The organism is Marinomonas sp. (genome assembly GCF_039940335.1).
Classification (GTDB): domain Bacteria; phylum Pseudomonadota; class Gammaproteobacteria; order Pseudomonadales; family Marinomonadaceae; genus Marinomonas.
In genome coordinates this window covers 402,857-460,527 of record NZ_JBDVGW010000012.1, presented here as the reverse complement: position 1 = coordinate 460,527, position 57,671 = coordinate 402,857, and the positions used below count along the sequence as shown (strand labels likewise).

50 protein-coding genes and 1 riboswitch (2 of these 51 running past the window's edge) are annotated in these 57,671 nt (G+C 44.7%); of the genes, 36 read left to right on the top strand and 14 right to left on the bottom strand.

Annotated elements, in window-relative coordinates:
- From der to ABJF92_RS09535, 4 genes are all read left to right on the top strand, one after another.
- Positions 1-729: the 3' portion of a ribosome biogenesis GTPase Der gene (gene der, locus ABJF92_RS09550; RefSeq protein ID WP_446815561.1), read on the top strand. It extends 609 nt beyond the left edge of the window; only the last 729 of its 1,338 coding nucleotides appear in the window; its start codon lies off the left edge, out of view; the stop codon is at positions 727-729.
- A 183-nt stretch (positions 730-912) separates the two neighbouring features.
- Positions 913-1,818: a 30S ribosomal protein S6--L-glutamate ligase gene (gene rimK, locus ABJF92_RS09545; RefSeq protein WP_446815560.1), complete on the top strand. Its 906-nt coding sequence runs from the start codon at positions 913-915 to the stop codon at positions 1,816-1,818.
- Positions 1,818-2,864, top strand: a complete 1,047-nt coding sequence (locus tag ABJF92_RS09540) for a succinylglutamate desuccinylase/aspartoacylase family protein (RefSeq protein ID WP_446815559.1) — start codon at positions 1,818-1,820, stop codon at positions 2,862-2,864. Before rimK ends, ABJF92_RS09540 begins: the two co-directional genes overlap by 1 nt.
- A 155-nt stretch (positions 2,865-3,019) precedes the next feature.
- Complete coding sequence (locus ABJF92_RS09535) at positions 3,020-3,670, top strand: hypothetical protein (protein WP_446815558.1); 651 nt, start codon at positions 3,020-3,022, stop codon at positions 3,668-3,670.
- An 80-nt stretch (positions 3,671-3,750) separates the two neighbouring features.
- Here the strand turns inward: ABJF92_RS09535 and ABJF92_RS09530 are convergent, their stop codons facing one another.
- Positions 3,751-6,021, bottom strand: a complete 2,271-nt coding sequence (locus tag ABJF92_RS09530; protein ID WP_446815557.1) for a YgiQ family radical SAM protein — start codon at positions 6,019-6,021, stop codon at positions 3,751-3,753.
- 132 nt (positions 6,022-6,153) lie between these two features.
- A complete protein-coding gene (locus ABJF92_RS09525) occupies positions 6,154-6,804 on the bottom strand; it encodes a thiopurine S-methyltransferase (protein ID WP_446815556.1) in 651 nt (216 codons plus the stop codon).
- Positions 6,805-6,975: 171 nt separating this feature from the next.
- On the opposite strand from ABJF92_RS09525, the gene ABJF92_RS09520 reads away from it, so the two are divergent.
- Positions 6,976-7,131, top strand: coding sequence for a YbaM family protein (locus ABJF92_RS09520; protein WP_446815555.1), 156 nt, complete (start codon positions 6,976-6,978; stop codon positions 7,129-7,131).
- A gap of 37 nt (positions 7,132-7,168) precedes the next feature.
- On the opposite strand, the gene ABJF92_RS09515 is transcribed toward ABJF92_RS09520, so the two are convergent.
- Complete coding sequence (locus ABJF92_RS09515) at positions 7,169-8,665, bottom strand: methyl-accepting chemotaxis protein (protein ID WP_446815554.1); 1,497 nt, start codon at positions 8,663-8,665, stop codon at positions 7,169-7,171.
- A 268-nt stretch (positions 8,666-8,933) separates the two neighbouring features.
- Between ABJF92_RS09515 and ABJF92_RS09510 the strand changes: the two genes are divergently transcribed.
- Positions 8,934-10,175, top strand: a complete 1,242-nt coding sequence (locus ABJF92_RS09510; RefSeq protein ID WP_446815553.1) for a leucine-rich repeat domain-containing protein — start codon at positions 8,934-8,936, stop codon at positions 10,173-10,175.
- Between the two features lie 97 nt (positions 10,176-10,272).
- Here the strand turns inward: ABJF92_RS09510 and ABJF92_RS09505 are convergent, their stop codons facing one another.
- Complete coding sequence (locus ABJF92_RS09505; protein WP_446815552.1) at positions 10,273-10,752, bottom strand: 6,7-dimethyl-8-ribityllumazine synthase; 480 nt, start codon at positions 10,750-10,752, stop codon at positions 10,273-10,275.
- 122 nt (positions 10,753-10,874) lie between these two features.
- A riboswitch (FMN riboswitch) is annotated at positions 10,875-11,028 on the bottom strand.
- Positions 11,029-11,261: 233 nt separating this feature from the next.
- Between ABJF92_RS09505 and cobJ the strand changes: the two genes are divergently transcribed.
- The 17 genes from cobJ to ABJF92_RS09420 all read left to right on the top strand — a co-directional run bounded on the left by cobJ (position 11,262) and on the right by ABJF92_RS09420 (position 32,086).
- On the top strand, positions 11,262-12,038 hold the full coding sequence (cobJ, locus tag ABJF92_RS09500) for a precorrin-3B C(17)-methyltransferase (protein ID WP_446815551.1): 777 nt from the start codon (positions 11,262-11,264) through the stop codon (positions 12,036-12,038).
- A gap of 8 nt (positions 12,039-12,046) precedes the next feature.
- Positions 12,047-12,832: a precorrin-4 C(11)-methyltransferase gene (cobM, locus tag ABJF92_RS09495; RefSeq protein WP_446815594.1), complete on the top strand. Its 786-nt coding sequence runs from the start codon at positions 12,047-12,049 to the stop codon at positions 12,830-12,832.
- Entirely contained in the window at positions 12,823-13,902 is a 1,080-nt protein-coding gene (gene cobW, locus ABJF92_RS09490; RefSeq protein WP_446815550.1) for a cobalamin biosynthesis protein CobW, read from the top strand. Before cobM ends, cobW begins: the two co-directional genes overlap by 10 nt.
- A 24-nt stretch (positions 13,903-13,926) precedes the next feature.
- Positions 13,927-17,793 carry a cobaltochelatase subunit CobN gene (gene cobN / locus ABJF92_RS09485; protein ID WP_446815549.1) on the top strand — a complete coding sequence of 1,289 codons (3,867 nt, stop codon included), beginning with the start codon at positions 13,927-13,929 and terminating at the stop codon, positions 17,791-17,793.
- An 80-nt stretch (positions 17,794-17,873) separates the two neighbouring features.
- Positions 17,874-19,067 (top strand): sirohydrochlorin chelatase, encoded by a 1,194-nt coding sequence (locus ABJF92_RS09480; protein WP_446815548.1) that lies wholly within the window; start codon positions 17,874-17,876, stop codon positions 19,065-19,067.
- Positions 19,068-19,510: 443 nt separating this feature from the next.
- On the top strand, positions 19,511-19,960 hold the full coding sequence (locus ABJF92_RS09475; RefSeq protein WP_446815547.1) for an Lrp/AsnC family transcriptional regulator: 450 nt from the start codon (positions 19,511-19,513) through the stop codon (positions 19,958-19,960).
- Positions 19,961-20,312: 352 nt separating this feature from the next.
- Entirely contained in the window at positions 20,313-21,404 is a 1,092-nt protein-coding gene (locus tag ABJF92_RS09470) for a TRAP transporter substrate-binding protein (protein ID WP_446815546.1), read from the top strand.
- A gap of 12 nt (positions 21,405-21,416) precedes the next feature.
- Entirely contained in the window at positions 21,417-21,950 is a 534-nt protein-coding gene (locus ABJF92_RS09465) for a TRAP transporter small permease subunit (protein ID WP_446815545.1), read from the top strand.
- On the top strand, positions 21,947-23,272 hold the full coding sequence (locus ABJF92_RS09460; protein ID WP_446815544.1) for a TRAP transporter large permease: 1,326 nt from the start codon (positions 21,947-21,949) through the stop codon (positions 23,270-23,272). The genes ABJF92_RS09465 and ABJF92_RS09460 overlap by 4 nt, the downstream gene beginning before the upstream one ends.
- 300 nt (positions 23,273-23,572) lie before the next feature.
- Positions 23,573-24,115, top strand: a complete 543-nt coding sequence (locus ABJF92_RS09455; RefSeq protein WP_446815543.1) for a hypothetical protein — start codon at positions 23,573-23,575, stop codon at positions 24,113-24,115.
- 593 nt (positions 24,116-24,708) lie between these two features.
- Positions 24,709-25,548 (top strand): DUF3100 domain-containing protein, encoded by an 840-nt coding sequence (locus tag ABJF92_RS09450; protein ID WP_446815542.1) that lies wholly within the window; start codon positions 24,709-24,711, stop codon positions 25,546-25,548.
- Between the two features lies 1 nt (position 25,549).
- On the top strand, positions 25,550-26,032 hold the full coding sequence (locus ABJF92_RS09445; protein ID WP_446815541.1) for a hypothetical protein: 483 nt from the start codon (positions 25,550-25,552) through the stop codon (positions 26,030-26,032).
- Positions 26,033-26,079: 47 nt separating this feature from the next.
- The gene (locus tag ABJF92_RS09440; protein WP_446815540.1) at positions 26,080-26,982 is read left to right on the top strand and encodes an NAD(P)-dependent oxidoreductase; all 903 of its coding nucleotides are present in this window, start codon (positions 26,080-26,082) and stop codon (positions 26,980-26,982) included.
- A 12-nt stretch (positions 26,983-26,994) separates the two neighbouring features.
- Entirely contained in the window at positions 26,995-28,509 is a 1,515-nt protein-coding gene (locus ABJF92_RS09435; RefSeq protein ID WP_446815539.1) for an aldehyde dehydrogenase family protein, read from the top strand.
- A 2-nt stretch (positions 28,510-28,511) separates the two neighbouring features.
- Entirely contained in the window at positions 28,512-29,663 is a 1,152-nt protein-coding gene (locus ABJF92_RS09430) for a M20 aminoacylase family protein (RefSeq protein WP_446815538.1), read from the top strand.
- 98 nt (positions 29,664-29,761) lie between these two features.
- Complete coding sequence (locus tag ABJF92_RS09425; protein ID WP_446815537.1) at positions 29,762-30,676, top strand: LysR family transcriptional regulator; 915 nt, start codon at positions 29,762-29,764, stop codon at positions 30,674-30,676.
- Positions 30,677-30,703: 27 nt separating this feature from the next.
- Positions 30,704-32,086 (top strand): L-serine ammonia-lyase, encoded by a 1,383-nt coding sequence (locus ABJF92_RS09420; protein ID WP_446815536.1) that lies wholly within the window; start codon positions 30,704-30,706, stop codon positions 32,084-32,086.
- A gap of 90 nt (positions 32,087-32,176) precedes the next feature.
- Here the strand turns inward: ABJF92_RS09420 and ABJF92_RS09415 are convergent, their stop codons facing one another.
- A complete protein-coding gene (locus ABJF92_RS09415) occupies positions 32,177-32,452 on the bottom strand; it encodes a hypothetical protein (RefSeq protein ID WP_446815535.1) in 276 nt (91 codons plus the stop codon).
- A gap of 57 nt (positions 32,453-32,509) precedes the next feature.
- Positions 32,510-32,791, bottom strand: a complete 282-nt coding sequence (locus ABJF92_RS09410; RefSeq protein WP_446815534.1) for a hypothetical protein — start codon at positions 32,789-32,791, stop codon at positions 32,510-32,512.
- A 461-nt stretch (positions 32,792-33,252) separates the two neighbouring features.
- Here ABJF92_RS09410 and ABJF92_RS09405 point away from each other — a divergent pair, with 461 nt between their 5' ends.
- Positions 33,253-33,774, top strand: coding sequence for a DUF2867 domain-containing protein (locus tag ABJF92_RS09405; protein WP_446815533.1), 522 nt, complete (start codon positions 33,253-33,255; stop codon positions 33,772-33,774).
- Between the two features lie 120 nt (positions 33,775-33,894).
- Here the strand turns inward: ABJF92_RS09405 and ABJF92_RS09400 are convergent, their stop codons facing one another.
- From ABJF92_RS09400 to nspC, 7 genes are all read right to left on the bottom strand, one after another.
- Positions 33,895-34,170, bottom strand: coding sequence for a hypothetical protein (locus ABJF92_RS09400; RefSeq protein WP_446815532.1), 276 nt, complete (start codon positions 34,168-34,170; stop codon positions 33,895-33,897).
- Between the two features lie 57 nt (positions 34,171-34,227).
- Positions 34,228-34,509: a hypothetical protein gene (locus tag ABJF92_RS09395; RefSeq protein ID WP_446815531.1), complete on the bottom strand. Its 282-nt coding sequence runs from the start codon at positions 34,507-34,509 to the stop codon at positions 34,228-34,230.
- Between the two features lie 524 nt (positions 34,510-35,033).
- Complete coding sequence (locus ABJF92_RS09390) at positions 35,034-35,780, bottom strand: SHOCT domain-containing protein (RefSeq protein ID WP_446815530.1); 747 nt, start codon at positions 35,778-35,780, stop codon at positions 35,034-35,036.
- A 234-nt stretch (positions 35,781-36,014) separates the two neighbouring features.
- Positions 36,015-38,132 carry a glucans biosynthesis glucosyltransferase MdoH gene (gene mdoH, locus ABJF92_RS09385; protein WP_446815529.1) on the bottom strand — a complete coding sequence of 706 codons (2,118 nt, stop codon included), beginning with the start codon at positions 38,130-38,132 and terminating at the stop codon, positions 36,015-36,017.
- Complete coding sequence (locus ABJF92_RS09380) at positions 38,132-39,739, bottom strand: glucan biosynthesis protein G (protein WP_446815528.1); 1,608 nt, start codon at positions 39,737-39,739, stop codon at positions 38,132-38,134. The genes mdoH and ABJF92_RS09380 overlap by 1 nt, the downstream gene beginning before the upstream one ends.
- 350 nt (positions 39,740-40,089) lie before the next feature.
- Positions 40,090-41,328, bottom strand: coding sequence for a saccharopine dehydrogenase family protein (locus ABJF92_RS09375; protein ID WP_446815527.1), 1,239 nt, complete (start codon positions 41,326-41,328; stop codon positions 40,090-40,092).
- Positions 41,329-41,382: 54 nt separating this feature from the next.
- Positions 41,383-42,480: a carboxynorspermidine decarboxylase gene (gene nspC, locus ABJF92_RS09370; protein WP_446815526.1), complete on the bottom strand. Its 1,098-nt coding sequence runs from the start codon at positions 42,478-42,480 to the stop codon at positions 41,383-41,385.
- A gap of 213 nt (positions 42,481-42,693) precedes the next feature.
- Here nspC and ABJF92_RS09365 point away from each other — a divergent pair, with 213 nt between their 5' ends.
- The 12 genes from ABJF92_RS09365 (at position 42,694) to ABJF92_RS09310 (ending at position 55,972) form a co-directional block, all read left to right on the top strand.
- A complete protein-coding gene (locus ABJF92_RS09365; RefSeq protein WP_446815525.1) occupies positions 42,694-43,278 on the top strand; it encodes an NnrU family protein in 585 nt (194 codons plus the stop codon).
- A 185-nt stretch (positions 43,279-43,463) separates the two neighbouring features.
- Positions 43,464-44,843 carry a molecular chaperone gene (gene yegD / locus ABJF92_RS09360; RefSeq protein ID WP_446815524.1) on the top strand — a complete coding sequence of 460 codons (1,380 nt, stop codon included), beginning with the start codon at positions 43,464-43,466 and terminating at the stop codon, positions 44,841-44,843.
- Between the two features lie 285 nt (positions 44,844-45,128).
- Positions 45,129-45,920 carry a transporter substrate-binding domain-containing protein gene (locus ABJF92_RS09355; RefSeq protein WP_446815523.1) on the top strand — a complete coding sequence of 264 codons (792 nt, stop codon included), beginning with the start codon at positions 45,129-45,131 and terminating at the stop codon, positions 45,918-45,920.
- Between the two features lie 32 nt (positions 45,921-45,952).
- Positions 45,953-46,621, top strand: a complete 669-nt coding sequence (locus ABJF92_RS09350) for an amino acid ABC transporter permease (protein ID WP_446815522.1) — start codon at positions 45,953-45,955, stop codon at positions 46,619-46,621.
- 10 nt (positions 46,622-46,631) lie between these two features.
- Positions 46,632-47,282, top strand: coding sequence for an amino acid ABC transporter permease (locus ABJF92_RS09345; RefSeq protein WP_446815521.1), 651 nt, complete (start codon positions 46,632-46,634; stop codon positions 47,280-47,282).
- Positions 47,269-47,997, top strand: coding sequence for an amino acid ABC transporter ATP-binding protein (locus tag ABJF92_RS09340; RefSeq protein ID WP_446815520.1), 729 nt, complete (start codon positions 47,269-47,271; stop codon positions 47,995-47,997). The genes ABJF92_RS09345 and ABJF92_RS09340 overlap by 14 nt, the downstream gene beginning before the upstream one ends.
- Before the next feature lie 42 nt (positions 47,998-48,039).
- A complete protein-coding gene (locus tag ABJF92_RS09335; protein WP_446815519.1) occupies positions 48,040-48,858 on the top strand; it encodes a MurR/RpiR family transcriptional regulator in 819 nt (272 codons plus the stop codon).
- Between the two features lie 20 nt (positions 48,859-48,878).
- On the top strand, positions 48,879-49,862 hold the full coding sequence (locus tag ABJF92_RS09330) for a bile acid:sodium symporter family protein (protein ID WP_446815518.1): 984 nt from the start codon (positions 48,879-48,881) through the stop codon (positions 49,860-49,862).
- A 17-nt stretch (positions 49,863-49,879) separates the two neighbouring features.
- Positions 49,880-51,082 (top strand): amidase, encoded by a 1,203-nt coding sequence (locus ABJF92_RS09325; protein WP_446815517.1) that lies wholly within the window; start codon positions 49,880-49,882, stop codon positions 51,080-51,082.
- On the top strand, positions 51,079-52,653 hold the full coding sequence (locus ABJF92_RS09320) for a gamma-glutamyltransferase family protein (RefSeq protein ID WP_446815516.1): 1,575 nt from the start codon (positions 51,079-51,081) through the stop codon (positions 52,651-52,653). Before ABJF92_RS09325 ends, ABJF92_RS09320 begins: the two co-directional genes overlap by 4 nt.
- Positions 52,650-53,882 (top strand): pyridoxal-phosphate-dependent aminotransferase family protein, encoded by a 1,233-nt coding sequence (locus tag ABJF92_RS09315; protein ID WP_446815515.1) that lies wholly within the window; start codon positions 52,650-52,652, stop codon positions 53,880-53,882. The genes ABJF92_RS09320 and ABJF92_RS09315 overlap by 4 nt, the downstream gene beginning before the upstream one ends.
- 14 nt (positions 53,883-53,896) lie before the next feature.
- A complete protein-coding gene (locus tag ABJF92_RS09310) occupies positions 53,897-55,972 on the top strand; it encodes an allantoate amidohydrolase (protein WP_446815514.1) in 2,076 nt (691 codons plus the stop codon).
- 558 nt (positions 55,973-56,530) lie between these two features.
- On the opposite strand, the gene ABJF92_RS09305 is transcribed toward ABJF92_RS09310, so the two are convergent.
- Positions 56,531-57,671, bottom strand: the 3' portion of a protein-coding gene (locus ABJF92_RS09305) for a hypothetical protein (protein WP_446815513.1). The gene runs 116 nt beyond the window's last position; the window shows 1,141 of its 1,257 coding nt (coding positions 117-1,257); the start codon falls outside the window, past its right edge; the stop codon is at positions 56,531-56,533.

Sequence of the window (57,671 nt, the reverse complement as noted above, 5' to 3'; positions counted from 1 at the left end):
CGAGTGGTGGTGTATGACATGCCGGGTACAACCCGTGACAGTGTCTACATTCCCTATGTGCGTCATGATAAAGAATACACTCTGATAGATACTGCGGGCGTGCGTCGTCGTAAGCATGTTAAAGAAGCCGTTGAAAAATTCTCGATTGTTAAAACGCTACAAGCGATCCAAGACGCTAATGTGGTGATCGTCGTGATAGACGGTCACGAAGACTTAGTTGAACAAGACTTGCATATGATTGGCTATGTGCTCGATGCCGGTCGTGGTGTAGTTATCGCGATCAACAAGTGGGATGGCTTGGCGAAAGATGAGCGTGAGCATATTAAGAAAGAAGTTGAACGTCGCTTAGGCTTCGTACCTTACGCTAAGGTTCACTATATTTCAGCCTTACATGGTACGGCGGTTGGTGATTTATACGATACCATCGAAAGTACTTATGAGTCTTGTTATGCGAAATGGTCAACCAACCGTTTGACGCGTATTTTGGAAGATGCCGTAAGTGAGCATCAGCCACCTATGGTTAATGGCCGCCGCATTAAACTACGCTATGCTCACCAAGGTGGGTCCAACCCTCCGCGTATTGTGGTTCATGGTAATCAGACAAACTCTTTACCAGGGAGCTATAAGCGCTACCTAGAGAATAAATTTAGGACGGTACTGAATATCACTGGCACGCCGATTTCCTTTGAATTTAACTCTTCAGAGAACCCTTTTGCTCCGAAAAAATAAACGACTTTTATTCAGATGAAGTCATGCCCTTCTTTGCTTACAAAGAGGGGCATTTTTTTAGCAAAAATACATAAATTTTCTTTCTAAAATCCACGTTATTGACTATTCTCGCGACATCGGATTCCTTCCTTTTTATGGCGCTTTATTTCGAAGTGCTGGCTATGTCTGTTCGAGAAAATATTTATGAAAATTGCCATTTTATCGCGTAATCCTAGGCTTTATTCCACCCGTCGTTTAGTCGAAGCGGGGGAGCAACTTGGTCACGAAGTTGATGTGATTGATACTATGCACTGCTACATGGACATCACCAGTAGCAACCCTTCGGTACGATATGATGGTAAGCCCTTGCCTAAATACGATGCAGTGATTCCTCGTATTGGCGCATCGGTTACTTTCTACGGTACAGCGGTGGTGAGACAGTTTGAAATGATGGGGACTTACAGCATAAACGAATCTGTCGCCATTAGTCGTTCTCGGGACAAACTGCGCTCTTTACAGCTTATGTCTCGAAAAGGTCTAGGTTTACCGAAAACAGGTTTTGCCAATCACCCTGATAAAATCAGTGACTTATTGAAAAATGTCGGTGGTGCACCAGTGGTGATCAAGCTACTCGAAGGGACACAAGGCATAGGTGTGGTGTTGGCAGAGTCTAATAAAACCGCAGAATCTATTATCGAAGCCTTCATGGGCTTAAAAGCCAATATCTTGGTTCAAGAGTATATTAAAGAAGCAGGCGGTGCCGACATCCGCTGCTTAGTCGTGGGCGGTAAAGTGATTGCGGCCATGAAACGCCAAGGTGCCGAGGGAGAGTTTCGTTCCAACTTGCACCGTGGTGGCACGGCTTCTTTGGTTAAGTTATCCCCAGAAGAGCGTCGTACAGCCGTGGAAGCAGCAAAAGCTATGGGCCTTAATATGTGTGGTGTGGATATCTTACGTTCAAACAATGGTCCTCTCATCATGGAAGTGAACTCTTCTCCCGGTCTAGAAGGCATTGAGACAGCGACAGGCAAAGATGTGGCTGCGATGATTATTCAGCACATTGAAAAAACCGCAGAGACAGGCTCTACCAAAACCAAAGGTAAAGGCTAATGGCGAAAGACATTTTAACTATTGGCGGAACAGATGTTCCGTTAGGTGGGGCGGCTCGTATTGAGCTGCCTATGGTGAAGCTTTACACTGATACCAATATGTCGATGCCTGTTTATGTAAAACGAGGTAAACGCAATGGTCCTACTTTGTTTATCAGTGCCGCAGTGCACGGGGATGAACTCAATGGTATTGAGATTATTAGTCGTATTATTCAAAGCAAATATCTCGATAATCTAAAAGGAACCTTGATTGCCGTGCCCTTCGTGAACGGCTATGGGGTGTTGAGTCAAAATCGTTATTTACCGGATAGGCGGGATTTAAACCGTTCCTTTCCTGGCTCCAAACGTGGTTCCTTAGCAGGGCGTGTGGCGGATCGATTCTTAAGTGAAATTGTCGCTAAAGCGGATTATGGTATCGATTTGCATACGGGCAGTTTGCACCGTAGTAATTTGCCGCAAGTGCGTGCCAACTTAGACGATCCTGACATTATGGCTATCGCTAAAGCGTTTGGTGTTCCTGTGGTGTTGAACTCTAACTTACGGGACGGGTCATTACGTGAGTGTGCGGATGATGTTGGCACCAAAGTTATTTTGTATGAAGCGGGTGAGGCGCTACGCTTTGATGAACTGTCGATACGCGCCGGTGTGAAGGGTATTGTTGGGGTAATGCGTCACTTAGGTATGCTCACAAAATCGCGCAGTAAAAGGTCCTTGTCTGAGCCAAGGATCGCCCGCAGCAGTAGCTGGGTTCGAGCCACAGACAGCGGCTTTACCACTCATATTAAAGAGCTGGGTGACCTAGTTGAAAGTGGTGATGTACTGGCTGAGATTAAAAGCCCTTACGGCGACGTTTTGGATCAAGTGCTATGCAAAAATGGCGGCATAATCATTGGTAAACAAAACATTCCTTTGGTGCAAGAAGGGGATGCCATGTATCACATTGCCCACTTTATCTCACCTAATGAAGTAGCATGTCATGTAGAGAGTATGCAAGATGAACTGATGGACAGTGATCGTATTCCGCCAAGCTTTGTTGCCCAGTTGTAAGTCAATTTGATAAAAATGACACCTATTATGTCTCTATTTTCATAATGAACATGAATAAAGTAACAAAGATGTAATCATGGTGTCATTTAACTCCAACCTATCGTAGCGGGTCGAGCTTTTCATTAGAATCGCAAATAAATCAAGTTGAGGTTCTTATGTTTATTATTCGCGCGTTTCTTTATCTTATTTTTGTGGCTGTAGTCGCTCAAATGGTCACCTTTGAAGGTTTCCAGCAACTTACTTTAGCTCAATACAGTGAACGTTCAATGGTCGAATATTTGCAAAGTGCTCTATTGCTGGTAGCTTGTGCAATGTTCTACCTTTCTGCACGATTGCATGAAGGGCTTAAAATAGCCGCTCTACTTACGACGTCCTTGCTCGCTATGATGTTTGTACGAGAATCGGATGCGGTATTGGACACCTATGTGTTTGATGGTGCTTGGCAAATGTTGGTGAGTTTGATTATTGTCCTAACATTGTTTAGCTTGCGCGGTCAGTTTCGTGCCATTTATGCTTCATTGAAAGAATATTCTCAGCACTCAAGTTTCGGTATCTTTCTAGCAGGTTTAGTGACAGTTTTAGCTTTCTCTCGCTTAATGGGTCAAGGTGCTTTTTGGCATGCGCTTATGGGCGAAGGTTACATGCGTGTGGTTAAAAATGTGGTGGAAGAGGGAATAGAGACTCTAGGCTACACATTGATTGTTATTGCTGCTTCTGAGTTGCTCGTATTTTGTTGGTCTTATCAGAAGAAACATCAGTTACAAGTTTCCAAAAGCCATAGGATACTTAATGAGGCGTCAGCTTAAGTTCTAACCTAGAGCTTAGTTGTTATAAAAAATCCCAACCTTGAGATCAGGGTTGGGATTTTTTGTGCTTAAGTCATCAACTATTGAACGCGAGATTTAACTTTTTTGCGTTTTTTAGCTGGGCTGTGTGAGCTAGGTGCGGCAGCGCCATTGGGGCGAGTTGCTTGGCCAGTTTTGTGCTTCTTGCGAGCTTTCTCGGTTGCAATGTTTTTCGCATTGGTTGGACGATTACTGGTATGGGAAGCGCCAGTCTGCTGCCCCGGCTTAGCATTTTTTGGGCGTCTTGAAACGTGTCTGTCTTTATCTTCAGGGGGGACAAGCTTATTCGTACCATGGCCAATCAAATCTGCCCGACCCATTTGTATTAGGGTGTTCCTTAAGTCTTTCCAATTGCTGGCATCGTGATAGCGTAAGAAGCCTTTTTGTACAGTGCGCTGCTTGTGGTCTTTAGGGGTATAAACTTCTTCACTCTTATAGGTAACAGGTTTTAATGGGTTTTTACCTGAATGGTACATGGCGGTCGCCAAAGACATAGGCGACGGATAAAAGGTTTGTACCTGATCGGGTTTAAAGTCATTGGTTTTTAACCACAGCGCCAGATTCATCATGTCTTCATCTGAACTGCCTGGGTGGGCGGCAATGAAGTAAGGAATCAAATGTTGCTTTTTACCCGCTTCTTTAGAGTATTTATCGAACATGCGTTTGAAGCGTTCGTAAGTCCCCATCCCAGGTTTCATCATCTTGGATAGGGTGTCTTTTTCAGAGTGCTCCGGTGCAATTTTTAACAAACCACCAACATGGTGGGTCACCAATTCTCGGACATATTCAGGGTCTTCTACTGCTAGGTCATAACGTAAACCAGAGGCGATAGAAACAGTGTGGATGCCTTCGACCGCTCGAGTCTTACGGTACAACTGAGTGGTAGGGCTGTGATCTGTGTTTAGGTTTGAACAAATGGTCGGGTAGACACAGGACAGTTTACGGCAAGAGGCCTGCACTTCATCATCATTACAGTTCAAGGTGTACATGTTAGACGTTGGGCCACCAAGATCTGAAATATGCCCAGTAAAGCCCGGTACTTTTGCCTTAATATCCTCGATCTCGCTTAAGATAGATTCGTGGGATCGGGACTGTATGACTCGGCCTTCATGTTCTGTGATAGAACAAAAAGTACAACCACCAAAGCAGCCACGCATGATGTTGATCGATGTTTTGATCATGTCATAGGCTGGAATACGGGCCTTTTTGTATTTAGGATGCGGCACACGAGCATAAGGTAAATCAAATACACCATCCATTTCAGGTGTTTCTAATGGAATTGGTGGTGGATTTACCCAGATTTCTTTTTTACCGTGCTTTTGAATCAGCGCACGGGCGTTATGAGGGTTAGACTCAAGGTGCAAAATACGCGACGTATGAGCGTATAGCACAGGGTCTTTTGACACCTTTTCAAAAGAAGGTAGCCGAATATAGGTTTTTTCCGGGTCGAGTTTCTCTCCACGTCGTAATGGCGCAGGAATAACTCGAATAGGCATCACATCGGCGTCTTCTTCGTTGTCTTTAGTTTGGCATTTGCCTTCAGGAATGTACTCGTAAGGGCTGTAAATCTTATCTACCTTGCCAGGCCAGTCGACTCGTGTGGAATCTATTTCTGTATAACCACCAGGCGGTATATCGCGCACTATGGTGGTACCACGAATATTGGTTAATTCATTTAAAGTTTTACCCATAGCCAGTTCATGGGTTACTTCAATCATCGCTCGCTCAGCGTTACCGTACAGGAGTATATCAGCGGTAGAGTCGATTAATACTGAGCGACGTACTTCATCACTCCAGTAGTCATACTGGGCTATACGACGTAGGCTGGCTTCAATTCCACCCACCATGACAGGCACATCTTGGAAGGCTTCTTTACAGCGTTGAGAGTAAACAATTACCGCTCGGTCGGGGCGCTTACCGCCAATTCCATAAGGCGTATAGGCATCATCATTGCGCACTTTTAAATCGGCCGTATAGCGGTTGATCAAAGAGTCCATATTGCCAGCGGTAACACCGAAATACAGGTTAGGACGACCTAAACGCTGGAAGTCATCCACGTTACGCCAGTCTGGTTGGTCGATAATGCCAACCCGATAGCCTTGAGCCTCCAAAAGTCTGCCTAAAACCGCCATCCCAAAACTTGGGTGATCCACATAAGCATCGCCTGTGACAATGATGACATCACAGCTGTCCCAGCCAAGTTGGTCCATTTCTTCACGAGTGGTAGGTAAAAAAGGGGAAACCCCATAGCACTCAGCCCAATAGGATGGGTAAGAAAATAATGGTTTAGCGGTCTTATGTCGTTTGATCATTGGCTACTCTTGCGATTTTGTAAGGGCTTTTGACAAAACAGACAGCCCTTTCAAAAAATGGATTTTATCAATAAATATTTACACGGCATTATCCCAGAAAACGGCTCAGGTATATAGTAAAACTCGTATCCCTCAAGAAGCGCTCGGAGCCGTGATATGCCAAACACTTTCTTCAAAAAACTCATAACCACGCTCTTTGTATTGAAGATTGGTTTCAACCAGGTTTTCGCTCACTATTTTTTTAATATTGTTTCCCCAGTGATTGAGGATAAAATCATCGTCGACGGCAAAAGGAGGCGTATCTGGTGTGCCGTCATGTTGTAGCGCGACCAGCAACACAAAAGGGGCAGCCTTGAGGCGAGCTTTGGTATGGCCCACATAAAGATCACGTTTACTCTCCGGCATAGCAATCATGGCGGCTCGGTCATAGCAGGCATCGAAACCTTGTTCTTGAAAGTGGAAATAATCCCCTTCAATAATTCGTAAAGGTAGCCCCGTGATAGTATGGATTTTTAGCTCACCTTGTTGCTCAGTTTCGTAAGATAAGTCGTTGTCTCCTAAAAACTGTACGACAGCCAGAGGGGAAAGTTCTACCCCAGTGACTTGATAACCTTGTTCGGCAAGCCAAATAAGATCATGAGACTTGCCGCATAAGGGCACTAGAACTCGGCTGTTTTTGGGTAGTTGAGGCCAAAACTCTATCAAACGAGGGTTTACGCCTTCTTGATGAAAGCCGATCCGGCCTGTTTGCCAACGGTCTAGCCAAAAATCATTTGTTATCAAAATAACCTCCAATAGAGCGGTATTATTAGTTTGTCTTGCTGGCAGAAAAAGCCAAATACCAGTAACGTAAAGGCTTGGTAGCACTGGTAATCTATGAGGCTCAAGCGACCATGTTTTTAGCCTGTTGAACAGTATTTTACACAGCAATTACTGCAATTTAACGATGGAATTATGATGGATTTAAAAAATGCCCCTCAGCACGTGCAATTAGCCGTGGACCTCATTGAATTATTAGAGACGAATCAAGTGGCTGATGACGTGGCGGTAGAGGCTTTACGAATAGTTTTGGCGGATTACGAAAGGAAATTGTTGGATAAGAATGACTAGCCCTTTGCCTTGCAAAACAAAGGGCTAGGGAAGCGACTTAAATCTTGAATAGCGTTGCTTTGCTTTCGTACTCTTTCGTTACCTGACTAATACTACTACTACTCTTAGAAAGCTCTTTCATTAGCTCAGCCAATTGATCTATGGACTGAGCATTCATATCTACTTTTTCGTAGATAGTGGCAATTATACGCTCTTGCTCTTGGGTGTCTTGCGCAATGTCATTACTTGCATTCGCGACCTGATTTACATCTTTGGCGCGCTTAAGTAAGTCGTCAGAAATTTTTAAGGTGTGCTCAACACTAATGGCAGTACGGTCTTTCCCTGACTCAATTGATCGTACCGTTTTTTCTACACTAGTGTTTAGATTCGTCAGAACCTTCTCTATCTCATCGGTGGATTCACTGGAGCGTTGCGCTAGCGTTCTTACTTCGTCCGCTACGACGGCAAAACCACGACCCGTTTCTCCTGCACGAGCAGCCTCAATAGCTGCATTAAGGGCAAGTAGGTTAGTTTGTTCAGAAATACCTCGGATAGAATCCAGCAAAGCGGTAATGGCATCAACATCCGTTGTGAGATTTTGCAGTGAGGTCGATATTGCTGACGTGTCTTTTGACAGTAATTCCATGTCTTGCATGATGGCCAACGCCTGCTGGCTGTCTTTAACAGTGTCTTGCTCCAACATTTTAACCGTGTCCGCAGACTCAATACTGTTATTTGCCACCCGTTTCATAGATTGGGAAACCGCTTGGGCAGAGGTTGTCATGTCTTGTGATCTATTCAAGCTTTTATCAACACTAGCATGGGCTTTTTGACTGATTTTATCGATCTGTTGGCTGGTAGAAACCAAACTGGTGGCAATTCCTCGATAATCTGAAAACAGTTTTGCCAATTGATCTAGCAAATTATTTAGCGAAATTTCTGCACTAGAGGAAGGCTTCTCGATGCGAATCGAGAGATCATTACTCTTGGATATTTTCTCAATTGCATTGGCAATTTTAATATTGGCGGAAGACTCTTTAGTCATTAAGAAAGCCATATAGATCAATATTGCTGCCTCAGAAATTGCAAAAATACAATGCACTATCATCACCCCCATGTGATGAGGGCCTGCAAAAACCATGATAGGCATGTCGCCAATATGAATACCAGCCATTTGCACAAACATGAAACCAATGTGGTAAACCGCCGTTGTTAATAAGGCGGCAATGATGGGTTGCCATTTTTGGTAGATGAGAAAGAGCACCATGGAAGCAAAGATATGAAAGTGCATTTCAATCATACCGAGTTGACTCTGAATGAGTGTAGAGGACACCAACATCATCAGAATGCCTGCTAGCACAGAAAAGGTCGTGCGCCCTTTAAAGAGACTGTAGGCGGCTTGCGTACAAATGAATAAAACACCAGCAGCCACTAAGGTGAAGTCTAATAGTTTGGCGCCCATAAAACCGCTAAGAATGAGAAGTGGTATTTGAGCTAATAAAAAGCGGTATAGAAACACATCGTTTCTGAGGGTTTTGTTAGAAGGTTCTGTCATGTGTTTGTCCAGTATATTGTATAGTTGTCTAAAATGATGAGTTCAATATGAAAATTAGCTTACTTGCTCACTCACCATCAAGCTTGGCCAATATATTGATACGTAGCATTATCCCATTTAGGTCATAAGTTTATAGGCTTTTACGAAATGTTTACAAAGAATTAGAGTCACTCATGTGTAGCGTTTTGTTGGTTTAATTTCTAGGTATAAGTAGAGTCATAAATTTTAAGCAGTATAATGGGGCGATTTAGAATCGAAGAGCGACATTGTGCATACATTAAAACAACTCAATAGCGGTGAGCTAAACGGTCTTAAGCGCCTACAAATGGCTGAAAGCCTTACACAGTTTCCTCAAGCTATCTATGATCTTGCCGACAGTCTAGAGATCCTAGATTTATCTAACAATGCGTTAACTGACTTGCCGGATGACCTGGACAGATTGACCAAACTTCGCATTGTGTTTTGTTCGAATAATCAGTTTAGTGAGCTGCCTGAGGTGCTAGGTCGTTGCCCGAAGCTCGAAATGATTGGCTTTAAAAATAATCAGATCAAACAGGTGTCTGAAAAAGCTTTGCCTGTTCAAACTCGCTGGCTAATCTTGACGGATAATCAGCTGACCCAATTACCTGATAGCATAGGTCGCCTAAAGCCTCTGCAAAAATTAGCGTTAGCCGGCAATCAGTTGACGGCGTTGCCGGACAGCTTAGCGCAATGCCAAAACCTAGAGCTGATTCGTTTATCCGCGAACCAACTGCAAGCCTTTCCAGAAGTGCTACTAAAACTGCCAAAACTAGCTTGGTTAGCCTTCTCGGGCAATCCATTTTGTGCTCCACGTGACCCTCATGAAGATTTTAAAACCGTTGCTAGCCAAGATTTAAGCCTGCAAGAGGTGTTGGGGCAAGGTGCATCAGGCGTTATTTCCAAAGCCACATGGATTCATAATGCCTTAGGGTTGCCTAATGAAGTGGCGGTGAAAGTATTTAAGGGAGAGGTCACCAGTGATGGTTACCCTGAAGATGAGCTGGATGCCTGTTTGGCGACAGGGAGTCATACTAATCTTGTTAAGCCCCTAGCGAAAATCAATGAGGTAGACCAGTCTGCTTTAGTGATGGAATTGATTCCAGAGAATTACACTAACCTTGGACAACCACCGAGTTTAGTCAGCTGTACTCGTGACACTTTTACTCAAGGACAGTCATTCAACATTGGTCAGATTGAACAAATCGTTGCGCAAATGACGTCTTTGCTTGCGCATTTTGCCGAGCGCAAGATTAGTCATGGTGATTTATATGCACACAATGTGCTGATAAATAACGAGACAGGGCATATTCTGTTTGGTGATTTTGGGGCAGCTTCCAAATATGGACACCTTAGAGAAGACATACAAGAGGGGATAGCTAATGTTGAATTGCGTGCTTATCACTATTTTGTTAAGGACATGCTGAGCTTGTGTCTAGAGGAAGATCGTCATACACCGGCTTATCAGATGCTTCAAAGCAGTCTAGCTTAATGCGGCTATGGGCAAACCCTAGGCACAAAAAAGCCGCTTAGAAATGAGTCCAACTTTATGGGGTCACTTCAAACAGCGGCTTTTTATTTCTGCTTACTTATAGAGATTTCGCTGCAGCGGTTAAGCGAACGGCTTGATCGCAAGCGTTGGCAAGTTCCACCCCTTTTTTCACGAAGTGACGACTAAAGTAGTCTTTATGCTCGTCATGTTCATGGAAGTTGTGAGGTGTCAGTACTGCTGTCAGCACAGGAACTTCAGTTTCTAACTGAACCTGCATTAGGGCACTACAAACCGTTTGCGCAACGAAGTCATGGCGATAAATACCACCATCAACCACTAATGCACTGCCAGCGATAGCTGCGTATTGGCCGCTTTTTGCAAGCAGTTTAGCTTGTAGAGGAATTTCATAAGCACCCGGCACAGGGATAACATCAATTAAGGCTGCATCATAACCGCGAGCAGTTAACTCTTTCTTAAATCCATCCAAACAATTCAACACAATATCTTCATGCCAAGAGGCGTGAAGAAAAGCAATGCGTTGTGTTGCAGGTGTAAAATTCGTTGAGCTCTGATTCATTGGTAAATCCTATATATAAAAGGTGAATCAGGGCGAACGGACAGGCAAATACACCATTTCAAAATGGCATACCTAGTAGACAAGTGGCACAAAAAAGCCAACCTTGTTTGAGGTTTTGTCTGACACGCTCTCTATCATCCGGACTATAACCGTCGGCTCTGGAGTCACACCAGATCTGCTGACCCTAACAAAACAGAAGTCTGTTAGGCGCTCGCGGGCTTAGAATAAAAATTCTTTACCGCCGGTGGGGAATTTCACCCCGCCCCGAGAACGAAATCGGAATTTCCGATGGCGCAAATATACGTTGTTTGAGCGCTCGGTGTCAAAGTATCAGCCTCATAAAAAGCATTTTGCTCGATGAGTTCCATTTTATTTGCCAATTTAATCGAAGCATTACTGGCTGAAGTTTCCTCAAGCATTATCCTAGTCTTTTCATGCCGTCAAAGTAGCAATCGGTGTACAATGGCGGCATTTGCAGTACTGCTGCCCACTTTTAATGTAGAGAAACAATGAGCAAGTTATTTGTAATGGGCATGGGGCCCGGTGATTTAGATTTGGTCGCGCCAAAAGCGACGCACGCTCTAGCGGCCTGCACTGATTGGGTTGCCTATGGGTATTATTTAGAGTTACTTGGCGATCTAAGTCAGGGTAAGACCTTTCATGATTTACCTTTAGGAGAAGAAATAGGCCGCGCCCGCTTAGCGTTAGATTTGGCCGCTCAAGGTAAAGCTACCGCACTGATTTCCAGTGGTGATATTGGTATCTATGCCATGGCTACTTTGGTGTTTGAACTGCTAGACCAGCAATTACAGGGTAAAGAGAACCATCCTGAGTGGCTAGACGTAGATATAGAAGTGATCCCTGGTATTTCCGCTATGCAAGCGGGTGCGAGTCGCGTAGGGGCCATGTTGGGCCATGATTTTTGTACCATTTCCTTGTCGGATCTACTGACGCCATGGGAGACCATTGATAAACGCCTTCATGCCTGTGGCGCTGGGGATTTTGTGGTGTCGTTTTATAACCCAGTGTCCCGCAAGCGAGATTGGCAATTAAACCATGCCCGTGATGTCTTGTTGCAATATCGCCCAGCGAGTACCCCAGTGATGATTGGTCGTCAACTAACTCGTCCCGAAGAGAAGGTGCGTTTTATCACCCTAGGGGAATTGGACGCCAAAGATGTGGACATGTTCACCATGGTCAGTGTGGGCAATTCCGACACTAAGCACATAGTTAATGGCGACAAACAGTGGATTTATACGCCACGGGGCTATTCGAAGAAACTCTAGGGGAAAACATGACGGTTTATTTTATAGGTGCAGGTCCTGGTGACCCTGACCTAATGACACTAAAAGCGGTGAAAACCATGGAACGCTGTCCGGTTGTTCTTTACGCCGGTTCGTTAATTCCGACCCAAGTGATCGACAGTGTGCGTGACAAGGCGGAAGCCATTTACGATACGGCGCAAATGAACCTTGACGAAACCACGGCGGTGATCGCTAAGGCTCATCAAGAAGGCAAAGATGTGGCGCGTTTACAGTGTGGTGACCCTGCTTTATATGGCGCCATTGGTGAACAAATACGCCGTCTTGAAGCCTTAGGAATTGACTATCAGGTGATACCCGGCGTGAGTGCAGTGGCCGCATCGGCGGCTATGCTGAAAAAAGAGCTGACCCTCTCTGGTGTGTCGCAAACTGTGATAATGACTCGCTATGAAGGCAAAACGCCTTTTCCTGAACGAGAGCGTTTACCCGCGTTAGCACAGAGTGGCGCGACGTTGGCCATTCACTTAGGGGTGACTCGTATCCACAAAATTGTTGAAGAGCTGATTCCTCATTACGGGGAGGATTGTCCTGTCGCTGTGTGTTACCGCACTAGCTGGCCTGACGAAGATTATGTGACTGGCACATTGGCAGACATTGTCGCCAAAGTACGTTCTAAAAAATTCACCCGTACCAGCTTGATTTTAGTTGGCAAAGTGTTGGATACCGAAGAGTTTGCGGATTCCTATTTATACGATAAGTCTCAGGCACACATTTTCCGCAAAATACACCAAACAAAAAAGGATTCCTCATGCAGTTAAATAAGATACCAACCACCATAGTGACGGGATTTTTAGGCAGTGGTAAAACCACCCTGTTATCCAATGTACTTAAGCAAGCAGCGGGCAAGCGCATCGCGGTGATTGTCAATGAATTCGGTGAGCTTGATATCGACTCTGACCTATTGCGTGCTTGCCCATTAGATTGTGAAGACGGACAAGAAGAAGCCACTCGTAGCGAAGAAGGTTTTTACGAACTTGCTAATGGTTGTATTTGCTGCACGGTGGAAGATGAGTTCCTCCCTGTCATGGAACAGCTGGTGGCGCGTCGTGATGACATCGACCATATTCTGATTGAAACCAGTGGGTTGGCTTTGCCAAAACCTTTGGTGCAAGCGTTCAACTGGCCGGGCATTAAAGAGCATTGTACGGTAGACGCTGTGATTACCGTGGTGGATGGCCCAGCCGTGGCAGCAGGTCGTTTTGCTCATGATGAAGAGCAAGTTCAACAGCAGCGTTTGGCCGATGACAGCCTAGATCATGACCCAAGTTTGCAAGAGTTGTTGGATGATCAACTAAGTGCCGCCGACTTGGTTGTGGTCAGCAAGAATGATTTATTGAATGAAGAAGAGCGCACTAAGGTCGAAGGTGTAATCAGTCACGAAGTGCCAAATACCGTGAAAACGGTGTACATAGAGAATGGCGAAGCGGCCTTGGACATGTTGTTAGGCATTGATGCGGCCACCGAAGAGCGTATTAACCAAGTGCATAATCATCATGACCATCACCATGCTCATGGGGAACATCATGATCATGCCCATGATCATTTTGACTCTTTCGTGGTGAAGCTTGGCGAAGTGCATTCGGAATTATTACAGGAGGCACTAACTCAGCTAGTGGAAGCGCATAATATCTACCGTGTAAAAGGTTTTGCAGCGGTGAATGGTAAGCCTATGCGTCAAGTCTTTCAGGTGGTCGGTAAACGCCTTGATCGTTACTTTGACCGCTTGTGGCAGGCGGATGAAATCCGTCAAACTCAGCTAGTGTTTATTGGCAAAGGCATTAATCAAGCCATGATTGAAGATGCCTTGAACGATGCGTTAAGCGCCTAATAAACAAGTAAGTGGAGAGTTGGTGTGCATTTACTGGCGGCTAAACCTGGTGGTTTTGTAGACGATGAAGGCATTGTCGATCTTGGGCAAGCGCCTGCCGATATCGTTGTTTTAGCCGCTGCAGATACTGTACTGGGGGCCTTGGCTCATGGCTTAGACTTGGCGACGCAAGAGTGTCAGAACTCGACTAAAGTCCTGCCGAGTGTACGCTTAGCCAATTGGATGCAGCTGCTTAAACCTGCTGCGTATGATCTTTATGAAGACAAGGTATTAGAATGCAGTCAGCTGGTGGTGTTGTCCTTATTGGGCGGAGAACACTACTGGTCTTATGGCTTTGCACGTTTACAAGCTTGGGTGCAAGCCAAGCCCGGTCGCCAATTGATCGTGGTACCAGGAGACGAGACCCCAGCTCCAGAATTATTGGCGGCCTCTACTTGTGCCATGGAAGATGCTCATAGAGTATGGCGTTATTTACGGGAAAGTGGTGAAGCCAACAGTAAGCAGTTGTTCTACTTTCTTGCCGCCTTAGGTTTTGATCAGCAACATGACTGGCAAGAGCCGACGGTATTACCAAGTGCCTTGATTTATCAGCAAGGGCAGGCAATCAGTCAAAACCAGTGGCAAGCCCATTATCAGCAGATGTTAACCGCACAAGCGCCGGTCTGTTTAGTTGTGTTTTACCGCTCGCATATGCAAAGCGGCAATACTGCCATGTTTGATGATCTGCTAGAAACCTTAGTTGCAGAAGGCTTTGCGCCCTTGGCTGTGGCGGTCAGTTCGCTAAAAGATAACTTGTCAGTGGCGTTGATTGAGACCTTAGCCAGTCAACATAATGCCTGCGTGATTCTGAATACCACGGGCTTTGCTGCCAACCGTGTGGGCAGCCCTGACCTTGCAGCACAGCCCACCCATTTTCAATCCGCCTTTGCGGTCGACATCCCAGTTTTACAGCTAATTCTCTCTGCCAGTACGGAAGAGGACTGGCAAGCGCAGTCGCAAGGGCTGCGCAGTCGTGATGTGGCCATGCAAATCGTGTTGCCAGAAATGGATGGGCGCATTATTACTCGCGCCATCAGTTTTAAGGCATTGAGTCATTATCATGCAGCTGCGCAGATTGACCTGATTCGCTATCAATTGCAGCCTGAGCGTGCGGCATTTACCGCGCAATTAGCCAAAAAATACGCACAACTCGCCAGCAAGTCGAACGCTGAAAAACGCATTGCTTTTGTGCTGGCAAATTATCCTACGAAAGATGGTCGTATCGGTAACGGCGTGGGCCTAGATACCCCAGCCTCAACCGTGAATCTTCTTAAAGCACTCGACGTTGCGGGCTATCCTATTAATGATATTCCAAAGGATGGTAACGGGCTGATCGAGAGCTTGTTGGGAGCGGTTACCAATAATCCTAACAGCTTGCACGAAAGAGACTGTTGGCAAAGTTTGGCCTTAGATGACTACCTGTATTATTTTTACCAGTTGCCTTTAGCCGCACAACAGGCTGTGTGGCAACGTTGGGGGCCACCAGAAGAGGATCATAAGTGCCGTGCTCAACAAGTAAATGGTCAGCTCGAAAGACGCATTATGTTGGCGGGGATTCGTTTAGGAGAAACCTTTGTCGGGGTGCAGCCAGCCCGAGGGTTTAATCTAGACTTAGCGGCCAATTACCATGATCCAGACTTGGTGCCACCCCATAGTTATCTGGCATTTTACTTTTGGCTGCGCCACGTTTATCAGGTGGATGCGTTTGTTCATGTAGGCAAACATGGCAACTTAGAATGGCTACCGGGCAAGGGCACGGCATTATCAAATGTCTGTTGGCCAGATGTTATTTTGGGCCCAATGCCGAATTTCTACCCCTTTATTGTTAATGACCCTGGAGAAGGGGCGCAAGCCAAACGTCGAACCCAGGCGACTATTATTGATCATTTAATGCCGCCCATGACCCGTGCCGAAACCTACGGTGAGATGGCGGAGCTTGAAAACTTAGTGGACGAATATTATCAAGCTATGGGCATGGATGTGCGTCGCGAAACTTGGTTACGTGAGCAGATTCTCGAAAAAGTCACCTCTAGTCATTTATTAGAAGAATTAGCGGGTGTCGAAGAAGACGATGATGACTCTGTGCTTGAAGGTCTAGATACCTATTTGTGTGAAATTAAAGAGGCGCAAATACGTCATGGCTTGCATCGTTTAGGACAATTACCAGAAAACGATAAATTAGCCGATACCTTGGTGGCTTTGTTACGTCTGCCCAGAGGCAGTGACGCCAGTAGCGAAGGTTTATTGCATGCCTTGGCGGCAGACCTTGGTTTAATGGCTGTTAATGACTTTGACCCATTAGAAAGTGTTGCTACGCCTTGGCAAGGGCCTCGTCCTGTCATGTTAGTGAATGTGGTAGAAGGGAGCTGGCGAACCCAAGCGGATACCAAGGAGCGTTTAGAGCTGCTGGCCGCGGGGCTCATTAAGACCTTTCTATTGGCGACGGAAGATATTCAAGAATTGGCCAATGTGCTGCCGCACACAGCTGCGGTGTTAGACCACGCTAAACAACACTTGATGGCAGCCTTGCAGCAAAGTGCCACAGATGAAATTCAAGCCTTAATCTCAGGTCTAAGTGGTGGTTTTGTTCCGCCAGGGCCAAGCGGTGCACCGACCCGAGGTCGTTTAGACACCTTGCCCACCGGACGTAATTTCTTCTCGGTGGATAATCGTGCGATTCCCTCTCCTGCGGCGTGGGCAATTGGGCAAAAATCTGCTGAAGCCTTGATTGAAAGACACCTGCAAGAAGAAGGGGATTACCCTCGTGATTTGGGTTTATCCGTATGGGGCACCGCCACCATGCGCACAGGCGGAGATGATATTGCTCAAGCCTTTGCCTTGATGGGCGTACGGCCTATTTGGGCGCCGGGCTCTAATCGGGTAACCGATTTTGAGGTGATTTCCTGCATGCAGTTGGGACGTCCGAGAGTGGATGTTACCTTGCGGGTGTCAGGCTTTTTCCGTGATGCCTTTGCCAATGTGATGCGTTTGTATGATGCGGCGGTGCAAGCGGTCGCAGATTATGAAGAGCCGGGTACCGGTAATGTTATTCGCGCCAACGTATTAGCTCGTCAGCATGTGCTAATAGGGCAAGGAGTGTCTGCAGAAGTCGCCAGTCGACAAGCTTCTTATCGAGTATTTGGCTCAAAACCCGGTGCTTATGGGGCGGGTTTACAAGGTCTAATTGATGAGCGCTGTTGGGACACCAAAGCTGACTTGGCGGAAGCCTATGTAAACTGGGGCAGTTATGCCTATGATGGAGGCAAGCAGGATGGTGTGGTGGCACACGAAGCCTTTGTGGAACGCTTGTCTAACTTAGATACGGTGGTGCAAAACCAAGATAATCGTGAGCATGATATTTTAGATTCAGACGACTATTACCAGTTTCAGGGCGGCATGACCAATGCGGTGACAGAACTGGCCGGTCAAGCTCCGAGTGTTTATCATAGCGACCATTCTAACCCCAGTGTGCCAAAGGTCCGCACCTTAAAGGAAGAGTTGAATCGTGTGGTACGCTCCCGAGTACTGAATCCTAAATGGATCAGCGCTATGCAAAGCCATGGTTATAAAGGGGCCTTTGAGATGACCGCCACGGTGGATTATTTGTTCGCCTACGACGCCACTACGGATTTAGTGGCGGACTATCAATATCAGCAGGTTACCGATCGCTTGCTGTTAGACCCTACTAATCAAGCCTTTATGCGAGAGAATAACCCCCACGCTCTAGAAGAGATGGGGGAGCGTTTGCTTGAAGCAATACAGCGCGATATGTGGCAAGACAACGAAAGTTATCAAGAAAAAATCCAGTCCCTATTGCTTGATCTCGATCAGCAACAGGAGCAAAGCCAGTGATCTTGGGCAGAAGATCACTGGATATTAGTTAATTGGGCGCTACAATAGCGCCACAGTAATGAATCAAACAGAGAGAGATAATGAGTAACACAACTCAAAGCAAAAAAGGCATTATGATTTGCGGCCATGGTAGCCGCGATAAAGACGCAGAACGCGAATTCGGCCTAGTGGCTGAAGGCTTGAGGGCTCGTTATCCAGAGTTGCCTGTCGAATACGGTTTTTTAGAATTTTCGGCCCCAAATATACACATGGGTTTGAACCGATTAGTAGAAAAAGGCGTTGAGGAAATCTACGCTGTGCCAGGCATGTTGTTTGCGGCGACGCATGCTAAAAATGATATTCCTTCCGTATTGACCACCTATGAAGAAAAACACCCAGGTTTAAAGGTCACTTACGGTCGTGAGCTTGGTTTGCAAGACGACATGATCGACGCCTTCCAAGCACGTATTTACGAGTCTATGGGGCTTGATCCAGAAACACCACCAGAAAACTTATACGACACTCTGCTGGTGGTAGTTGGTCGGGGTACGTCTGACACCTCGGCTAACGCAGAAGCCGCGAAATTGACCCGTATCGTTAACGAAAACATGGGCTTTGGCTGGGCTGATACGGTTTATTCTGGAGTAACTTATCCATCGGTTGGCGTCGGACTTGAGAAGCTAATGAAGCTGGGCTACAAGCGTATTGTGGTCGCGCCTTACTTCTTGTTCACTGGCCGTCTAATTAAGCGTATTCAGGGCTATGTGGACAAAGTTGCTGGAGAAAACCCTGGAATTGAATTTATACAAACGCCTTATTTGAATGACCATGCGAAAGTGATCGATGCGTTCCAGAACCGTGTAGAAGAAATTATGCAAGGGGAGTACGAATCGATCAGTGAGGAAACCCTGATGAACTCGTTTAAACGTCGTTTGGCAGCAGGGGAGGTGGATGTACATCACCACCACGCCGAGTTTGTCGATCCTCAAGACGATACTCAAGGCTTGTCTCATGCTGATCTCAGTCATGACCATGACCACTCGCATGATCACGGACACAGCCACGATCACAGTCATTCGCATGACCATGGACACAGCCATGGGCACGATCATTCTCATCATGGCCACTCCCACGGCGTTTACAAACACATTGGTCACCCTATGGGGCCAAGAACCATGATTGGCGAAGGTGTCTGCTGTTGCTTCATGGGCCAATTTACCGATGAAATCCTAGCGGAAGAAAAAGACAAAATCGACGCGGACTGCACCCAAACCGCTTTTGCTCACCGCAAATAGTTGAAAGGGTTTAGTCAGCGATTGCGCTGGCTAAACCCTTGATTCGCTCCATTTCTAAGCTTTCAACTTCACGGCTGATTTTTCTGCCTTTTTGTTAACTTCCAGCCACACTTCAAAACTATCACGTCATTCGCTTGCGCCTGTCTCGTGCCTCGACGCGTCAGCGCGAATACTCGTGACAGCTACTCGTTAATTTCATACTAATCACTCTGTGCCTAATTAAGACAGGCATGCTTACAAGCCTTCAAATACAAGGGCTGAACTTTTCTATTAGGCCGCTATCATGTTACTCATTTGCGTCTGCCTGTACTTTGACCTATCGGTGAGGATCTCTTCGATATGTTCACATAACGCTTACCTTGAATTTTTAAAAAATGCCAAAATTCAGATAATAAGTGGCCGATTATTTGCTTGATAATCACTTGTTTTTAAAATGAGAATTTATGATGAATAAAAATGATACGGCTTTACTTAGCATTTTGGTTCAAGACGCACGTGCTTCCTTTGCAGACATTGCGCGACAATTGAATATTTCCCGCGCGCATGCTCGATCAAGGGTTAAAGCTTTAGTCGATGACGGGGTTATCGAAAAGTTTACGGCGGTTGTTAACCCTGAAAAACTAGGCAAGGTAATCTCAACATTTATTGATCTTAAGGTAGCCCCTCAGCATATTGAGAGTGTGGCAGAAGAGCTGGCAGCGAAACAAGAAGTTGTTAGTCTTTACATTATGACGGATTTAAGAAGCTTACATATTCACACATTGACTGATAGCTATGAAGCATTCGATCATTTTGCGAAGAATTTTCTGTTCGGGCGAGAAGAAATTATTTCAGTTGAGTGTGGCAGCCTATTAAAGCGAGTTAAGCATAGGCGTGGCGGGGCAAGACTGTAAGGAAAATGTTTTACGCCATATCTTGGTGCGAAATTCGGATAAGTGCATTCGTTATACATGTGATACCTAAAGTTAAGTTAATGATTACATTTGAATAAGAAATAAATGGATTTGTAATCAAATAGAATACAAATGTATGGTTTTTTGTTCTTTAGTCGTGAATCAATAACTGTGTTTATTGCCATAATAGGGCGCTAAAGAATATAGTTATTGATCGTTATTTTTTTGATTTAATCCATATTTATCAATAGCTTATTTGTTTTTATGTGTTTTGGCACGCTCTCTGCAAAACAAAAGTTTATAAGAGTCGATACGATCGACATTTTTAAACTCAAATGTAAAGGGCATAAATATGGCTAATAGTAGACGTCAATTCCTAGGTAATGCACTTGCTGCAACTGTAGCAGGGGCAGCTGTTGCTACTCCATCTATCGTTCAAGCTCATAGCAAGGATGCTTTTAATATGAGAATGACGAACGCTTATCCACCAGGGTCACCATTTTATGTTCAAGGGCCAGGTAGCCCGATGGATTTTTGTAAAAAAGTAGAAGAAATGTCTGGAGGACGCCTTAACATCCAACATTTTGCCGCAGGAGAGCTCTTGCCTGCGTTAGAAGGCTTTAATGCTGTTTCGAGTGGCACAATTGAAATGAACGCCGCAAATGCATACTTTTGGGCAGGAAAAATACCTGCGGCACAGTTTTTTACAACGGTTCCGTTTGGGTTAAATACGCAAGGAATGAATGCTTGGTTGTACCACGGTGGTGGTATGGAGCTATGGCATGAAATTTATGAACCTCATGGTTTAGTTGCCTTTCCTATGGGTAATACTGGTGTTCAAATGACTGGCTGGTTTAGAAATCCAGTAGAGACAGTTGCAGATTTGAAAGGTCTAAAAATGCGCATTCCAGGCCTAGCGGGTAAAGTTTATAGTGAGCTAGGTGTGACCGTGCGTTTATTGCCTGGTGGTGAAATATTCCCCGCGTTAGAGCGTGGAGTTATTGATGCCGCTGAGTTTGTTGGACCGTATCAAGATAGACGTTTAGGGCTTCATAAAGCCGCTAAGTACTATTATACAACGGGTTGGCACGAGCCAACAAACGTCACAGAGTTATTGATCAATAAAGAGGTTTGGGAGTCATTACCGAAAGATTTGCAAATGATCGTGAAAATGGCGGCTCAAGCCAGTGTAACAGAAAGCTTGTCTTGGTCAGAGTCTGTGAATGCAGAAGCCCTGGCGGACTTGGTACAAAATGAAGGAGTTATTGCTCAGCCATTACCTCAGGAAATAGTCACTAGTCTAAAAGAAGCCACATTTGATACCTTATCAAGTATGGCGGCAGCAGACCCACAGACTAAGAAAGTTTATGACTCCTTTATGGCATTTAAAGAAAAACATGCTTCTTGGGCGGCTCTTAGTGAGAAGCCATTCTTAAATCTGTAAACGGATGATCCTATGAAATCCCTTATTCAATTTATTGAAAAAGTGGTTGAGGGGTTTGGCGGGTTAGCACGTTTGTGCGTGCTAACCCTTGTTTTACTCGTCGCCACCAATGTTATTTTACGTTACTTATTTTCTATCGGACCCGTTTCCCTACAAGAGCTTGAATGGCACCTCATTTCACCAATCGCATTGATTGGCTTGTCCTACTCAATGAAGCATCGAGCAGATGTTCGAGTTGATATTTTCTACGATAAATTTTCAATGCGTAAGCAAGGGATAATTGACTTAATTACTGCTTTAGCGACGATTGCTATCGGTGTTTATATCGCATGGCTTGGCATTAAATATGTAGGTCAATCTTATCGTTTACAAGAAGGGTCTCCAGATCCAGGTGGGTTACCGATGCGCTATTTACTTAAAGCATTTATACCAATAGGTTTTAGTTTGTTAGTTTTGCAAGGTATTGCGGACACTTTAAGGGCATTATTAAAGATTACCGAACCAACAAGTGAGACGATTGAAGCAGTAGAAAGAGAGGCAATATGATGGGTAATGAATGGGTCATTTTAGGAATGATCGCTGGTTTCTTGTCGATGATGATAATAGGTATTCCTGTTGCAATATCCTTAGCTGTTTCTGGTTTTGTGGCGGGATATATAGGTTTTGGACCGTTTCTTTTTAACCTAATGCCTGCTCGATTGTATGGCGTTGTAACAAACTACACGTTGCTCGCTATCCCATTATTTGTGTTTATGGGGGTAATGCTAGAAAAGTCTCGTGTCGCTGAAGATATGCTCGAAACGATTGGCAAGGCCATGGGTGGCGTCAATGGGGGGATGGGGCTAGCGATCATTTTGGTTGGTGTTTTAATGGGGGCTTCAACGGGGATTGTTGGTGCAACGGTTGTAACAGTAGGATTACTTACGCTACCGGTATTAATGAGGCGAGGCTATCACCCTAGTGTGGCGTGCGGGACGATTTGTGCGTCAGGAACCTTAGGTCAAATAATACCTCCAAGCTTAGTGTTAATCCTGTTATCCGATATCGTAGGTGAGTCGGTTGGGACATTATTTGCGGCAGCATTTATACCAGGTTTAGTATTGGCTGTTATTTATATATTGTATTTATTGCTGTTAGGTTATATCAAACCTGAACTTGTCCCTGCGATTCCTAAAGAAGAAAGAGCGCTCACTAGTCGCTCTCAACTATTAAAAGACTTATTACGTAATGTATGTCCTCCTCTACTCCTTGTTGTGGCGGTTCTTGGTTCTATTGTCGGAGGTGTTGCCGCCCCGACAGAAGCCGCATCAATGGGCGCATTAGGGGCGATTTTGTTAGCTGTATCAATGAATCGACTGAACTGGACACTGTTAAAAGAAGCCTTGCATGGCACCCTAACAATCTCTGCAATGGTTTTTTTCATATTGTTGTGTGCACAACCATTTTCTTTAGCCTTTAGAGGGCTGGGTGGTGAGCAGATGGTTCACGGTTTTTTTGAAATGCTACCAGGGGGCGAGTTTGGGGCCATTATATTTTTGATGGTTCTTCTCTTTATACTAGGCTTCTTCCTAGAATGGATTGAAATATCTTACATTGCATTACCTATGTTTTTACCCGTATTTAGTAGCTATGGTACAGACATGGTTTGGTTGGCTATTTTGGTCGCAATGAACTTACAAATGTCTTTCTTAACGCCTCCATTTGGTTGGGCTCTTTTCTTTCTAAAAGGGGTTGTTCCTCCGGGTATATCAATCAAAGATATTTATTTAGGTGCGTTACCATTTGTTGCTTTGCAATTATGTGCCTTACTTCTGCTATTTAATTTTCCAAGTATTGCAACTTGGTTGCCTCAAGCAATCGGTTGGTAAGGAAAGCTTAAATAATAAAAAGCGCAAAAAGGTAATAAAAAACCTCAATTGGCTCGCCATTGAGGTTTTTTATTCATTGCGATGTACAAATCAGACACTCTTTCGTGCCGGAGACTGATAGTGTAATAAAGCAAGCGTACCTGTGTGTCCAAGACTGAGGTAGTGGAGCAATGTGTTTCGATAAAATGAGGCTTGTGCATAATCTAAAGCCTTGATAAAAAGAAGCCTTTAGAGTGTCCTTGGTTTGATGTACAAACGTTTCATTTGAGCCATTATTTTAAATTTTAAGGAGAGGGTAATTTGCCAAAAGTCAGCACCCCTGATACATCGCTAGTAAAGCAGTTGCATACTTTAGTTTTCAGCGATGTAGAAACAAAAAATATTCTAGATTTAGCTTTTGAAAAGGCGTTGGCCATTTTTGATGAACCTGAATACTCCCAGCCTTTTGTCTCCTATAATATCCCTATCACACATTTTGCTAAATCACTTAATAAGTCGGAGCAATCGATGATTGCCTTGTGCCGTGTATTCATTTTACGTGCTGGTTGTAAAATGCCTCGACCTGAAATTCATCGAAACAGCGTCCAGCGCTTAGTGTCTTTTAAGGGGCAAGGAAGCATCTACTCTGCTACCCCTGGTGGTGTGGATATGACCTTTAAAGAGTGCGCTATTGTGAGCCCCGATGTAAATGACTCAGAAGATCCTATGAATTGCTGGGATGTGGTGCCTGAAAATACTTGGCATTTTCCTCAGGCGGATGCAGGCCAAGACTGGTTCACAGTAACCTTCCACAGTGCAACAGAAGACGCCATAGTGGATGAGTATTGGGACGCAGAGACGTAAAGTTATATTTGCCCTTGATAGGCTATTGAGGGCTATTTTAGCCACGCACAGGTTTTTGTCGTTTTAAAACACCATTCAATACGAACCCAAATTAGGTCGTTCCTTTTTCGCTCTAACGAAAATATCTCTGATGTCTACTCTAGGAGACTTATCATTTAGGGAATATGTAGCAATTTTATGTTTCATCTTGACGCTTTTACGTCGTGTTGAGTGAAGATGGTTTATATCTTGTTGGAATATAAAATAATATTTATAGATGTTTTTGTTTAATGCAGGGCGTCGATAGTTTGTACGTTCTAACATCTGTATCTAGGACGAAAAATTAGTGCGCTCAAATAGAGTGCATCACTTTATGTGATATACCGCTTTAATCTTGCTACAAAGATGCGTCATCTCCCCAATACAAGGCATTAACGCTCGTAGATAGTGCGGCATCATTATTCGTGAAAATTTCTTGTAAAGTCTGCTAATTGATCCGTTGTAATTTGGTGTTGCTTTTTTGGCAACGCATCGACAATTCTAAAGCAACTTAGAAAGGCGTTTTATAAAAAGGTCATTGAATAAAGTACATCTACTAATAAATGGAGTCTTGAATGAATAACACCTCTGGCTTATTAAGCTTACTGTTGAATTGGCGGCTGCATTTAGTTGTTGTCATAGTATCGGTTCTGTCTGAATTGATTGGGATTCAAAGCATTCCAGTTGCAAACGCCAAACTACTGTTCTTACCGTTGTTTTACGCCTTTGCAATTTGTTTGTTTATGAACCCAAACATAACAAAGTTCTCGCAAAAGGTTCTGACAAAGAAAAGTGCGTCAGTTGCCGCACCGCTGATCGTTATCGGTATTCTGCCTTTCATTGCCAAATTTGGAACATTGATTGGGCCAGCTTTACCAAAAATTGCAGAAGCTGGCGGAGCCATGATTCTTCAAGAGATTGGTAATTTGGGAACCATGCTAATCGCCATGCCGATCGCCGTGTTGGTCTTTAAAATGGGGCGTGAAGCAATTGGTGCAACGCACTCTATCGCCCGTGAGCCGAATATCGCTTTAATCTCTGATCGCTACGGCCTGAAGAGTAAAGAAGGGATTGGTGTGATGGGGGTTTATGTGATGGGAACTATGTTTGGAACCATCTACTTCTCCTTAATGGCTGGTTTTTTAGCAACAACCGATTGGTTCGACCCAAGAGCGTTGGCTATGGCTTGTGGTGTCGGAAGTGGCAGTATGACAGCCGCGTGTTCAGGTACTTTAGCGTCAGCACATCCAGAAATGAAAGATGAGCTCTTGGCGTTTGCTGGGGCGAGTAATTTATTGACGAATGCCACGGGTCTATATGTCGCAATATTTATTGCTCTACCTTTCTCTGAATGGTTCTACAAAAAATTATCGGGCGAGAAAGCCGTTGATATAAGCACGAAAGAGGCAAAATAAAATGAATTCTAGCATCGAAAACTCAGCTGAAGAAAAAGTAGAAGAAACAATCCTGACATTAAAAGAAAACCTTATAGCACTGGCCGTGATCTCATTGGTTAGCTTGGTGAGTAATTGGGCCGGAACCGGTATTAGTCCAATTGAAACGCTTCCAGCCATGATCATCATTTATGCTATGGTGGTTATTGGCGTGTTGCTGGCCAAATTTATTCCGATTGGATTTCCAGCAGTGGCTTGGGTGTCATTAGTGAGTGTTGCCTTAACCATTCCTATGTCACCGGTTTCTGCGGTTATTTTGGCTGAGCTTAAAAACATTAGTTTCCTCGCTATGGTTACCCCCATTCTGGCTTATGCGGCCATTGCTATCACCAAAATGGAAGTCGACCTGTTCAAACGTTCAGGGTTTAAAATAGCCATCATTTCAATTTTAGTTTTCACAGGCACATACGTTGGCTCAGTTATCGTTGCCGACGCTCTGTTGTAAACCCTCCCCGCCATGCCTTTAAAATAATGTCTTAATGGGCATGGCGGATGTTTTATAGGACGAATGTCATGGATCAAGCTATAGGTGTTATCGGACTCGGAAATATGGGCAGTAATATGGCTGCTACCTTGGTCCGAAAAGGGTTTTCTGTTTGTGGGTTTGATTTATCAAGTGATGCTCGAGGCATGGCCAGTGAGCGCGGAATAGAATGTGTTGATGACATAACGAAACTCACAGCTAAGTGTTCCATTCTTATTTTATCCTTACCTAAGGCCGAGCATGTCGAAGCTGTTTGCTTAGGCGCGCAAGGGTTAATTCATTTTTTGCCTGCCAATGCCATTGTTATCGATACGACGACCTCTGTTCCAGAAACCAGTCGTAGAGTTGGAGAGAAACTCGCTGAAAATGACATAGCATTTCTTGATGCCCCTGTATCAGGTGGGCCTGCTGGCGCAGCTGCAGGTACTATGGCGATGGTCATAGGAGGCGATGAAAAAATTTACCAGTCTGTCCTACCGATACTTGAGGCGATGAGTCGAGTACGGGTGCATGTGGGGGATATCGGTGCAGGTAATATTGCCAAAATTGCGAATAATATGCTCGCCGCGGCACACTTAGTGACCACCGCTGAAGCACTTACTTTGGCGGAAAAAGCCGGTGTGGATCCGGAGAAAGTTTTGCAAGCTATTAACGCCGGTTCAGGGCGAAGTGCGGCAAGTGAAGCAATGTTCCCAACTTGGGTAATGAATAAAGCTTACGATTCCGGTTTCACCATGGGCTTGATGCGTAAAGACATAGGTTTGGCAAAAGATTTAGCACAAGAGTTGGATTTAAATTTACCTATGACGTTGCAAACCGAAAAATTGTGGCAAGCAAGTTCTTCAGTTATTTCTGATGATAAGGATTTTTGTTGCATCGCCCAATATACCAATGCGGATCTATTTGGCTAAGGGAGACGATTTATGACAGCAGATTACCAACGTATTATTCAGCGCTATTGGAGCAATACAGACAGTGTTCCAAGTTTCGTTGATGGTGAATTTGTCTATGGTTCAGGTGAAGACATTGTTATTTATGATGCTCACAATGGTGATGAACGATTACGTTACCCAGACGCTGATACATCGATAATTCAGGCGGCAGATGTCGCAGCGACTGAGGCCGGTAAAAGCTGGTGGAGTTTAACAGCGCAAGGGCGTGGGCAAGTGATGTATCGGATTGGCGCAAAAATCCGAGAAAATTTGGAGGAGCTTGCTTTAGTAGAATGTTATTCCGCCAATAAGCCGATCCGTGATGCCAAAGTAGAAGTGCAAAAAGTCGCTGAAATGTTTGAGTACTACGCAGGTTGGAGCGATAAACTGCATGGGGAAGTTATTCCTGTTCCTACTTCACACCTAAATTATGTGAAATACGAACCTCTTGGGACCGTATTACAAATTACCCCCTGGAATGCACCAATATTTACGTGTGGCTGGCAGCTTGCGCCTGCTATTGCGGCAGGTAATGCTGTCATTCTTAAACCCTCTGAACTCACGCCAGTTTCATCGCTTTTAGTCGCCGCTTTAGCCTATGAAGCAGGCGTCCCCAAAGGGTTGATTAATGTGATAGCAGGCTATGGTCATACCGCGGGTCAAATGGCGATTAAGCAAGCGAAAATTCGAAAGATCGTATTTGTAGGGTCACCAGCAACAGGTAAACGTATTGCCGTTTCTGCGGCTGAACAAGGTGTTCCTTGTGTGCTGGAGCTTGGCGGCAAGTCCGCAAATATTGTCTTTGATGATGCGGATTTGGACTTGGCCGTCAAAGGGGCGCAAGCGGCCATCTTTTCGGGGGCGGGTCAAAGTTGTGTGTCAGGTTCTCGATTATTAGTGCAAGAAAGTATTTATGGTCGTTTTTGTGACGCCGTCGCACAGGCGTCAAAACAATTCATCATTGGGGATCCAAGCGATGCCCAGACTCAAATCGGCCCCATCCACAATTTAAAACAATATCAGCATGTGAAGCACATGCTAACGGTCGCACAGCAAGAAGGTGCGGTTTTACTTGAAAACGGCCATCCAGGTGTGGACGAAAGTGAAGGCTATTATGTTGCGCCAAGCCTTTTAAAAGGGGCGAATAATATGGTCTGTGCTCAGGAAGAAATTTTTGGCCCTGTGGTGGTCGCTATTCCTTTTAAAGATGAAGAGGATGCTATTGCTATAGCCAATGACAGCCGTTTTGGCTTAGCCGGTGCGGTCTGGACCAGAGATGTTGGTCGGGCGCACCGAGTGGCCGATCAAGTGAAGGCTGGTACTTTCTGGATTAATAGCTACAAAACTATTCATGTATCCTCACCTTTTGGAGGTTATGGCGAGAGTGGCTATGGTCGATCTTCTGGGCTCGACGCCCTAAGAGAATACAGTGAAATTAAAAGTGTCTGGGTGGAAACAGCGAAAACACCTGCGGCGAACTTTGGATACAGTGCAAATTTGGAATGATAATGATTGATATGGAACAGCTTGTTGCGGATGCAACGACATGGAGAAGAGGTTTTCATCAACATCCAGAACTCGGATTTAATGAGTATCAAACCTCTCAACAAGTAGCCGATTTACTGCACGGTTTTGGTATCGAGGTTCATACCGAAATAGGTGTAACAGGTGTGGTAGGAGTCCTTAAAAATGGTGACGGACCAAGTATTGGATTAAGAGCAGATATGGACGCCTTGCCCATTCAAGAGTTAGGGTGCATTGACCACAAATCCCAACATAAAGGTTGTATGCATGCCTGTGGTCATGACGGGCATACCGCAATGCTATTAGGTGCGGCACGTTATCTGGCGGCAACCAAGCCTTTTAGCGGTACGGTATATTTTATTTTTCAACCGGCCGAAGAAAATCTTGGCGGCGCTCAGAAAATGATTGAAGATGGCTTGTTTGAACGCTTTCCGATGGAAGCTGTGTACGGACTACACAATTGGCCTGGCTTACCTGCTGGAGAAATCGCCGTGAATGATGGTGCAATGATGGCCTCATTAGACACTTTCGATATTCAGGTAACGGGTAAGGGGTGTCACGCAGCGATGCCACATATGGGGATTGACCCTATCGTTGCTGCTTCGGAATTAGTGTTACGTTTACAAACCATTGTTTCTAGGCATGTATCTCCTCTAGAGTCAGCTGTACTCAGTGTTACTATGTTTAACAGTGGTGAAGCAATTAATGTACTGCCTGAATCGGCTTCTCTACAAGGAACCGTGCGGTGTTTGAACGCTCAAGTACGTAAGCAAGTTGAACAGTTGATGACGGAATATGTCGCCAGCTATGATATGGCGCCGGGCCTACAAGTATCGTTAACCTTTAATCGGGGTTATCCTGTGACAACGAATCATCCCGCTAATGCGGCTATCATATATGATGTAGCTAAAAAACAATGTGGGGATTCAAAAGCGCACCATAATCTCCAGCCTTCAATGGCATCGGAAGACTTTGCGTTTATGTTGGAAAAATGTCCCGGCGCTTATTTTTGGCTTGGTGTTGACGAAGGGGAGTCCGTAGCGCTTCATAACCCATATTACGACTTCAACGATAAAGTCATTGAAGTCGCGATTAAGTTTTGGTGTGAATTGGTAAAGCAGCAACTACCTCGTTAGTGATATTAATGTTGTCGTATTGTAGAAAAGGTAGCCAGTTGCTTAGGCTACCTTTTTTATAGCTTAAACTCACAGTAGTGCTTTATTAAGGCGAATAAATGAAAGACATCAACCCGAAACGTTTAGCGTATTTTTATGAGGCTGTTTCGCTTGGCACCATTCGTTCAGCCGCAGATAAGCTAGGTATTGCACCTTCTGCGATTAGTCGCCAAATTACGCAACTTGAAGAAGAGTTGAATTGTATTTTAATTGAGCGGCATCGCAAAGGCGTTTGCCCAACAGAAGCGGGTGAATTGTTATTAAAATATTTTCGAGAAGCGACAGCAAATGAAGAAAGCTGCTTATCAGAACTAAGAGCATTAAAAGGACTAAAAACAGGCCACATATCTTTAGCGATTGGTGAAGGCTTTATTGGCGAAATCATGTCCAAAGTTCTACCTGCGTTTCAAGCTCAATATCCAGCCTTAACGCTATCGGTTCATGTGGCTGGGTCCAATGAGTTGATTCGCAAATTAGAAGAGGATGAAGCTCATCTAGGCGTTTTATTTCATCCTCCACACCATCATAAACTACGCTCTCATGAGGTCTCTTTACACCCTCTATGTGCCATTGTTCCACCGAATCATCCACTTGAAAGTATTGGCAGACCAGTGCACTTGGAAGACGTCATACCTTACCCTTTGGTGTTACAGGAAAAGGAATTTGGTGTTCGTCAATTGATTGGTGTTGCGGAGTTTAAACACCGAGTTCGTCTGTCTCCAGTTATGACCGTAAACTCATTTGCATTATTGAAAGAGTTTGTTCTCTCAGATATGGGTATCACGATACTGCCTGAATTTGTGGTTCGACGAGAACTTAATGATAAAACTGTAATTTCCCTACCTATAGAAGACCCCATTTTGTCTTCAGGTGAAGTTCATATAGCGACACGGCTTGGCCGACAATTAACGGAAGCACCTCTAGCATTATTAAAGCATTTGCAGTTATGGTTACGAGACTTCCAAGCTCATTAAACAGTAAAAACACATAAGGAACTTAAGGTGGCCATTAGCTTATTTGACCTGTTTAAAGTGGGAGTAGGACCTTCAAGTTCCCATACCGTTGGCCCTATGATAGCCGCTAATCAGTTTGCGCATCAGCTTGAAAAGTTAGGCCTAATACCTCAATTAGAACGTTTGAAGATTGATCTGTATGGTTCTCTCGGAGCAACAGGAAAAGGGCATGGTACAGGTACAGCGGTATTAATGGGCCTAGAAGGTGAGATACCCGAAAGCATAGATACTCTCATGGTAAATGAGCGAGTGTCAGCCATCGAAAAAAATGCCCAAATACATCTGTTAGGCCATAAAGAAATCCCCATGCAGGTTGGAAATGATCTGATTTATCACCGCATCGACCGATTAGATTTTCATGCCAATGGCATGACTCTTATTGCCTACGATAAACACTTGCAAGTCTTGCATAAGGCCACTTTCTACTCGGTGGGAGGCGGCTTCATTGTTGAGGAAGATGACCAAGGTAAGGTCTGCTTGGTTGAGGATACTACCCAGCTTCCCCACGAATTTCATGATGCGAAAACCTTATTAAGACTTTGCGAGCAAGAAAACAAAGGTATTGCCGAATTAATGATGGAAAATGAGAAAGTCTGGCGGACTGAAGAGTCTATCCAGCAAGGAATTTTGGGGATTTGGTCTGTCATGCAAGCCTGCGTCACTCTTGGAACAGAGCGTGAAGGTATCTTGCCGGGTGGCTTAAAAGTTAAACGTCGTGCTCCGAGTCTTTATAGAGATCTCAACTCAAAAAGCAAAATGGACCTTATAACCCCTTCATTAGAAGCCATGGATTGGGTGAACCTTTATGCCTTAGCGGTTAATGAAGAAAATGCTGCCGGTGGACGAGTTGTTACGGCCCCGACAAATGGTGCTGCGGGCATAATCCCGGCAGTGTTGCATTATTATTGGCACTTTTGCACTGGCGCAAACAGTCAAGGCATCATTGATTTTTTTCTAACAGCAACCGCCATAGGTGTGTTGTTCAAAGAGAACGCTTCCATCTCTGGAGCAGAGGTCGGGTGCCAAGGAGAAGTAGGTTCAGCATGTGCTATGGCAGCGGCAGGGTTGGCGGCTGCAATGGGCGGCACACCAAAACAAATAGAAAATGCTGCTGAGATAGGAATGGAGCACAATTTAGGCTTAACGTGTGATCCTATCGGTGGATTAGTGCAAGTACCCTGTATTGAGCGAAATGCCATGGCGGCGATGAAAGCGATTAATTCAACGTCTATGGCGTTACGTGGCGATGGTAATCATCATGTTTCCTTAGATAAAGTGATTGCTACTATGCGAGCCACTGGACAGGATATGAATGATAAATACAAAGAGACATCACGAGGCGGCTTGGCGGTTAATGTGATCGAATGCTGATAATGTACACATCTACTATAAAACAAAAAGGCCAGAATAAAATTCTGGCCTTTTAATGGGGAGTGCTGTTAAACACATTCATAATGGAAACTATGAATGATGAATTGCATTGAATTGTGCTTGTAACTCAGAGTATTTCGTTTGGTAAGCGGCTTCTTTTTGAGCGTAAGTGCGAGCGCCGTCTAAGTTAACTTTAGTGTCAACGGCAACACCTTCATTTTTTAGCGTAGTCGCTAGAGCTTCAACGCCAGCTTTTGCAGTACGTACTTGCTCAATTGGGCTGTCGTCAGAGCTGTTGGCAAAAGCACTTGTGCTTAGTAGAGCGGCGGTGATAACGGCTAGAGTAGATTTAGTCAAAGTTTTCATAATATTCTTCCTTTCAAATTCTGTTTAATAAGTAAATTCGTGATGTCTATTGAGCGATTAAGAGTTTTGTTGGTTCAAAGCATCAAACTGTGCTTGTAACTCAGAGTATTTCGCTTGGTAAGCGGCTTCTTTTTGAGCGTAAGTGCGAGCGCCATCTAGATTAACGTTAGTGTTAACAGCAACGCCTTTGTCTTCTAGAGTATTCGCTAGGGCTTCAACACTTGCTTTTGCAGTGCGTACTTGCTCAATTGGGCTGTCGTCAGAGCTGTTGGCAAAAGCACTTGTGCTTAGTAGAGCGGCAGTGATAACGGCTAGAGTAGATTTAGTAAATGTTTTCATAATGTTTCTCCAATATATATTTAAAAAGTTTTTAACTGTTTAATTAGTTTGTTTGCTTTCGATGGAATATATAATAGCTCTTTTGATTTAAATAAAAAGGGCTTAGAGAGTGCTTCCATTTTTTATTCGTATAGAGAACAAATAGAATAAAAGGTGTCGTATTCACAAGAAATAATTAGTTATTAATTGAATGCGCAGGAAGTGTTTATAAAATTAATAAGAAATGTGCAATGAGGTGTGGATACTCGTAACAATGAGAAGGCTAAGGTGTTAATTTGTAAGAAAACACTTCATAAGTGCACGATGTCATCTTATTTCTTGTTTGAAAAATCGAGGAAAAACTTTTTAAAAGCATTGATTTAAGTTTTTTTGCTGGCAATCATCATGGCAATGTATATCTTCAAGTGCATAATAGACTTAAACTTTCCCATGAAGAGGTATCGGATATAGGTGGTAAAGAGATGAATGTAGCCTTAAAGACTTCCCCTCCAATGCAGAGTTGTGTGCAATCCAGGATTGCAGATGCCTATTTTTACGATGCTTGGCAGGTGAATGCTGCGTATCCAGAATTGGCGCCGTTAGAGCAGTATATTCGTGTAATGCAAGATACACCTAAATGGCTAGACAGTTTAATGAGGCTACGCAACGTATTAGGAGGCATTGTAGGTCTTAAGGATTTAGGCGTGTTTTCAGAGATTGAAGCGAATAAACCCGAGGCAAGTTATTCTATCGGTGATCGAGTGGGCATTTTTACCTTACTGGAAAGGCATGCTAACGAAGTTTTACTAGGAGATGAAGATAAGCATCTTAGTGTAGTGGTTTCGGTTTATATGGAGGAGGGCGGAGTATCAAGTGCAACTAAAGTGACCATTACCACATGTGTACATATTAAAAACTGTTTAGGAAAGTTATATATGCTGCCTGTAACACCAGTGCATTATCAGGTAGCTAGGCGAGTAACTCAGGCGGTAGGAGAGGTTTAGAGTTAGTCTTCCAAGATGTGTTCGTCTAATGTGTTAAACATTGATTTAAAATAAAAAAGGCCGGAATAATGATTCCGACCTTTTAATGGGGAGTGCTGTTAAACACATTCATAGTGGAAACTATGAATGATGAATTGCATTGAATTGTGCTTGAAGCTCAGAGTATTTCGCTTGGTAAGCGGCTTCTTTTTGAGCGTAAGTGCGAGCGTTGTCTAGGTTAACTTTTGTGTCAACGGCAACACCTTCATTTTTTAGCGTATTTGCTAGAGCTTCGACACCTGCTTTAGCTGTACGTACTTGCTCAATCGGGCTGTCGTCAGAGCTGTTTGCAAAAGCACTTGTGCTTAGTAGAGCGGCAGTGATAACGGCGAGAGTAGATTTAGTCAAAGTTTTCATAATATTCTTCCTTTCAAATTCTGTTTAATAAGTAAATTCGTGATGTCTATTGAGCGATTAAGAGTTTTGTTGGTTCAAGGCATCGAATTGTGCTTGAAGCTCAGAGTATTTCGCTTGGTAAACCGCTTCTTTCTGTGCGTAAGTGCGAGCACCGTCTAAGTTAACTTTGGTATCAACAGCAACACCTTCATTTTTTAGAGTCGTTGCTAGAGCTTCAACGCCAGCTTTAGCGGTACGTACTTGCTCAATTTGGCTGTCGTCAGAACTGTTTGCAAAAGCACTTGTGCTTAGTAGAGCGGCAGTGATAACGGCGAGAGTAGATTTAGTAAAAGTTTTCATAGTGATTCTCCAATATATATTTAAAAAGTTTTTAACTGTTTAATTAATTTGTTTGCTTTCGATGGAATATATAATAGCTCTTTTTATTTAAATAAAAAGAGCTCGAAGGGGGCTTCCATTTTTGATTCGTATAGATAAGAAATGGCTAGGAAATGGTCGTTTTCGCATCAATAATTCAAGTTAAATATAGAGTGAGTAATTAATGTTTATTAAATAAACAAGAATTGTGCACAAAACGGGTTGTTGAATGGGCTTATGTTCGTTTGTGTGTTAATGAGCAAGTAAAGTCGTTAAGTATGCATAATTACTACACTGTTTAACGCCATATTATGGAATGGAGGTCTAAAATTTTTTTGTACTGCGATGTTGACAGGTCTTTTGGTAGGGAAGAATTGCTAGACTTTGACAGCTAATTTCATTGATACAGGTTAGAAAGATTACGCCCTTATCGGCTAAAGGAGGGTAAAAGGCCTCTATGAAGCATAGGCGTAATCGATTGGACTAACTTAATACTCTAATTTTCACTAGATGCGAGTCAGCAGCTCGGCTTTTTTTGTGTTGTAGTCTTGTTCAGAGATAGCGCCGATCTCTTTTAATCTGGCAAGCTTTTCAATCAACTGAATCACATCATCAACACTAGAAGTAGTCATCATAGGTGCTTGGGATGCTTGGGGTTCTGGTTCAGGTGTATAACTTGGCTGAGCAAAGTTAGTGGTCGGTGCTGAGGCATTACCAGAAACGATTGGCAGTGAATTTACGCTTAAAGTGCCGTATTGGCTGCTAAAAGTAAGGGAGTTATCGCTACCTTGTTGTTGGCTAACACCACCAATGTTGTTGTCCAGTGTGTCGTAGACGGTCACTTGGCCATTTAACTCAACCGCTAAACGGTTAGGAAAGACCGCATAGCGCAGATTGTTCTGTGCGCCGCTGCTGAAAGGTTGACCAAGGTCACCCGGCCACCAAATCGAGCTTCCAGGCATACCCTGAGGAATCTCAGCAAATACTAACTGATTAGCCAGGCCATTCGCTAAGTCGTTACAAATATTGTCCACCGTCATTTTTAAGCCGTGATTAAACATATCACCGACCATTGTCATGCCACCACGCATCCATTGTCCGGAACCTCCAAGCTCAGGGCAGTTAAATTGCGCCATAGAGCCAGCACCATTATTTACACTGATCAACATATGCATGACAGCATCATAGCTAAGGTTATATTTTGCACTCAGATTATTGACCAGTTGCTGGCCGTAGTTGGTAAGGTTTTGCATAATTTCTTGCTCTCTTAAAAGTCATAAAGACACAGAGCTGTACTCATTTATACATTATAAACATGTATAAATGAGGAGATCAGCATCATGCTGATGGCAGGTTCCGTGGGTGTGCAGTTTAACACAGCTAAGAAGAACTAAATGTGACTGAATTGATTATTTTTAGATCAATCGGGTTTAGTGCTCCCCCTTGGCAATTATCCGCAAAGTAATAATGCCAAGGAGGGTGAATATTTAGTGGTGAGACGGTAAATATTTACTCATCAATACCAGCAAGTCATAGTGCTGCAAGATACTTAAACGCTCGTCTTCTTGTAAGCTAGTGAGTAAATGATCCAATGTAGGGCTGTGTTGAATTTGCCACTCAGCACATATTTTTGATCGTAAAATGCTTCCACCTTCCGCACTACTTGCTGCTCTTGGTAGTTGAGCAAGGTGCCAGTAATACAGCTTAGGATTGTCGAGTAAGCGTGAAAGTGCCGTGCGAGCGGGCAAGTCTTCCAGTTGCTGAGTTTGGTGCTGCAAAGATTGAACAATGTTATCGCTACGCTTTTCTTCTGGGGCTCTTAATAAACCTAGGTAACGAATGAGATTGCCTCTATTTTTACCACCACTTAGCCAAGATAAGGGAATGGATAACATTAGGCCGAAAGAGATGGGGAGCGACCAGTAAAAAAGCTCTTTACTTAAAAAGAGGGCACCACCAGCTAATGCGAAGCCTAGTAATGTATGGCTGCAATGAGCACGGCCGGTGGCTTGCCAAGAGTTGGCCCCATCATCCCGGGACTGAGGCTTCCAACCACTGTCTCGGCCACGCAAAATATCACACACCACTTGAAACTGAGAGAGCATCAAAATTGGCGCATAGAGAGCAGACAACAAGGTCTCAGCCAGAGTGCTGAGCGTCAGTAAAATGGGCCCACCAAACGCTAAGCAACGGCGAAAGCTCAGCAAGGCTGCCAGCCAGCCATAGAGCTTGGGCGCCAACACCAGAAACATGGACAGCATAAAGAGGGAACGGGCTTTTTCAAAATCAAAAACTGGCCAAGTTGGAAACAAAGACGGGTTCGCGAAATATTCTGGTCGCACAAAATAGGCCTGAACGGCCAGTGCGAAACCCACCGCGATCAGCAAGAACCAAAACACCGCACTTAAATAAGACATGATGCCCGAGACCAGGTGCACGCGGCTGGCAAAATGAAAGCCATTGGCGAACACAAAGGCTTTGTGTTGAAGGTTCCCTTGGCACCAACGACGGTCACGGACAATCACATCGATCAAAGATGGTGGGGCTTCCTCGTAAGAGGCTTGAAGATCGGTATCAAAACGCACCTCCCAACCTGCGCGTCTTAATAATGCTGCTTCCATGAAATCATGGCTCATGACATGGCCACCAAAAGGCGCCTTGCCTTCTAAAATTGGTAAAGCACAAGCTTGAGCAAATGCTTGGGTACGAATAATGGCGTTATGCCCCCAAAAATTTGAAGCATTACCGTGCCATGCAGCCAAACCTGCAGCATAGATGGGGCCAAAACAATGATTGGCAAATTGCTGAATACGACCATACAGCGTGTTGGCGCGGATCAGGGTGGGTAAGGTTTGAATTAAGCCAAGACCGGGTTCCGCTTGCATTCTTCGGCGCAAAGAGACTAAGCAATCAGCGCTCATTAAACTGTCCGCATCAAGCACTATCATGCATTCGTAGGCACCGCCAAAACGGCTCACCCAATCGGCAATGTTGCCAGCTTTACGTTCCTTATTGTTATGACGACGGCGGTAATAAACCGGACAAGCCGATGAGTCTTGATTCAATAGAGGCAGGAAACTCTCTTCTTCTTTGATCCAAGCATCCGCTTGATTGGTATCACTGAGAATAAAGAAAGCAAATTTTCCCGGAGCCCGTTTTAGTAGGTCTTCACGCATGGCTTGCAGACTTGCCCGAATGCGCATCGGATCTTCATTGTAGACCGGCAGTAGAATAGCCGTTACCGCATCACTTTCAAGCGCTTTGGGCTTAGGTTTGAATGGCCATAGCTGATACAACAAGCCTAAAGTAGCCTGAGAAAATGCGAAGGCAATCCAGCTAAAGTTAATGCAAAATAACACCAAAAATAGCCACTGCAACCCTGCGATACCATTGGTGCTCAGCACCAAGTACATTTCGCTGGCACCATAATAAGCAAGGCCCAATGACAGAGTGATCACAAACAGTCGCGCAAGCAAGGTAAACGCTGCGCGGTAACTGGTGCTCGACTTTAGTGCTTGGCGCGGTTCATTTACCTCGTGACGAGGCATAGAAATGGCGCTTTCGCTTGGCAAGGAAAGCAAGGCGTTTTTCGGATTACGAGACATTATTGCTCCTTCAACCATCGGTATAACCAGGTCGGAGCAATAGGCTTATCGTTCTGCTTTAATGCCACACGAAGTTCAGAGACATCGGCATTTTGAGGGTCGAAAGTAACGTAAACACGCACCCCTTTATTATGAGGATGTTTCACCACCAAGGCTTCTAAGATTTCCCCTTGGCTAATGGTAGCGTCCACACTAATAGTGTTGGGGTCTACATCCCCCATTTTATTGTAATCAATGACCACTTCAGGGTGCTGACCAAACAGCTTAGTGCCTTTGGCACTACGTACCACTCTCGGTTGATCCATCATAACCGGAGTGTCGTTGGACCAAGTCATCAGGTATTGGTAGGTGTATGATTCCCCTTGTTTGAAGCCACCTTTAGGTTGCCAATAAGCCACGATATTGTCATTCGATTCCGCATCCGATGGGATCTCTACCAACTCCACATGACCTTCACCCCAATCGTTTAAGGGCTTAATCCATGCGGATGGGCGCGACTCATAGGTGGCTTCTAAATCTTGATAATCATAGAAACTGCGTCGACGTTGGATTAGCCCAAAACCTTTAGGCGACTGGTCTGAAAAGGCGCTGACTTCCAGAGACTTAGGGTTATTCAGCGGCCGCCACAACATTTCGCCTTTCCCAGTGAGGATCTGTAAGCCTTCCGAGTCATGTACGGCTGGACGATAATCCGGAATATCTGAAGCGTCTAACGAGTTGTTGTGCATAAACATTGAAGTGAGAGGAGCGACCCCAACATGTTTCAAATTTACTCGAGGGAAGAGTGTTGCTTTTACATCCACTCGGGTTGGTTTACCGGGATAAATACCAAAACGATATGCCCCGGTCACACTCTTACTGTCCAATAAGGCGTGAACCACAATGGCATCTTGGCTTGAAGAAGGGCGTTCAATCCAAAACTGCGTAAACATTGGAAACTCTTCGCCCTTGGGTTGAGCCACATCCACCGCTAGACCACGAGCAGACAAACCGTAGCTTTGGCCTTTTGACACCGCACGGAAATAGCTTGCCCCTTGGAAGACAATAAATTCGTCGTTGTAATCTTCACGGTTAATAGGGTAGTGCAATCGCAACCCCGCGTATTTACCCACTTGCGAAATGAGTTGGTTGATCTCATCGTTGGGAGTTGAGAAAGAGTCAGGAGACATGATCAATGGAAAAGCTTTGCCATTTTCTACCACATTAATGGACACCAAATCTTTAAACAAAAAGCCTGGCGCAAAAAGCTGTACAGAAAACTTCGTTGGGGTGTTTCCCCAGACGGCTTGGTTCTGCTGAAAGTTAATTTGTCGGTAGGTGCTGTAATCCATATCTGTTAGCGCTTTAGGCGCTTTCGCTACAGGTTGCATGGGCACGTCCGCGAGTGATTTAGCAAGGTCGATCACACTCTGATGAGAAAATGCATAACCCTGCGATGTGACTTTCTCAGTTTGGTGCGTGACTTGGCCTTGCGGAACAGGCGCTTCTTTTTCTTCCGGTTGAGCATGAAGCGCAGCACTGAACAGGATGGATGCCATGGTTGAAACCGTGGAGGCCAACATGCTGGCTGACGAGGCTTTAGTCGATAAAAAATTTGTTAATCTCAAAGAACAACTCTCTTTATTTATGTGACTGGCTATGGACGATCACTGCCCATATGATGATTAATTTCTGTCTTAGTATCTTATAATAAAGTGTTGTAGATGTAGGGCTGCGGGGATCAGTAGAGTCAAAAGAATGAGCAGATAATATGTCAATATTGTCAGTAGAACTATCACAAAAAATAGAGGTTTTTAGGCGTTTTGTTCGAAAATAGTGAGGCTGAATTCACTGTTCGCTAGGAGGCTGTCAGCGCTTTTCTAGTGGCTCAAAAACCTTGGCGGTAAAAATAAGAAACCCGCTTTATGCTAGCCATAAAGCGGGTTTGTAAAGGCTCATTAAATGAAAAAATTAGCGCTTAGAGGGTAAAAGGGCGGTCGCCATCTTCGTCTTTAATACGTGTTGGTAAGCCCATATCGTTCAGTAAACCAAGGAAAGGTTTTGGGTCTAATTGTTCAACATTGCGCATTTCTTTAGCATCCCAAGTACCATTTGCAACAAGAATGGCCGCCGCAACAGGTGGCACCCCGGCCGTGTAAGAAATACCTTGGCTACCGACTTCATTGTAAGCATCTTTGTGGTCGGCCACGTTGTAAATAAAGACTTCTTTTTCTTTGCCGTCTTTAATGCCTTTCACCACATCACCAATACAAGTCTTACCGGTGTAATCCGGTGCAAGAGAAGATGGATCTGGCAGCACGGCTTTCACAACTTTTAATGGAACAACTTCAAGGCCTTCTGCTGTTTTAACTGGTTGCTCAGAAAGTAAGCCTAGGCTTTTTAGTACGGTAAATACATTAATGTAATGTTCACCAAAGCCCATCCAGAAGCGTACGTTCGGTACGTCTAGGTTTTGTGAAATAGAGTGCACTTCATCGTGACCTGTCATGTAAGCAGTTTGCTTACCTACCACAGGTAGGTCGTCGGTACGGCTAATTTCAAACATTTTGTTTTCTTGCCAAGCACGGTTTTGCCAAGAATAAACACGACCGGTAAATTCACGGAAGTTGATTTCTGGGTCAAAGTTAGTCGCGAAGTATTTACCATGGCTGCCCGCGTTGATATCAATAATATCAATGTCGCTAACAGAGTCGAAATAATCATTGTACGCCAAGGCTGCGTAGGCGTTTACCACACCTGGATCAAAGCCAACACCTAAAATAGCGGTAACGCCTTTGTCTTTACAAAGGTCGCGGCGTTTCCATTCATAGTTGGCATACCATGGAGGTGTTTCACAGATTTTTGCTGGGTCTTCATGAATCGCTGTATCTAGGTAAGCTGCACCTGTTTCAATACAAGCTTCTAGTACCGACATGTTAATAAAAGCAGAACCCACATTAATAACAATTTCAGATTGCGTGTCATTAATCAGTTTAACGGTTGCAGCAACATCTAATGCGTCTAGGGCGTATGCCTGAATGCGGCCCTCAACTTTCATACTGCCTTTGTCTAGGACACTGGATACAATATCGTCGCATTTCGCAACGCTGCGCGAGGCAATTGCGATATTGCCCAGTGTGTCATTGTGTTGGGCGCATTTGTGAGCCACTACGCGCGCCACACCTCCACCACCAATAATAAGGACATTTTTTTTCATAGTGTTTGTCTCTCCAAATACATAAATAGTCGTTAAACAGAGTGTATAAAGTACTTAAGATAAGTTGTTCATAAAGTCATTGTAGTCAAATTCTCTGACTAACTCGATGCTACCGTCCAGTTGACGTATGGCGATAGATGGCATTTTCACACCATTGAACCAATTCTTTTTCACCATGGTATAGCCTGCAGCATCTTGAAAGGAAAGTCGATCGCCTACCTGTAGAGGCTTTTCAAACATGAACTCTCCAAAAATATCCCCTGCTAGGCAAGACTTACCGCATACCATATAGGCATGGTTGCCATCGTTAGGTGCCATCTTGGCATTTTCACGATAAATCAGCAGATCCAGCATGTGCGCTTCGATAGAGCTGTCTACCACGGCGAGGTCTTTGCCGTTATAAAGCGTGTCGAGCACGGTTACTTCAAGGGTGGTGCTATTGGTAATGGCGGCTTCGCCTGGTTCTAGGTAAACCTGAATTTGGTAGTTATCTGCAAAGGCTTTTAGGCGTTGGCAGAATTTATCTAGTGGGTAGTCTTCCCCTGTAAAATGAATACCGCCACCTAGACTGACCCATTCAACCTGCTTAATAAGATGACCGAAACGGCTCTCGATAAGAGTGAGCATTTCATCAAAGCGATCAAAATCGCCATTTTCGCAGTTGTTGTGGAACATAAAGCCAGAAACTTGGTCCATAACTGTGGCGATTTTTTCTGGGTCCCATTCTCCTAATCGGCTAAATGGGCGGGCAGGGTCAGCGATTAAAAATTCGGATGTGCTGACTTGCGGGTTAACGCGAAGACCACGTGTTTTATCGGCACTGACATCATTAAAACGCTGTAATTGACCGATGGAGTTGAAAATGATTTTGTCTGAGTGCTCTAGCACTTCAGCTATTTCATTGTCAGCATAGGCTACGCTGTAGGCGTGAGTTTCCCCTTGAAATTTTTGCTTGCCAAGTTTTACTTCGTATAAAGATGAAGAGGTGGTGCCATCCATATAGTCTTGCATCAGGTCAAATACCGACCAAGTAGCAAAGCATTTTAGCGCCAATAAAGACTTGGCTCCGGACTGTTGGCGCACGTAGGCGATCTTCTCAAGGTTGTTAAGAAGGCTTGCTTTATCAATGAGGTAATAAGGTGTTTGAATCATGGCAACCTGTCCGAATTTTAAAGGCGTGTATTCTAGAGCAAAGCTGGCTAGTTTTTCTAGCGTTAAACATCATTCTAGCGCGCTTTTTATGACACTTTTACGAGGATAAAAGCCCAGTTCTAGATTTGTACTTGAGATATAAAGAAGGATGTCTACAATGCGGCATTCATCACAGACTCCGACTCTTCATACCCATATAAGGAACCCATACACATGCTAACGTTAATTTTAGGGCTAGTATTGTTTTTTGCATTACATTCCATCGGTTTGTTAGCACCAAATTGGCGTCAAGCCTCTATGGCTCGTCACGGCGTGATTCGCTGGCGTGTGCGCTACAGTATGGCTTCATTATTGGCCATTGCTTTTATTATCATGGGCTTTCAAGAAGCTCGGCTTGCGCCTACATGGATTTGGTTTCCACCTCAGTGGACGCGCCATGCTTCGGCACTTCTAATGCTGTTGGCACTGTTTTGTGTCGGTTCAAGTTTTAGCCCTAATTCCACGTTACAATCGAAAATGGGCTACCCACTACTATTAGCGGTGAAGCTATGGGCATTTGCTCACTTATTAAGTAACGGTGCTTTAGCAGAGATTCTCACCTTTGGTAGTTTTCTAATCTGGTCTATCGTCAGTTTTGCCGTGTATCGTCGCCGTGATCGACTAGCGGGTGTCACCTATAAAACCACGGGTTCTGCTTTGGTGCCGAACTTTTTCTCCTTGTCATTTGCCATGATCACTTGGTTTGTTATTGCCTCTTATCTTCACGAAATGGTGTTAGGTGTTTCTCCTCTATTCTAGAAAAATGGAGAAATTTCCATTCTAGATAAGCCTCATTTTTAAAAAGAGTGGGGCTTTTTTGATCGCTTTTAGTGGACTTTCTTGGACGCTCTTAAGCATTTATTGCCATCAGCTGACAGAGCGAAATCAGTGTGTTATCTTGCGCGCCCTCTTTTGAAAACCCATCTATAAAGGTTAATAGACAAATGAATTGCGGCTTTGACTACGGAACATCTAATTGTGCATTAGGGGTAACAGACCCAACAGCAACAGAGACAGGATCTGTTCGTCTTGTGCCATTAGAAAGCCAGCATACCTTTTTACCCTCAACGGTTTATGCCCTAGATCGAGATTTTATAACCGAATATGTGGCTCACTCTATGGAGCAAGGAGAAGCGCGACAACGCTTCGTGGAGGCTCGTCGTCCTGCTTTGATGCGTGCTCAGAGAGCACGCCGTGAAGAAGATTTAGAGGATTCGGACCAAACACTATTTTTTGGGCGTGCAGCCTTCGACGAATATTACCAATGGCCAGAGGATGGCTATTTTGTGAAATCGCCGAAATCCTTTTTAGGAGGCACTGGCCTGCGCAACGAGCATATCGCTTTCTTTGAAGACCTTGTAGCGACCATGATGCTTAATATAAAGCGCAAAGCAGAAGCTCATTTAGGCCACACCCTCACTCATACGGTGATTGGCCGACCGGTAAACTTTCAAGGCGTCGATGCTGAGGTCAGCAACCAACAGGCGCTCGAAATTCTTACGGCGGCAGCGAAGCGAGTGGGCTATAAGGAAGTAGAGTTCTTGTATGAACCCATTGCGGCTGGGCTAGATTTCGAAGCAAAACTGACCGATAACAAAACTGTGCTAGTCGTAGATATTGGTGGTGGTACGACAGACTGTGCCATGGTACGTATGGGGCCAGATTACGCAAACAAGGTTGACCGTCGTGAAGATTTTCTTAGCCATACCGGTGAACGAATTGGTGGTAACGATTTGGATATTCGTATTGCGGGCAAGCACTTGATGCCTTTGTTTGGTATGGATTCGCAATTAAAAACGGGTCTACCCATGCCAACACAAATGTTCTGGAATGCCATCACCACCAATGATGTATCCGCCATTTCTACATTCAACAGTAAAGAAACCAAAAATCAAATAGATCAGCTTCGCCTCGATGCGGCCAACCCTAAGTTAATTGAACGTTTCCTTCGCTTGCGTGCGGAAAAACATAATTATCACCTAGTGCGTAACGCCGAGCAGGCCAAGATTGCCTTGTCCGAGACATTGGATCACACCCTAGCGTTGGACTACATTGAAGCAGAACTGTCGGCTTCAATGACCCGTGAGCAAATAGCGCATTCTATACAGCCACCTTTAGACCGTATGTTGCAACTGATGAATGACGGTATCGCTCAAGCCGGTGAGCAGCCAGACCTTATTTATATTACCGGTGGTTCAGCCAAATCCCCCATCATTCGAGAAGCCATACAGCAGCAGATTGGTGATATTCCCGTGCTTGACGGGGATCACTTTGGTAGCGTCGCGGCGGGGTTAACCGTTTGGTCCTCACGTATTTTTAAGTAAGCACTAAGCGCAACGTCCCCTCATGAAATAAAAAATAGATCTCACTTTTGAGGTCTATTTTTTTGCTTAAAAACTGTCAATTTTAGGGCGCTTAAGGGTTATTGCCTTGCTATGGTGCATAGTTGGAATATCCCTTGCCTTAGCTCTTATTGCTTTATTTTTTTATAACTTATTGTTTTGTAATAATTTTTTAAATAATTTCACACATACTTAAAATTGGTTCAATTGTTGCTGTGTATATTTTTGTTGGTTCAGTCGTTTCATAAAATAAGGGTGCAAAGAGTTATGAAAATCAATTTGAAAAAAGCGTTCGGTGGTTTGGTTGTTGTGTGCTCATCAATATTTACAGCAGGAGTAGCTCAAGCTAATCAGCTTGAAAGTATTATGGATGCTGGGGTGTTAAAAGTGGCTGTGCCACAAGACTTCCCACCATTTGGTTCAGTTGGTACTGATTTTAAGCCGCAAGGCTATGATATCGATATGGCCAAATATTTAGCTAAAGAGCTAGATGTTAAGCTTGAATTGGTTCCTGTAACCAGTGCAAACCGTATTCCATATCTTCAAACACGTAAAGTTGATTTGGTCATTTCAAGCTTGGGTAAAAACCCAACACGAGAAAAAGCCATTGATTTCAGTGATGCCTACGCTCCCTTCTTCCTAGGTGTGTTTGGTTCGAAATCAGAATCAGTTGATTCAGTGGAAGCCCTTAGCGGTAAAACTGTTGCGGTGACTCGTGGTTCCGTTGAGGATCTTGAGTTGAGTAAGCTAGCACCAACAGATTCGGTTATTCAGCGTTACGAAGACAATAACGCAACCTTGTCTGCTTTCTTGTCATCTCAAGTTAGCTTGATTGCTACAGGTAACCTTGTTGTAACCGAGATAGCGACACGTTTTCCAGCCAAAGCGCCAGAAACTAAGTTCTTGCTTAAAAACTCGCCTTGCTACATTGGTGTGATGAAAGGCGACACAGAGTTATTGGCGAAGGTGAATAGCCTGATTGCTAAAGCAAAAACGGCTGGTGTACTTGAAGGTCTTTCTCAGCAATGGTTTAAAGCGCCATTTCCACAAGACCTTTAATACGGCTTAAGACTTAGAGTAGGGATATTAATATGAGCTATAGTCTTGATTTTGCTGGACTGCTTCCATACCTACCTGAGTTCATTAAGGGCTTGAAGATGACGGTTACACTAACCGTCATCTCTACCTTTTTGGGTTTAGTGTTAGGTACTTATTGTGCTATTGGCCGTATGGCTAAATCAAAACTGATACAAGGGATCTGTGCCATTTATATTGAAGTGGTGCGTAATACCCCCTTCATTATTCAGCTATTTTTTATATTTTTTGGTCTTCCTATTCTTGGCTTGAAATTTACAGCTTGGCAAGCAGGTTTGATTGCTTTGGTGTTGAATCTAGGAGCCTATAGTGCAGAAATTATCCGAGCAGGAATTGATGCAACACCTAAAGGTCAGTGGGAAGCAGGCAAAACCCTAGGCTTCAGTCGCTGGCAAGTTTACCACTATATTATTTTACCCCCAGCTTACTTACGAATTTATCCAGCTTTGGTCAGTCAGTGCATTATCGTAATGCTAGGGTCTGCTGTGGTATCGCAGATTTCTGTCGAAGAGCTGACTTTCGCAGCGAATTTTGTTCAATCTCGAAGTTTCTTAAGTTTTGAATCTTATATGTTAACGGCCTTAGTTTATCTGCTCTTGGCTATTTCGATGCGTAAAGTGTTTATGTTGCTGAAGCGCGTGTTATTTAAATCAAGCGTGGCCTAGGAGAAGATTAATGGCTTATTTTTCAGATTGGGACATTTTTAGAAACCTGCTTCTTGCAGCACGCTGGACATTATTACTTTCACTTTGTGCTTTCGTCGGAGGAGGCTTGGTTGGCCTCTTATTGACTCTGCTTAGAAGCATGAAGATTAGTTTGATGAATAAATTGGTGGCTCTTTATGTAGAGCTGTTCCAAGGGATTCCGTTATTAATGCAGTTGTTTTTGACCTTCTTTGGCCTGTCGCTAATAGGCTTTGAGGTCGATGCTTGGACCGCGGCAATTTTATCCTTGACCCTATTCAGTAGTGCATTTTTACATGAAATTTGGCGTGGTTGTATCGACTCTCTACCTAAGGGGCAGTGGGAAGCGTGTCGAACATTGGGTTTCACTTATCTGCAAACAATGAAGGAAGTGATCATTCCCCAGGCCGTAAAAATTGCGATTGCGCCTACTGTTGGTTTTTCTGTACAGATCATCAAAGGGACGGCTCTTGCTTCTATTATCGGCTTTGTCGAACTGACTAAAGCTGGAACTATGTTGAACAATGCAACGTTTCAACCTTTTAAAGTCTTTGCGCTTGTCGCTCTTTTATATTTCTTAATGTGCTTCCCACTTTCGGTCATGGCACGTCATTTGGAGAGAAAAAACAATGTCAGTCGTTAGTGTTGATCAGGTTCACAAATATTATGGTGATAACCATGTACTTAAAGGCATTGACTTAAAAGTTGAGGCCGGTGAAGTGGTTTCAATTATTGGCCGCAGTGGTTCAGGTAAAAGTACCTTGTTACGTTGCATCAATGGGTTGGAAGTGTTCCAAGAAGGTGCGATTGTTGTTGATGAGCAAGCCGTTGAAGATGGCGAGTATAAGTTACGATTACTCAGTCAGAGCGTTGGAATGGTGTTCCAAAACTTTAATCTTTTCCCCCACAAAACGGTGGGCGAGAATGTAATGTTAGCGCCAAAACTGGTATTGAAAAAAAGTGCTGAAGAATGCCGTAAAATAGCCAAAGAGTTGCTTAAAAAAGTTGGCTTGGCGGATAAGTTTGATGCTTATCCGGGTAACCTTTCTGGTGGTCAACAACAACGTGTAGCGATTGCAAGATCCTTAGCTATGTCACCAAAGGTCTTGTTATGTGATGAAATTACCTCAGCTCTAGACCCTGAGCTAGTAGAAGAGGTGCTGAAAGTACTAGAGCAATTAAAAGAAGAAGGAATGACCCTGATTCTTGTTACTCATGAAATGAACTTTGCCCGTAACGTTGGCGATAGGGTGATTTTCATGAATCAAGGGAAAATTTGGGAGAGTGGCCCAAGTGACAAAATATTTGCAAATCCACAGACGGCAGAACTGCAGAGCTTTTTAGCTGCAGTAATATGACTTTTTTCAGTATCATCAGGGGAGTCTAATGGAGAAAATTCTATGCAAAACAATAATAACCCATTAAGTGCTCGTATTACTCAGCATTATTCAAAACTTACGGAAGGAAACCGTAGGTTGGCTGATTATTTGCAACTTAATCCAGATAAAGTCCTGATCTTATCGACTAATGAAATTGCCGAAGCTTGCTCTGTGTCGAAAACCAGTGTGAGTCGCTTTATTCGTAAGTTAGGTTATGACGATCATCTAGCTCTTCGTAACGAGTTGATCGCCGCGCGAGATCAAGGACGACCAATGCTTATTTCACCGGCGGAAGCGTCGGAGTTTCAAAGTGAATTAAGTTCCTTAGAACAGCTTTGGTCACAATTGAGTGAAACGGATTTAGAACCTTTATTAGAGAAAATTGCTCGCGCCAAGCGTATAAAAATTATTGGCTATCGAAACAGCTACCCGTTGGCCATGCATTTTCGCCAGCAACTAATGCAGTGTCGTGGAAGAGTTGATCTGCTGCCATTGCCAGGGCAGAGCATAGGAGAAGATTTAGCCTCTATTGATGAGAAGGATTTTGTCATAGTTATTGGTATACGTCGTCGGGTGAGTCAATTCTCTAAGATGATAGATAAATTAAAAAACAATGAGTGTTTTTTAATTACCGACCAATCCGGTCAAAAATACCTAGATAAAGTAAAACATGTCTTGGTATGCCATATGAACAACAGTCGACCTCTAGATAGCTATGCCGTGCCCATGAGCCTGATCGGCTATTTAGTGAATCAGGTCTATCTGAAATTAGGCAAAGAGGCTTCCTCTTTGAACGACGACATCATTGCGAACTATGCCGCTTTGAATGAAATTGAATAAGCAAGGATAAAGAGAACAAAATGAATCTAGTCAGTAGAATTAAGAAAGAGTGGTTTATAGTGGGCATGGTTCTCGCTATTGTCTTGGCGACCTTTACCTCCGAGCTTGGCCGCTCTGGTGGGTGGCTTAACCTGCAGGTGATTGTCAGTGTGGGCGTCGGGATTGTGTTCTTCTTGCACGGTCTAGGCTTATCGCCCAAGGACATTAAAGCAGGCGTCAAAAACTGGCGTTTGCATATCTTCATTCAACTGGCGACCTTTGCTTTCTATCCACTAATTTGGCTGCTGTTTGATGACGTGTTTTTATCATTAATGCCCAGCGCCTTAGCTTTTGGTTTTTGTTACTTGTTTGTTTTACCCAGTACCATCTCCTCTTCTGTGACCATGACAGGGGTTGCCAAAGGTAACGTTCCCGGAGCCATTTTCAATGCCTCGTTATCAAGTATCTTAGGGGTCTTCATTACGCCATTCTTGATCCAAATTTTCATGAAATTTGAAGGGGTGGAGCTGGACTACATGTCTTCGGTTAAGTCGATTCTGCTGTTGCTTATTCTGCCTATGGTAGTCGGTCAATTAGCCCGTCCTTTCTTATCCGCTTTTGCTAAAAAGCATAAAGCTGTGATTGGTAAGATAGATAAATACGTGATTATTTTGATTGTCTACAACGCCTTTTGTGATTCGATCTTTAACCGTATTTGGAGTGATTTCTCCATTGAAACTTTGGCACTTTCTATCGCTATTTGTGTGGTGGTGTTGTTGTTTGTGGTACACAGTATTCAGTGGTTGGCGAGCCGATCGAAATTCTCTCGTGCAGACGAAGCTGCGGTAGTTTTCTGTGGTACGAAGAAAACCCTAGCGGCAGGGATTCCCATGGCCAAACTAATCTTCGTCGCCGATCCGAACCTTGGCATGATCTTGTTGCCGATTATGTTGTATCACCCAATTCAGATTTTTTACTGTGCAATTTTGGCCAATAAATACGCGGCCAAAGCGACAGCGGCCTAATCACAAGGAGAGTTCCATTGAGCCAAGCAAAAGAGAATGATCTTAGTGTGTTTTGCGCCCAAGGACCCTCTCATATAGCGCCTCAAGCGTCGGGAGTGTTATCTGGGTTGAGCTTTGTTTTTAAAGACCTTTTCGATGTGGAAGGCTTTACGACGGGGGCAGGTAACCCTAAATGGTTAGCCAGTCATAAAGTGGCAACACATACATCTCCCATTATTACTCGTTTGTTAGCCTCTGGCGCAGCATGTAAAGGGCGAGTGCAAACTGATGAGCTGGCTTACAGTTTAAATGGCCAAAATATACATTACGGCACACCGGTTAACCCTAAGGCTCCTGATTGTTTGCCGGGGGGGTCTTCCAGCGGTAGTGTTGTTTGTGTCGCGAATGAGTTGGTGGATTTCTCGATCGGTACCGATACCGGTGGTTCTGTACGAGTGCCCGCCAGCTATTGTGGTATTTATGGCTTACGACCAACCCTTGGCAAAATCGACTTAAGCCATTCTTTTACTCTGTCGGAAAGTTTTGATACCGCCGGAATCTTTGCCCGAGACCTAAAGGTACTCAGTGAGGTGTTTGAACAGCTACAAACTTCGGCAAACGATGAATCATCGACAGCGGCCAAGGCGTTATATCTAGAGTCAAGTTTGGCGAGATTTATGAGCCCAGAACGACTTGAGCAATTCGTACAAAGTTGTGAGCAAGCAAATATCCTCTTGTATAAAACGGATTTCTTAGACGCTAACGGTTTTACTTTCGAGTATCTAAGTCTGTTGTTCCGAACCATCCAAGGATATGAGTTGGTCACCATCCATAAAGATTGGCTAGAAACTTATGGTGAAAGCCTAGACCCCGCCATACTGGCACGGGTTGAATGGTCACAAGGCATTAGCCATGAAGACTATAAACAAGCGAAACAACAGCAAGCGCAATTTACTCGACTCTTGGCAGAGCATATGACTGAGGTGTCAGGTGTGTTGGTATTACCTACTACGCCAGCAGGTCCGCCTAAACTTACCATGGCCGGTGAGGCGCTTGCCGCTTATCGTACTGAGCTTATGGGGCTTACCAGTCTAGCTGGGCTTAGTGGTTTCCCTCAGTTACATATTCCTTTGTCTGGTTTGGCAGAAGGGCCTTGTGGGGTGTCTTTGTTAGGTCTAGCAGACAGTGAACTGACTTTGTTGGCAACAGCGAAACAACTGAATAATAAGGGCGACAAATGACGTATCAAACTTCTTTTACGGCTCCTCACTTCAAAGCCAGTCAAATAGGCCAACAGATTCTTGATGCAGGTGGTACGGCCAGTGAGGCCATGGTCGCCGCCGCCGCTATGATTGCTGTGCAATACCCGCATATGAATGGCCTAGGTGGGGATGGTTTCTGGCTGGTCTGTAAAGCCGGGGAAAAACCTGTCGCCATAGATGCTTGTGGTGCTGCCAGTCACACTATTGATGTACCTTACTATCAGAAAAAATATCAAGATCTGCCTGCCAGTGGTGGAGAATCTGCGATAACCATGGCGGGCACTGTGTCGGGGTGGCAGCAAGCCTTGGCATTAAATAGCAGCGCTTTATCCTTACAATCGTTACTGCAACCTGCGGCCGATGCGGCTCGTAATGGTATTGACGTGACGCAAAGTCTGGTCAATGCCAGTGAAAAGACCTTTAGCCGTTTAGCGCAATCAGAAGCATTTGCAAAAACCTTTTTGCCCGAGGGCAACACCCTAAAATGCCATGATGTGGTTAAGAACCCTGCTCTCGCCGAGACGTTAGAGCGTTTGGCTAAGGTAGGTTTGGATGACTTCTATCGCGGAGAAATCGCCGCCAGCATGGCAAAAGAGCTGGCGGAAGCAGGCAGTCCCATCACTCTTGATGACTTTCAACGTCACACGGCGAAAGTCATGAAGCCTTTAACGGCAAACATTTCTACTGGCCAGTTATACAACTTTGGCGCACCTACTCAAGGGGTGGCCTCGCTGCTCATTTTGGCCATTTATGATCAACTGGTGGCGCAGGCTGACAGTGAATTAGATCACATGCACCTGTTGGTCGAAGCGACCAAACAAGCGTTTATTTTAAGGGACAAAGTCGTCACCGATGAGTCAAATTTGACTGCACCGCTACAAAGTTATTTGAATGAGAAATGGATAAAAGACGCTGCGGCTCGTATTGATATGAGCCAAGCCCAGCCTTGGCCTCACAAGGGCAAGCCTGGCGATACTATTTGGATGGGCGCCTGTGATCAGTACGGCACTATGGTGAGCTTTATTCAGAGTGTTTATTGGGAGTTTGGCTCGGGTGTTATGTTGCCAACCAGTGGCGTGCTGTGGAACATTCGCGGCAAAAGTTTCTCGTTAGACAGCCATCATCACAATGTTTTAGCGGCAGGGAAAAAGCCCTTTCATACTCTAAACCCAGCTTATGCCGAGCTCGCGGATGGTCGTCGTATGGTTTATGGCACCATGGGTGGGGAAGGGCAACCACAAACTCAAGCCTGTCTCTTTAGTCGTTATATTTATCAGCAGTTATCGTTAACGGATGCCGTAGCGAAGCCTCGTTGGCTATTAGGCCGAACTTGGGGAGACAGCACCGACAGTCTTCAAATAGAAGGCGAATTATTTGATCGTGTTAGTCCTACTCTTGATGCTATGGGCCATGAAGTGACGCGAGTCGCCAACAATAATGAGTTGATGGGCCATGCCGGTGCCATTGTACTCAACACGGATCACACTACCTCTGCTACCACGGACCCACGCAGTGATGGGCTAGCAACGAATGGAGAAAATTTATCATGAGCAAACATAATACTTTTGAAACGTTGAATCCTCCGGCTCGTTTATTGATGGGGCCGGGGCCTATCAATGCTTATCCTCGTGTCCATCAGGCCATTTCTGCAGCGTTAATTGGTCAATATGATCCGGCCATGACGGAATATATGAATCAGGTGCAGAGCTTATACCGTGGTGTGTTTGAAACAGAAAATAGCCATACCATGTTGGTGGATGGTACGGCTCGCTCGGGCATTGAAGCTGTGTTTGTTTCGCTTTTACAGCCTGGGGATAAGGTACTGATTCCCGTAATTGGCCGTTTTGGTCATTTGCTTTGTGAGATCGCCACCCGAGTGGGCGCCAAGGTAAAAACCATTGATATTGAATGGGGTGAAGTATGTCCTGCTGAGCGTATAGAAGAGGAAATCAAAACCTTTAATCCTAAACTCGTTGCCAGTGTTCAAGGGGACACTTCCACTACTATGAATCAACCGTTGGCTGAGATTGGTGAGATTTGTCAGCGTCATGGGGTGTTGTTCTATTGTGATGCCACCGCTTCGATCGCGGGGAATACTCTGAAAGTTGATGAATGGCATTTGGATGCGGTTTCTGCAGGACTTCAAAAATGTCTGGGTGGGCCATCTGGTAGTTCTCCGCTAACGTTAAGTGATCGTTGTGCAGAGCTGATTAATCAGCGTAAGCACATAGAAGCAGGTATCAAGTCTGATCATCATACGGCAGGTGAAGGACGGATGATTCAATCGAATTATTTTGACCTTGCCATGATCATGGATTACTGGGGCGCTGAGCGCCTTAACCACCACACAGAAGCCACCAGCATGCTGTATGCGGCCCGTGAATGTGCGCGTATCTTCCTCGAAGAGGGTATCGAAGAGACTGTGGCACGTCACAAGCAAGCGGGTGATGCCATGGCGGCGGGTCTGCAAGCCATGGGGCTGACCTTGTTTGGTAACCAAGCTTATAAGATGAACAATGTAGTGGGCATTTACATTCCAGAAGGCGTCAATGGCGATCTGGTTCGTGCCGAATTGCTCAGTTGCTTTGGTATCGAGATCGGTACTTCTTTCGGGCCTCTACATGGTCAGGTTTGGCGTATTGGCACCATGGGCTTCAATGCTCGTCAAGAGTGTGTACTCAGTACGTTGGCGGCCCTAGAAGCCATTTTATTGAAACACAAAGCTAAAGTAGCGTTAGGACAAGCGGTTCCGGCGGCGATGGCATATTACAGCAAATAATGGGATGTGAGCAGATGAAAGACGCAAGCCGTGCCGCCAAAGTCATGGAACAAGCCGAGGTTTTGGCGACCTTCAGCGACATAGATTATGGCCTAAGTCGCTCCTATTTAACCCTTGAGCACAAAGCGGCGAATGGGCAAATTGCTACTTGGATGCAGCAGGCTGGATTGGAAATTTGGCAGGACAGTGTTGGCAACCAATGGGGACGCAAGGTTGCGAAAGATCCGAGCCTACCGACTCTGTTATTAGGCTCTCATAGCGATACTGTGGTAAATGCGGGTAAATATGACGGCATGCTCGGTGTGCTGTTAGCCATTGAAGCTTTAGACGCTCTCAAAGAAGAGGAATTTCCTTTTCACATTGATGTGGTGGCCTTTGCAGATGAAGAAGGCACGCGTTTTAACACTACCTTAATTGGCTCAAGTGCGGTTTCGGGTGACTTCGACCCTGCTTGGTTAGAGGTGGAAGATGCTAACGGTATTACCATGGCACAAGCGATGGAAACCTTTGGGTTGGACCCCGCATTAGCGGGAAAAGATAACCGTACCCGCGAAGAAATTCTGGCTTACCTTGAGGTGCACATTGAGCAAGGTCCAGTGTTGGAAAATGAAGACCTAGCGGTTGGTGTGGTCACGGGCATTGCCGGAGCTAAGCGTTATCAAGTATCGCTCACTGGTGTCGCCGGTCATGCGGGCACTGTGCCTATGTCGTTACGCCAAGATGCCTTGCCTTGTGCTGCACAAATGATGTTGGCCATTGAAAAATATGCCATGGAAAACGGTGTTGTAGCGACCGTTGGTAAATGCCAAGTTGAGCCCGGGGCGGTGAATGTAATTCCCGGTAAAGTGACCTTTACTATTGATATTCGTAGCCAGGTGCAAAGCCGATTGGAAAACGCGTGCAGTGATGTCTTGGCGTTTTTAGAGGTGATCGCTCTTGAGCGTGCAATCGACTGTAAGGTTAATAAGCTTTATGAAGCCGAAGCTGTGCCTTGCGATGAAGGCTTACAGCAACAATGGGCGAGAGTAGTTGAGCGTCATACTCAAAAAGCGGCTTTGTCTTTGTCGAGTGGTGCTGGACACGATGCCATGATCATCGCCAATATTGCAGACATAGGCATGCTGTTTGTCCGTTGTGAAAAAGGCATCAGTCATAACCCACGAGAGAAGGTGGAAACACCGGATGTGGCGGTGGCGTTAGACTGTTTTGTCAGCATGATTAAAAGTGTCGGCGCTCAATACAAGCCTACTTCCGAGCCTTTGCTCGGTCTTGGTATTGGCGGTAATTCCGCAGGACATTTGGAGCAAACAGGGGAGATCAATGGCTTTGATTCGCCAGCTGAACAAGCGGGACCTCAGGCGATTTTTCCTTTCTATGTGCCGCAGTGCCAAGAAGCCTATTTGGCTTGTAACCCTTATTCGAGCTCTTTGCTCAAACTGCCCCTTAGTGAAGAGGGGATAGAACCTAAAGTTCAAATTGAGCCAGAGTTAGCACTTAAAGTTCGCTTGCAATACGCGGATGATAAGTCGGTCATTGGCTTGTCTCCTTACGCGATGACGCTAGTGAATGATGTGTCGTTCCGTAATGCTAAGGTGACGAAGCTTGCCGAGAAAAAGAACTGGGGCGAGGCCAGTAAAGGCTTGGCTTCTCAAGAAATTGCGCTTGCTAATTTTAGTGAAGAGAGCAGTTTAGAGCACTACCGTATTTGTGGTTTTCTACAACGTGGCGACAAGTGGCAGCCATGCTCTGAAGATGTTTCGGTTGCTGCTTACAGTTATTTTTATGAGTCTTTATTGGATTGGGTGGTGGCGCGTTTTGCCCAGCAGAAAGGCGAAGGTATCTTGCATGATTTACAAGATTTGCTGGCTCAGGCGAGCTATCCAAGTGAGATTTTGTTGTCAGTAGGCGCTGCCAGATACAACGCTTTTGGAGAAGGTCATAACCTGCAAGTAGGGGATAAAACCCTTGTGGCGCTTTATGATAGCTCTAAGCATTCTTATCAGGAGGTGTTTACTTTGATTAGCAGCAATCAAGATTTAGAGGCCTTCTCGACCGAAGATGTGATGTTTTTGCAGCAAACGGTTGTTTAGCTCTTATCTTAGACTCTTGTTTTAACATGGTAGGTTTAGGTTTATTCATAAAAGCTCTCATTGACTGCACCGCGCTCCACGCGCCGGCGCGAACGGTCGCTTAGGCGCAGCCGATGAGAGCTTTTTGATTGCAAAGGAAAAGTCGCTAAGTTCATCAGTGATAATCTTGTGCTTAATTTGCAAAGTTCTTATTGATCGCTAGGACTTCCCGGGCAGTTTTCGGGTTAAGAGATCAAGCCCTCATTGACTGCACCGCGCTCCACGCGCAGGCGCGAACGGTCGCTTAGGCGCAGTCGATGAGAGCTTTCTAGCAAACTCTATTTAGCCCACATCCTTTATTTACCATCCACAATGGGTGCGCTTAGCTACATGTATAGTCTTATTCGTAAAACCCTTATTGACTGCAACGCGCTCCACGCGCAGGCGCGAACGTTCGCTTAGGCGCAGTCAATGAGAGTTTTTTGCAAGGTTTATTCGGCTGGGAGTCACTCCCAGTTTAACAAAAGCTCCTAGAGGCCATCCTTGGCCATTTTGTACAGAAGTCGGGGGTTAGAGTGCTTACTCTGCGGCTTCTTCAGCTACCACTTCATCCGCTTCTTCAAGCGTGTCACTTTCAAGGTTTTCTTCAGGTGCTTGGGTGGCGGCATCTAGAGCTTGTTGTAGGCTTGCTTGTTTATTTTTTGCTGCCGTTAGCTGGGCGTTAAGGTCACCAAGTTGTACTCGTAGATTGTTGATTTTGCTGTCTTTGGCATCTAACGCAAGTTGCTGATTCTCCAACGCAGTTTTGTCATCTTGTTGGGATTGTAGCGCTGTTTCAGCGTCTTCTAGGCTTTGCTTGATAAAGCTAACAATGGCTTTTCCTTGCTCGGTTAGCGTTTGGTCACGGCCATCTTCTGCACCGAGTGCCTCGCTAATTTCCAACAAGATGTTTTCAAGATCAAGAATATAAGTTTCATAATCTTTTGCTGAAGTGCCTTTTAAGTGTTTAACCGCGGTAGCCACTTGCTCAGCATGATCAAGGAAGAAGTAAACCCCTTCTGATTTTGCAACGATTTCTTCAATTGCACGTGGGTCAGTTGCAATAAAGGCTTTGGCAGCAGTGAGGTTGGCGGAAGCTTGTGACAAGCTTTTTGGAGCATGACTGGCAATATCGGCTTGCAGTAGTTTCTGTAGCTGTTCTTCTGCCTCGCCTAGGTAAACCACAGTGGTCACTTTGATAATGAGGGTGTTTTGCTTACTTGTTAAGCTAGGTTGTTTCTCAATAGCCTCGTCTTTGTCACCCTCTGCCAAGCTATCCACTAGAGATTTAAGCTCTTTATCAAGCTCGGTCACGGTTTTAGGGAAGTAGAGGTTGGCATCCAATTCATCCAGATAATGGCGATTGTCGAATGCAGTGGCTAAGGTCGTCATGGCCTCAGTGCGTATAGTCTGCGCTTGATTGTAGTGTTGATTAAACAGCTCAAGGTTTTCATGGGTTGCTTCTAGGTAGGTTTTAGAACTAAAAAAACCTGTACTGTCATTGGCCTTACTCGGGTCGAATTCAAATTCACCGTAGGTCTCTTTGGCAGCCTCTAGAGCTTTATTAGCGGCTTCCATAGAGTCTTCTGCAAACCAAGCAAGCTCATCAAGTTCTGCTTCATTAAGCTGCTCGATTGCGGTGTCCAAGTCAGCTTTTACCAGGGCTATTTGGCTGTTGGTT

Coding starts and splice junctions, on each gene's coding strand:
- rimK (WP_446815560.1), top strand. CDS start 913: ATGAAAATTGCCATTTTATCGCGTAATCCTAGGCTTTATTCCACCCGT.
- ABJF92_RS09540 (WP_446815559.1), top strand. CDS start 1,818: ATGGCGAAAGACATTTTAACTATTGGCGGAACAGATGTTCCGTTAGGT.
- ABJF92_RS09535 (WP_446815558.1), top strand. CDS start 3,020: ATGTTTATTATTCGCGCGTTTCTTTATCTTATTTTTGTGGCTGTAGTC.
- ABJF92_RS09530 (WP_446815557.1), bottom strand. CDS start 6,021: ATGATCAAACGACATAAGACCGCTAAACCATTATTTTCTTACCCATCC.
- ABJF92_RS09520 (WP_446815555.1), top strand. CDS start 6,976: ATGATGGATTTAAAAAATGCCCCTCAGCACGTGCAATTAGCCGTGGAC.
- ABJF92_RS09515 (WP_446815554.1), bottom strand. CDS start 8,665: ATGACAGAACCTTCTAACAAAACCCTCAGAAACGATGTGTTTCTATAC.
- ABJF92_RS09505 (WP_446815552.1), bottom strand. CDS start 10,752: ATGAATCAGAGCTCAACGAATTTTACACCTGCAACACAACGCATTGCT.
- cobJ (WP_446815551.1), top strand. CDS start 11,262: ATGAGCAAGTTATTTGTAATGGGCATGGGGCCCGGTGATTTAGATTTG.
- cobM (WP_446815594.1), top strand. CDS start 12,047: ATGACGGTTTATTTTATAGGTGCAGGTCCTGGTGACCCTGACCTAATG.
- cobW (WP_446815550.1), top strand. CDS start 12,823: ATGCAGTTAAATAAGATACCAACCACCATAGTGACGGGATTTTTAGGC.
- ABJF92_RS09480 (WP_446815548.1), top strand. CDS start 17,874: ATGAGTAACACAACTCAAAGCAAAAAAGGCATTATGATTTGCGGCCAT.
- ABJF92_RS09475 (WP_446815547.1), top strand. CDS start 19,511: ATGATGAATAAAAATGATACGGCTTTACTTAGCATTTTGGTTCAAGAC.
- ABJF92_RS09470 (WP_446815546.1), top strand. CDS start 20,313: ATGGCTAATAGTAGACGTCAATTCCTAGGTAATGCACTTGCTGCAACT.
- ABJF92_RS09465 (WP_446815545.1), top strand. CDS start 21,417: ATGAAATCCCTTATTCAATTTATTGAAAAAGTGGTTGAGGGGTTTGGC.
- ABJF92_RS09460 (WP_446815544.1), top strand. CDS start 21,947: ATGATGGGTAATGAATGGGTCATTTTAGGAATGATCGCTGGTTTCTTG.
- ABJF92_RS09450 (WP_446815542.1), top strand. CDS start 24,709: ATGAATAACACCTCTGGCTTATTAAGCTTACTGTTGAATTGGCGGCTG.
- ABJF92_RS09445 (WP_446815541.1), top strand. CDS start 25,550: ATGAATTCTAGCATCGAAAACTCAGCTGAAGAAAAAGTAGAAGAAACA.
- ABJF92_RS09440 (WP_446815540.1), top strand. CDS start 26,080: ATGTTTTATAGGACGAATGTCATGGATCAAGCTATAGGTGTTATCGGA.
- ABJF92_RS09435 (WP_446815539.1), top strand. CDS start 26,995: ATGACAGCAGATTACCAACGTATTATTCAGCGCTATTGGAGCAATACA.
- ABJF92_RS09430 (WP_446815538.1), top strand. CDS start 28,512: ATGATTGATATGGAACAGCTTGTTGCGGATGCAACGACATGGAGAAGA.
- ABJF92_RS09425 (WP_446815537.1), top strand. CDS start 29,762: ATGAAAGACATCAACCCGAAACGTTTAGCGTATTTTTATGAGGCTGTT.
- ABJF92_RS09415 (WP_446815535.1), bottom strand. CDS start 32,452: ATGAAAACTTTGACTAAATCTACTCTAGCCGTTATCACCGCCGCTCTA.
- ABJF92_RS09410 (WP_446815534.1), bottom strand. CDS start 32,791: ATGAAAACATTTACTAAATCTACTCTAGCCGTTATCACTGCCGCTCTA.
- ABJF92_RS09405 (WP_446815533.1), top strand. CDS start 33,253: ATGAATGTAGCCTTAAAGACTTCCCCTCCAATGCAGAGTTGTGTGCAA.
- ABJF92_RS09400 (WP_446815532.1), bottom strand. CDS start 34,170: ATGAAAACTTTGACTAAATCTACTCTCGCCGTTATCACTGCCGCTCTA.
- ABJF92_RS09395 (WP_446815531.1), bottom strand. CDS start 34,509: ATGAAAACTTTTACTAAATCTACTCTCGCCGTTATCACTGCCGCTCTA.
- ABJF92_RS09390 (WP_446815530.1), bottom strand. CDS start 35,780: ATGCAAAACCTTACCAACTACGGCCAGCAACTGGTCAATAATCTGAGT.
- mdoH (WP_446815529.1), bottom strand. CDS start 38,132: ATGTCTCGTAATCCGAAAAACGCCTTGCTTTCCTTGCCAAGCGAAAGC.
- ABJF92_RS09375 (WP_446815527.1), bottom strand. CDS start 41,328: ATGAAAAAAAATGTCCTTATTATTGGTGGTGGAGGTGTGGCGCGCGTA.
- nspC (WP_446815526.1), bottom strand. CDS start 42,480: ATGATTCAAACACCTTATTACCTCATTGATAAAGCAAGCCTTCTTAAC.
- ABJF92_RS09365 (WP_446815525.1), top strand. CDS start 42,694: ATGCTAACGTTAATTTTAGGGCTAGTATTGTTTTTTGCATTACATTCC.
- yegD (WP_446815524.1), top strand. CDS start 43,464: ATGAATTGCGGCTTTGACTACGGAACATCTAATTGTGCATTAGGGGTA.
- ABJF92_RS09355 (WP_446815523.1), top strand. CDS start 45,129: ATGAAAATCAATTTGAAAAAAGCGTTCGGTGGTTTGGTTGTTGTGTGC.
- ABJF92_RS09350 (WP_446815522.1), top strand. CDS start 45,953: ATGAGCTATAGTCTTGATTTTGCTGGACTGCTTCCATACCTACCTGAG.
- ABJF92_RS09345 (WP_446815521.1), top strand. CDS start 46,632: ATGGCTTATTTTTCAGATTGGGACATTTTTAGAAACCTGCTTCTTGCA.
- ABJF92_RS09340 (WP_446815520.1), top strand. CDS start 47,269: ATGTCAGTCGTTAGTGTTGATCAGGTTCACAAATATTATGGTGATAAC.
- ABJF92_RS09335 (WP_446815519.1), top strand. CDS start 48,040: ATGCAAAACAATAATAACCCATTAAGTGCTCGTATTACTCAGCATTAT.
- ABJF92_RS09330 (WP_446815518.1), top strand. CDS start 48,879: ATGAATCTAGTCAGTAGAATTAAGAAAGAGTGGTTTATAGTGGGCATG.
- ABJF92_RS09320 (WP_446815516.1), top strand. CDS start 51,079: ATGACGTATCAAACTTCTTTTACGGCTCCTCACTTCAAAGCCAGTCAA.
- ABJF92_RS09315 (WP_446815515.1), top strand. CDS start 52,650: ATGAGCAAACATAATACTTTTGAAACGTTGAATCCTCCGGCTCGTTTA.
- ABJF92_RS09310 (WP_446815514.1), top strand. CDS start 53,897: ATGAAAGACGCAAGCCGTGCCGCCAAAGTCATGGAACAAGCCGAGGTT.